General features: G+C 65.2%; 53 protein-coding genes and 3 pseudogenes (2 of these 56 cut by a window edge). 27 read left to right on the top strand and 29 right to left on the bottom strand.

Annotated elements, in window-relative coordinates:
• From flgG to flgL, 6 genes are all read left to right on the top strand, one after another.
• Nucleotides 1–32, top strand: the 3' end of a protein-coding gene (flgG, locus tag C265_RS29735; protein WP_010812663.1) for a flagellar basal-body rod protein FlgG. The gene continues 754 nt to the left of window position 1, outside the view; the window shows 32 of its 786 coding nt (coding positions 755–786); its start codon lies off the left edge, out of view; its stop codon occupies nucleotides 30–32.
• Between the two features lie 11 nt (nucleotides 33–43).
• Complete coding sequence (flgH, locus tag C265_RS29730; RefSeq protein WP_010812662.1) at nucleotides 44–742, top strand: flagellar basal body L-ring protein FlgH; 699 nt, start codon at nucleotides 44–46, stop codon at nucleotides 740–742.
• Nucleotides 726–1,895: a flagellar basal body P-ring protein FlgI gene (locus C265_RS29725; RefSeq protein ID WP_011616448.1), complete on the top strand. Its 1,170-nt coding sequence runs from the start codon at nucleotides 726–728 to the stop codon at nucleotides 1,893–1,895. Before flgH ends, C265_RS29725 begins: the two co-directional genes overlap by 17 nt.
• A 2-nt stretch (nucleotides 1,896–1,897) precedes the next feature.
• On the top strand, nucleotides 1,898–2,941 hold the full coding sequence (gene flgJ / locus C265_RS29720) for a flagellar assembly peptidoglycan hydrolase FlgJ (RefSeq protein ID WP_010812660.1): 1,044 nt from the start codon (nucleotides 1,898–1,900) through the stop codon (nucleotides 2,939–2,941).
• A gap of 136 nt (nucleotides 2,942–3,077) precedes the next feature.
• Entirely contained in the window at nucleotides 3,078–4,997 is a 1,920-nt protein-coding gene (flgK, locus tag C265_RS29715) for a flagellar hook-associated protein FlgK (RefSeq protein ID WP_010812659.1), read from the top strand.
• Nucleotides 4,998–5,043: 46 nt separating this feature from the next.
• Nucleotides 5,044–6,273, top strand: a complete 1,230-nt coding sequence (gene flgL, locus C265_RS29710) for a flagellar hook-associated protein FlgL (protein ID WP_010812658.1) — start codon at nucleotides 5,044–5,046, stop codon at nucleotides 6,271–6,273.
• Between the two features lie 271 nt (nucleotides 6,274–6,544).
• Here flgL and C265_RS29705 read toward each other — a convergent pair whose 3' ends face one another.
• Nucleotides 6,545–7,039: a hypothetical protein gene (locus C265_RS29705; protein ID WP_010812657.1), complete on the bottom strand. Its 495-nt coding sequence runs from the start codon at nucleotides 7,037–7,039 to the stop codon at nucleotides 6,545–6,547.
• A gap of 364 nt (nucleotides 7,040–7,403) precedes the next feature.
• On the opposite strand from C265_RS29705, the gene C265_RS29700 reads away from it, so the two are divergent.
• Entirely contained in the window at nucleotides 7,404–7,811 is a 408-nt protein-coding gene (locus C265_RS29700; protein WP_010812656.1) for a PPC domain-containing DNA-binding protein, read from the top strand.
• A 98-nt stretch (nucleotides 7,812–7,909) separates the two neighbouring features.
• Here the strand turns inward: C265_RS29700 and C265_RS29695 are convergent, their stop codons facing one another.
• Complete coding sequence (locus C265_RS29695) at nucleotides 7,910–8,428, bottom strand: DUF1697 domain-containing protein (protein ID WP_081645172.1); 519 nt, start codon at nucleotides 8,426–8,428, stop codon at nucleotides 7,910–7,912.
• Nucleotides 8,429–8,901: 473 nt separating this feature from the next.
• On the bottom strand, nucleotides 8,902–10,314 hold the full coding sequence (locus C265_RS29690; RefSeq protein ID WP_037025648.1) for a PLP-dependent aminotransferase family protein: 1,413 nt from the start codon (nucleotides 10,312–10,314) through the stop codon (nucleotides 8,902–8,904).
• Nucleotides 10,315–10,401: 87 nt separating this feature from the next.
• Here C265_RS29690 and C265_RS29685 point away from each other — a divergent pair, with 87 nt between their 5' ends.
• On the top strand, nucleotides 10,402–10,818 hold the full coding sequence (locus C265_RS29685) for a cupin domain-containing protein (RefSeq protein ID WP_010812653.1): 417 nt from the start codon (nucleotides 10,402–10,404) through the stop codon (nucleotides 10,816–10,818).
• Nucleotides 10,819–10,827: 9 nt separating this feature from the next.
• Nucleotides 10,828–11,283 (top strand): carboxymuconolactone decarboxylase family protein, encoded by a 456-nt coding sequence (locus C265_RS29680; RefSeq protein ID WP_010812652.1) that lies wholly within the window; start codon nucleotides 10,828–10,830, stop codon nucleotides 11,281–11,283.
• A 309-nt stretch (nucleotides 11,284–11,592) separates the two neighbouring features.
• Here C265_RS29680 and C265_RS29675 read toward each other — a convergent pair whose 3' ends face one another.
• A complete protein-coding gene (locus tag C265_RS29675) occupies nucleotides 11,593–12,615 on the bottom strand; it encodes a class I fructose-bisphosphate aldolase (RefSeq protein ID WP_010812651.1) in 1,023 nt (340 codons plus the stop codon).
• A gap of 85 nt (nucleotides 12,616–12,700) precedes the next feature.
• Nucleotides 12,701–13,036 (bottom strand): DUF3175 domain-containing protein, encoded by a 336-nt coding sequence (locus tag C265_RS29670; protein WP_010812650.1) that lies wholly within the window; start codon nucleotides 13,034–13,036, stop codon nucleotides 12,701–12,703.
• A gap of 225 nt (nucleotides 13,037–13,261) precedes the next feature.
• Here C265_RS29670 and ilvD point away from each other — a divergent pair, with 225 nt between their 5' ends.
• From ilvD to C265_RS29660, 3 genes are all read left to right on the top strand, one after another.
• Nucleotides 13,262–15,121: a dihydroxy-acid dehydratase gene (gene ilvD, locus C265_RS29665; protein WP_010812649.1), complete on the top strand. Its 1,860-nt coding sequence runs from the start codon at nucleotides 13,262–13,264 to the stop codon at nucleotides 15,119–15,121.
• A 43-nt stretch (nucleotides 15,122–15,164) separates the two neighbouring features.
• Nucleotides 15,165–15,347, top strand: coding sequence for a hypothetical protein (locus tag C265_RS33060; protein WP_231881477.1), 183 nt, complete (start codon nucleotides 15,165–15,167; stop codon nucleotides 15,345–15,347).
• A gap of 165 nt (nucleotides 15,348–15,512) precedes the next feature.
• A complete protein-coding gene (locus C265_RS29660; protein WP_037025644.1) occupies nucleotides 15,513–15,944 on the top strand; it encodes a hypothetical protein in 432 nt (143 codons plus the stop codon).
• 111 nt (nucleotides 15,945–16,055) lie between these two features.
• On the opposite strand, the gene C265_RS29655 is transcribed toward C265_RS29660, so the two are convergent.
• A complete protein-coding gene (locus C265_RS29655) occupies nucleotides 16,056–16,982 on the bottom strand; it encodes a LysR family transcriptional regulator (RefSeq protein ID WP_010812646.1) in 927 nt (308 codons plus the stop codon).
• Between the two features lie 147 nt (nucleotides 16,983–17,129).
• Between C265_RS29655 and C265_RS29650 the strand changes: the two genes are divergently transcribed.
• A complete protein-coding gene (locus tag C265_RS29650) occupies nucleotides 17,130–17,534 on the top strand; it encodes a RidA family protein (RefSeq protein WP_010812645.1) in 405 nt (134 codons plus the stop codon).
• A gap of 319 nt (nucleotides 17,535–17,853) precedes the next feature.
• On the opposite strand, the gene C265_RS29645 is transcribed toward C265_RS29650, so the two are convergent.
• The 3 genes and pseudogenes from C265_RS29645 to C265_RS29635 form a co-directional block, all read right to left on the bottom strand.
• Nucleotides 17,854–18,318, bottom strand: coding sequence for a YaiI/YqxD family protein (locus tag C265_RS29645; RefSeq protein WP_010812644.1), 465 nt, complete (start codon nucleotides 18,316–18,318; stop codon nucleotides 17,854–17,856).
• Between the two features lie 115 nt (nucleotides 18,319–18,433).
• Nucleotides 18,434–19,368 (bottom strand): annotated as a pseudogene (locus C265_RS29640) (LysR family transcriptional regulator).
• An 11-nt stretch (nucleotides 19,369–19,379) separates the two neighbouring features.
• Complete coding sequence (locus C265_RS29635; RefSeq protein ID WP_010812643.1) at nucleotides 19,380–20,681, bottom strand: MFS transporter; 1,302 nt, start codon at nucleotides 20,679–20,681, stop codon at nucleotides 19,380–19,382.
• 367 nt (nucleotides 20,682–21,048) lie between these two features.
• On the opposite strand from C265_RS29635, the gene C265_RS29630 reads away from it, so the two are divergent.
• Entirely contained in the window at nucleotides 21,049–21,957 is a 909-nt protein-coding gene (locus tag C265_RS29630) for an NAD(P)-dependent oxidoreductase (protein ID WP_010812642.1), read from the top strand.
• A 49-nt stretch (nucleotides 21,958–22,006) separates the two neighbouring features.
• Entirely contained in the window at nucleotides 22,007–23,437 is a 1,431-nt protein-coding gene (locus C265_RS29625; RefSeq protein ID WP_010812641.1) for an aldehyde dehydrogenase, read from the top strand.
• Between the two features lie 109 nt (nucleotides 23,438–23,546).
• Here C265_RS29625 and C265_RS29620 read toward each other — a convergent pair whose 3' ends face one another.
• The 7 genes from C265_RS29620 to senB form a co-directional block, all read right to left on the bottom strand.
• Nucleotides 23,547–23,747, bottom strand: a complete 201-nt coding sequence (locus C265_RS29620) for an acetyl-CoA acyltransferase (protein WP_010812640.1) — start codon at nucleotides 23,745–23,747, stop codon at nucleotides 23,547–23,549.
• Nucleotides 23,748–23,813: 66 nt separating this feature from the next.
• Nucleotides 23,814–24,602: a phosphonate ABC transporter, permease protein PhnE gene (gene phnE, locus C265_RS29615; RefSeq protein WP_010812639.1), complete on the bottom strand. Its 789-nt coding sequence runs from the start codon at nucleotides 24,600–24,602 to the stop codon at nucleotides 23,814–23,816.
• A gap of 3 nt (nucleotides 24,603–24,605) precedes the next feature.
• Nucleotides 24,606–25,427: an ABC transporter permease gene (locus tag C265_RS29610; protein ID WP_010812638.1), complete on the bottom strand. Its 822-nt coding sequence runs from the start codon at nucleotides 25,425–25,427 to the stop codon at nucleotides 24,606–24,608.
• A complete protein-coding gene (locus C265_RS29605) occupies nucleotides 25,424–26,266 on the bottom strand; it encodes a phosphonate ABC transporter ATP-binding protein (RefSeq protein WP_010812637.1) in 843 nt (280 codons plus the stop codon). The genes C265_RS29610 and C265_RS29605 overlap by 4 nt, the downstream gene beginning before the upstream one ends.
• Before the next feature lie 10 nt (nucleotides 26,267–26,276).
• Entirely contained in the window at nucleotides 26,277–27,128 is an 852-nt protein-coding gene (locus C265_RS29600) for a putative selenate ABC transporter substrate-binding protein (protein WP_037025643.1), read from the bottom strand.
• Nucleotides 27,112–28,185: a selenide, water dikinase SelD gene (gene selD, locus C265_RS29595; protein WP_210401237.1), complete on the bottom strand. Its 1,074-nt coding sequence runs from the start codon at nucleotides 28,183–28,185 to the stop codon at nucleotides 27,112–27,114. The genes C265_RS29600 and selD overlap by 17 nt, the downstream gene beginning before the upstream one ends.
• Complete coding sequence (gene senB / locus C265_RS29590; protein ID WP_010812634.1) at nucleotides 28,182–29,177, bottom strand: selenoneine biosynthesis selenosugar synthase SenB; 996 nt, start codon at nucleotides 29,175–29,177, stop codon at nucleotides 28,182–28,184. The genes selD and senB overlap by 4 nt, the downstream gene beginning before the upstream one ends.
• On the opposite strand from senB, the gene senA reads away from it, so the two are divergent.
• Complete coding sequence (gene senA / locus C265_RS29585) at nucleotides 29,176–30,378, top strand: selenoneine synthase SenA (protein WP_010812633.1); 1,203 nt, start codon at nucleotides 29,176–29,178, stop codon at nucleotides 30,376–30,378. The two genes, senB and senA, sit on opposite strands and share 2 nt — an antisense overlap.
• Nucleotides 30,379–30,436: 58 nt before the next feature.
• Here the strand turns inward: senA and C265_RS29580 are convergent.
• Nucleotides 30,437–30,739, bottom strand: a pseudogene (locus C265_RS29580) (LysR substrate-binding domain-containing protein); the annotation flags it as partial.
• A 148-nt stretch (nucleotides 30,740–30,887) separates the two neighbouring features.
• On the opposite strand from C265_RS29580, the gene C265_RS29575 reads away from it, so the two are divergent.
• The gene (locus tag C265_RS29575; RefSeq protein ID WP_037025641.1) at nucleotides 30,888–32,336 is read left to right on the top strand and encodes a sorbosone dehydrogenase family protein; all 1,449 of its coding nucleotides are present in this window, start codon (nucleotides 30,888–30,890) and stop codon (nucleotides 32,334–32,336) included.
• Between the two features lie 110 nt (nucleotides 32,337–32,446).
• On the opposite strand, the gene C265_RS29570 is transcribed toward C265_RS29575, so the two are convergent.
• Nucleotides 32,447–33,358 (bottom strand): LysR family transcriptional regulator, encoded by a 912-nt coding sequence (locus C265_RS29570; protein WP_010812630.1) that lies wholly within the window; start codon nucleotides 33,356–33,358, stop codon nucleotides 32,447–32,449.
• A gap of 377 nt (nucleotides 33,359–33,735) precedes the next feature.
• On the opposite strand from C265_RS29570, the gene C265_RS29565 reads away from it, so the two are divergent.
• The 3 genes from C265_RS29565 to yddG all read left to right on the top strand — a co-directional run bounded on the left by C265_RS29565 (nucleotide 33,736) and on the right by yddG (nucleotide 36,854).
• A complete protein-coding gene (locus tag C265_RS29565) occupies nucleotides 33,736–34,632 on the top strand; it encodes a pyridoxal-phosphate dependent enzyme (protein ID WP_010812629.1) in 897 nt (298 codons plus the stop codon).
• A 26-nt stretch (nucleotides 34,633–34,658) separates the two neighbouring features.
• Entirely contained in the window at nucleotides 34,659–35,627 is a 969-nt protein-coding gene (locus tag C265_RS29560; protein ID WP_010812628.1) for a tripartite tricarboxylate transporter substrate binding protein, read from the top strand.
• Nucleotides 35,628–35,909: 282 nt separating this feature from the next.
• Nucleotides 35,910–36,854, top strand: a complete 945-nt coding sequence (yddG, locus tag C265_RS29555; protein WP_010812627.1) for an aromatic amino acid DMT transporter YddG — start codon at nucleotides 35,910–35,912, stop codon at nucleotides 36,852–36,854.
• A gap of 43 nt (nucleotides 36,855–36,897) precedes the next feature.
• Here yddG and C265_RS29550 read toward each other — a convergent pair whose 3' ends face one another.
• From C265_RS29550 to C265_RS29535, 4 genes are read right to left on the bottom strand one after another with little or no spacing between them, the layout of a single operon-like run.
• The gene (locus C265_RS29550; RefSeq protein ID WP_010812626.1) at nucleotides 36,898–37,929 is read right to left on the bottom strand and encodes an NADP-dependent oxidoreductase; all 1,032 of its coding nucleotides are present in this window, start codon (nucleotides 37,927–37,929) and stop codon (nucleotides 36,898–36,900) included.
• Between the two features lie 16 nt (nucleotides 37,930–37,945).
• Nucleotides 37,946–38,821, bottom strand: a complete 876-nt coding sequence (locus C265_RS29545) for an SDR family NAD(P)-dependent oxidoreductase (RefSeq protein ID WP_010812625.1) — start codon at nucleotides 38,819–38,821, stop codon at nucleotides 37,946–37,948.
• Complete coding sequence (locus tag C265_RS29540; RefSeq protein ID WP_010812624.1) at nucleotides 38,818–39,477, bottom strand: Dabb family protein; 660 nt, start codon at nucleotides 39,475–39,477, stop codon at nucleotides 38,818–38,820. Before C265_RS29540 ends, C265_RS29545 begins: the two co-directional genes overlap by 4 nt.
• Complete coding sequence (locus C265_RS29535; protein WP_010812623.1) at nucleotides 39,467–39,811, bottom strand: hypothetical protein; 345 nt, start codon at nucleotides 39,809–39,811, stop codon at nucleotides 39,467–39,469. The genes C265_RS29540 and C265_RS29535 overlap by 11 nt, the downstream gene beginning before the upstream one ends.
• Before the next feature lie 252 nt (nucleotides 39,812–40,063).
• Here C265_RS29535 and C265_RS29530 point away from each other — a divergent pair, with 252 nt between their 5' ends.
• Nucleotides 40,064–41,092 carry an AraC family transcriptional regulator gene (locus C265_RS29530; protein ID WP_234788243.1) on the top strand — a complete coding sequence of 343 codons (1,029 nt, stop codon included), beginning with the start codon at nucleotides 40,064–40,066 and terminating at the stop codon, nucleotides 41,090–41,092.
• Between the two features lie 48 nt (nucleotides 41,093–41,140).
• Here C265_RS29530 and C265_RS29525 read toward each other — a convergent pair whose 3' ends face one another.
• From C265_RS29525 to C265_RS29510, 4 genes are all read right to left on the bottom strand, one after another.
• Nucleotides 41,141–42,256 carry a sensor histidine kinase KdpD gene (locus C265_RS29525; protein WP_010812621.1) on the bottom strand — a complete coding sequence of 372 codons (1,116 nt, stop codon included), beginning with the start codon at nucleotides 42,254–42,256 and terminating at the stop codon, nucleotides 41,141–41,143.
• A 177-nt stretch (nucleotides 42,257–42,433) separates the two neighbouring features.
• On the bottom strand, nucleotides 42,434–43,126 hold the full coding sequence (locus C265_RS29520; RefSeq protein WP_011616484.1) for a TVP38/TMEM64 family protein: 693 nt from the start codon (nucleotides 43,124–43,126) through the stop codon (nucleotides 42,434–42,436).
• 94 nt (nucleotides 43,127–43,220) lie between these two features.
• Entirely contained in the window at nucleotides 43,221–44,222 is a 1,002-nt protein-coding gene (locus C265_RS29515) for a tripartite tricarboxylate transporter substrate binding protein (protein WP_011616485.1), read from the bottom strand.
• A 65-nt stretch (nucleotides 44,223–44,287) separates the two neighbouring features.
• The gene (locus C265_RS29510; RefSeq protein ID WP_010812618.1) at nucleotides 44,288–45,982 is read right to left on the bottom strand and encodes a thiamine pyrophosphate-binding protein; all 1,695 of its coding nucleotides are present in this window, start codon (nucleotides 45,980–45,982) and stop codon (nucleotides 44,288–44,290) included.
• Between the two features lie 145 nt (nucleotides 45,983–46,127).
• Between C265_RS29510 and C265_RS29505 the strand changes: the two genes are divergently transcribed.
• Nucleotides 46,128–46,832, top strand: coding sequence for a GntR family transcriptional regulator (locus C265_RS29505; RefSeq protein WP_010812617.1), 705 nt, complete (start codon nucleotides 46,128–46,130; stop codon nucleotides 46,830–46,832).
• A gap of 53 nt (nucleotides 46,833–46,885) precedes the next feature.
• On the opposite strand, the gene C265_RS29500 is transcribed toward C265_RS29505, so the two are convergent.
• The gene (locus tag C265_RS29500; RefSeq protein WP_037025638.1) at nucleotides 46,886–48,688 is read right to left on the bottom strand and encodes a sulfatase-like hydrolase/transferase; all 1,803 of its coding nucleotides are present in this window, start codon (nucleotides 48,686–48,688) and stop codon (nucleotides 46,886–46,888) included.
• Nucleotides 48,689–48,930: 242 nt separating this feature from the next.
• The gene (locus tag C265_RS29495; RefSeq protein ID WP_037025637.1) at nucleotides 48,931–50,325 is read right to left on the bottom strand and encodes a hypothetical protein; all 1,395 of its coding nucleotides are present in this window, start codon (nucleotides 50,323–50,325) and stop codon (nucleotides 48,931–48,933) included.
• A gap of 367 nt (nucleotides 50,326–50,692) precedes the next feature.
• Here C265_RS29495 and C265_RS33055 point away from each other — a divergent pair.
• The 5 genes and pseudogenes from C265_RS33055 to C265_RS29470 all read left to right on the top strand — a co-directional run.
• Nucleotides 50,693–50,846: pseudogene (locus C265_RS33055) on the top strand (2,4-dienoyl-CoA reductase); the annotation flags it as partial.
• A gap of 267 nt (nucleotides 50,847–51,113) precedes the next feature.
• Nucleotides 51,114–52,097 carry a 2-keto-3-deoxygluconate permease gene (locus tag C265_RS29485; protein ID WP_010812613.1) on the top strand — a complete coding sequence of 328 codons (984 nt, stop codon included), beginning with the start codon at nucleotides 51,114–51,116 and terminating at the stop codon, nucleotides 52,095–52,097.
• A complete protein-coding gene (dtnK, locus tag C265_RS29480) occupies nucleotides 52,094–53,341 on the top strand; it encodes a D-threonate kinase (protein ID WP_010812612.1) in 1,248 nt (415 codons plus the stop codon). The genes C265_RS29485 and dtnK overlap by 4 nt, the downstream gene beginning before the upstream one ends.
• 36 nt (nucleotides 53,342–53,377) lie before the next feature.
• Nucleotides 53,378–54,379, top strand: a complete 1,002-nt coding sequence (pdxA, locus tag C265_RS29475; protein ID WP_010812611.1) for a 4-hydroxythreonine-4-phosphate dehydrogenase PdxA — start codon at nucleotides 53,378–53,380, stop codon at nucleotides 54,377–54,379.
• Nucleotides 54,380–54,458: 79 nt separating this feature from the next.
• Entirely contained in the window at nucleotides 54,459–55,238 is a 780-nt protein-coding gene (locus tag C265_RS29470; protein ID WP_010812610.1) for a DeoR/GlpR family DNA-binding transcription regulator, read from the top strand.
• A gap of 53 nt (nucleotides 55,239–55,291) precedes the next feature.
• Here the strand turns inward: C265_RS29470 and C265_RS29465 are convergent, their stop codons facing one another.
• A protein-coding gene (locus tag C265_RS29465; RefSeq protein ID WP_010812609.1) for a UxaA family hydrolase crosses the window boundary here: on the bottom strand, nucleotides 55,292–55,881 show its 3' end. The gene runs 967 nt beyond the window's last position; only the last 590 of its 1,557 coding nucleotides appear in the window; the start codon falls outside the window, past its right edge; it ends in the stop codon at nucleotides 55,292–55,294.

The raw sequence follows: 55,881 nt of genomic DNA, 5'->3' as shown, positions 1-55,881 counted from the left end.
AGATGCTGCAGCGCCTGTCGCAACTGGGTTGACTGGTGTGAGCATGGCCACCTTGCTTTCCCGCCTGGGCGCGCATGCGCTGGTTTGCCTGGCCGGCGTGGCAATGCTGGCCAGCGGCGGCTGCGCGCTGATGCCGCGCGAGCCGCTGGTGCAACTGCCCACCACCGCGCGCGCAGAGCCGCGGCCGATGGGGCCGGCTTCGGGCTCGATCTACCAGTCGTCCTACGCCGGCAACCCGCTGTTCGAGGACCGGCGTCCGCGCAATGTGGGCGACATCCTGACGATCCTGATCACCGAGAACGTCAACGCCAGCAAGAATTCCGGCACCAATACCAGCCGCACCGGCAACACCGCGCTGGCGTTCGATGCCGTGCCGCGCGCGCTCAGCGGCCTGTTCAACAGCAGCAGCAACGCCAGCATCAACGGCGCCAACACCATGAAGGCCAGCGGCGGCGCCAGCGCGGCCAATACCTTCAACGGCACCATCACCGTGACCGTGCTCGAGGTGCTGACCAACGGCAACCTGGTGGTCTCCGGCGAAAAGCAGATGGCCATCAACCAGGGCGCCGAGTTCATCCGCTTCTCCGGCGTGGTCAATCCGCGCACGATCACCGGCGACAACGCCGTGCTGTCGACGCAGGTCGCCGATGCGCGCATCGAATACACCGCCAAGGGTGTGATCGACGAAGCGCAGAACATGGGCTGGCTGCAGCGCTTCTTCCTCAATGTTTCACCGTTCTGACCGCGCCATGTCTGCTCCGATGCTCGCCCGTTTCCTGTCCCGCCTGCTGCGCCTGAGCGTGATCAGCCTGGCGCTGGGCGTGGCCTTTGGCGCCTTTGCCAGCGTCGCCAAGGCCGAGCGTCTGAAGAACCTGGCCACGTTCCAGGGCGTGCGCGAGAACCCGCTGGTGGGCTACGGCCTGGTGGTCGGCCTGGACAACACCGGCGACCAGACCATGCAGACGCCGTTCACCACGCAGAGCCTGACCAACATGCTCTCGCAGCTGGGAATCACGCTGCCGGCCGGCAAGAACATGCAGCTCAAGAACGTGGCGGCGGTGATGGTGACCGCCTCGCTGCCTGCGTTCGCGCAGCCCGGCAGCCAGCTGGACATCGTGGTGTCGTCGATGGGCAATGCCAAGAGCCTGCGCGGCGGCACGCTGCTGATGACCCCGCTCAAGGGCGCCGACGGCCAGGTCTATGCCATCGCCCAGGGCAATATGCTGGTGGGCGGTGCGGGCGCATCGGCCAACGGCAGCAAGGTGCAGGTCAACCAGCTGGCGGTGGGGCGCATCGCCAATGGCGCGATCGTTGAGCGCGCGGTGGCGCCGTTCCAGCCGGATGGCGGCGTGCTCAACCTGGAACTGAAGGACACCGATTTCGGCACCGCCGAGCGCGTGGTGGAAGCCATCAACCGCTCCATGGGCGGCGGCGTTGCCGCGGCGCTGGACGGGCGCGTGGTGCAGGTGCGAGCGCCGGCCTCGGCGGCCGCGCGCGTGGGCTTCCTGGCCCGCATCGAGAACATCGACGTGACCCCGGCCAAGGCCGCGGCCAAGGTGATCCTGAACGCCCGCACCGGTTCCATCGTGATGAACCAGGCGGTCACGGTGGAAGACTGCGCGGTGGCGCACGGCAACCTGTCGGTGGTGATCAACACGCAACCGGTGATCAGCCAGCCCGCGCCATTTAGCGAAGGGCGGACGGTGGTGGCGCCGGTGTCGCAGATCGACATGAGGCAGCAGGGCGGCTCGCTGCAGATCGTCAAGGCGGGCGCATCGCTGGCCGCCGTGGTCAAGGGGCTGAACGCGCTGGGCGCAACCCCGGCCGACCTGCAGACCATCCTGGAAGCCATGCGCGCGGCCGGGGCGCTGCGTGCCGAGCTGGAAGTGATCTGACCATGAACACGGCACGACCCCCGCAGGCGGCGGAGCTGACGCAGCGCTTTGCGCTGGACACGCAGGGCTTCGAGGCGCTCAAGCACAGCGCGCGCGGCGGCGCCGACGCCAATACGCTGCAAGCCGTCGCCAGGCAGTTCGAGGCGGTGTTCACGCAAATGGTGCTCAAGAGCATGCGCGATGCCACCCCGCAGGACGGCCTCTTCGACAACGAGCAGAGCAAGCTCTATATGTCGATGATGGACCAGCAGCTTGCGCAGCAGATGTCGTCGCGCGGGATCGGCCTGGCCGATGTGATGGTGCGCCAGCTGGCGCGCGCCACCGGCACGCCGATGCCGGCCGGCATGAGCGCCATGAGCCTGGCCGAGTCAGGCAAGGCGGCCGATGCCGAGATGGCAAGGCTGCTCGACAGCCGCGGCGCCGGGGCGGTCCCGGCCGACGCCGGCGAGCAGGCCGACCTGCCGGCGATCGGCACCATCGTGCCGGGACAGAACTGGAATCCCACTGCCGGCCTGCGCCAGTACCAGCCGCAGTGGTACGCGGACCGCGGCCAGGGCGAGGACAAGCTGGGACGGCTGCCGGACGACGCGCCGGCCCACGTCAGCGCCTTTGTCGCCCGCATGGCCGGGCCCGCGGAAGCCGCCGCGCGCGCCAGCGGCGTGCCGGCGCGGCTGATCGTAGGCCAGGCCGCGCTGGAATCCGGCTGGGGCCAGCGCGAGATCACGCACGCCGACGGCTCCACCACCTTCAACGTCTTCGGCATCAAGGCCGGGGCCAGCTGGAAGGGGCGCGTGGCCGAGATCACCACCACGGAATATGTCGACGGGCAGCCGCAGAAGGTGCGGGCGAAGTTTCGCGCCTATGGCTCGTATGACGAGGCCTGTGCCGACTATGCCCGCCTGCTGACGAACAACCCGCGCTACGCGGGCGTGGTCAGCGCGGCGTCGGCTGAAGAGGCGGCGCATGGCTTGCAGCGCGCGGGCTATGCCACCGATCCGGCGTACGGGCACAAGCTGGTGAAGATCATGAAGAAGGTCGCAGCCTGAGGGCAGGGGGAAGCCAGCGGATCTGGCGAAGATCACTTCCACACCTAAAGTCCCGCCCCCACCCAGCCGATAACTTCCACATCCACCACCGCCGGCCCTCGCCGCGGTAGTCCCATCAATCCGGGGTCAGAGCACAATGTCTCTCTTCAGTATTGGTCTTTCCGGCCTGAACACCGCGCAGAACGCGCTGACGACGACCGGCCACAATTTTGCCAATTCGGCGACCGAAGGCTATTCGCGCCAGAACACCATCGTGGCCTCGGCCGGCGGCCAGTACACCAGCCAGGGTTTCTATGGCTTCGGCTCCAACACCACCACGGTGATCCGCGTCTATGACGAGTTCCTGACCGGCCAGCTGCGCGGCGCCACCTCGGCCAGCGCATCGCTGGCGGCGTACTCGGACCAGATCGCCCAGATCGACAACCTGCTCGCCGACCAGAAGGGCGGCCTGGCGCCGCTGATGCAGAAGTTCTTCGCGGCGGTGCAGGCCGTGGCCGACACCCCGGCCGATCCGGCAGCGCGCCAGGGCATGCTGTCGGCCGGACAAGCGCTGGTAGGGCAGGTGCGCTCGGCCAGTAACTACTTCAAGCAGTTGCAATCGGGCGTCAATGAGCAGGTCGGCACCGCCGTTACGCAGGTCAACGCGTACACCAGGCAGATTGCCAACCTGAACCAGGAAATCACCCGTCTGAAGGCTGCCTCCGGCGGCCAGCCGCCCAACGATCTGCTGGACCAGCGTGACCAGGCCGTGGCCGAGCTGACCAGGCTGGTCGGCGCCAAGGTGGTGGTGCAGGACAGCGGCACCTACAACGTCTTCGTCGGCAACGGTCAGCCGCTGGTGATGGGCAATGACGCGTACGAGCTGAAGGCGGTAGCCTCGGCGGCCGATCCCAACCGCACCGTGGTGGCCTACACCCTGCCCAACGGCAACGTGTTCGAGAGCGAGCCGGGCGCCATCACCGGCGGTTCGCTGGGCGGACTGCTGCAGTTCCGCACCGAATCCCTGGACGCGGCGCAGAGCGCCATCGGCCGGCTGTCGCTGGCGATCGGCCAGAGTTTCAACGCGCAGCACAAGCTGGGCATCGACCTGAACGGCGCGATTGGCACCGACATGTTTGAACTGGGTAGCGCCACCTCGATCCCCAACGCCAACAACACCGTGAAGACCACGGTGGCAACGACCAGGATCGACAATGCCTCGGCCCTGACCACCAGCGACTACAGGCTGCAGTTCGACGGTACCAACTACACGCTGACGCGTCTCTCCGACAACCAGCAGGTGGTCACGCCGGTGCCCGCCGGCGGCGCCAGCTACCCGCTGCAGTTCAGCGCCGACGGTTTCACCGTCGAGATCAATGCGGCGATGGGCACCAACGATTCGTTCACGATCCAGCCCACGCGCAATGCCGCCACCGGCTTCGACATGGCGATCAGCGACCCGGCCAGGATCGCCGCGGCATCGCCGGCTCGCGCCGACGCGGCGGCGTCGAACAAGGGCAACGGCACGGTCAGCCTGGGCAAGGTCGCGCCCGGCTATTCGCTGCTGGCTGGCACGATCACCGCCAGGTTCGACGGAACCACCTATGTCTTCAGCGATGCCAACGGACCGCTCGCGACCCAGCCGGCGCCCGTGTCCAACGGCAGCAATACCGACTACACCCTCAACGGCCTGACCTTCAGCTTCGGCGGCACGCCCGCGACGGGCGACACCTTCACGCTGAGCAGCAACGCCGGCGCGGTCAAGGACAACGGCAACATGCTGGCGCTGGCCAAGCTGCAGAACGCCAAGACCATCGGCGGTGTGTCCAGCTTCAGCGAGGGCTATGCCCAGCTGGTCAACGACGTCGGCACGCGCGCCAAGTCGGTCAAGATCGCCTCGGCCTCGCAGGACAGCATCACCACCCAGATCAAGACCGCGCAGCAATCGGTGTCCGGCGTCAACATGGACGAGGAGACCGTGTCGATGCTGCGCTTCCAGCAGCTGTACCAGGCCAACGCCCGGGTGATCCAGACGGCCGGCACGCTGTTCGACACCATCATCGGCATCGGCAGGTAAGCGGCGGCACCCACAAGCGTCAGCAGAGTCAGAAGAGGTAACCAATATGCGCGTTGCAAGCTCCACCCTGTACCAGCAAGGCCTGGCTTCGATGAACTACCAGCAGGGCTCGCTGCTGCATATCCAGCAGCAGCTAGGCACCGGCCGCAGCATCCTGACGCCGTCCGACGACCCCGTCGGCGCCACCCGCGCGCTGGGCGTGAGCCAGGCACAGGCCGTCAACGGCCAGTACGCAACCTCGCGCAAGCAGGCCAATATCGCGCTGGCCGCGGAAGAAAACGCGCTGCAGTCCGTGACCACGGTCACGCAGAACATCCAGACGCTGCTGGTGCAGGCCGGCAACGGCACCATGAGCGATGCCGACCGCGGCTCGCTGGCCACGGCGCTGGAAGGCCTGTACAACCAGCTGGTGGGCCTGGCCAACTCCGACGACGGCAACGGCCAGTACCTGTTTGGCGGCACCCGCTCCGGCAGCGCGCCGTTCACGCAGAGCAAAGGTCCGGGCGCCTACGTCGGCGACAACGGCCAGCAACTGCTGCAGGTCGATGTGGCGCGCCAGATGCCCGCCGGCAACACCGGGCGCGAAGTGTTCATGAGCGTGACCGGCGGCGCCGGCTATGTCGTCAAGGGCAATGCCAACAACACCGGCAGCGCCACGTTCGGCACGGTGTCGACCACGAACCCGAGCGATCCCGACTATGGGCTCTCGATGCAGGTCACGTTCGCGGCCAATGCCAGCGGCCAGATGGAATACACCATCACCAACCTGTCGGCAGGCACGACCCCCGCACCGGTCGTGATGGGCCCCGCCGCCTACACGTCGCCAGCCCATATCGACGTCGCCGGCATCAGCTTCAACGTGACCGGCGATCCCAAGGACGGCGACACCATGACCATGGCTCCCGCCAGCGAGGCCGGCACCGACATGTTCGCCAATCTGCAGACCGTGATCGACACGCTGCGCCAGCCCACCCCCGACAGCAGTGATCGGGCGCATCTTGGCAACGTCATCTCCACCGCCACGCGCCAGTTCTCCAACTCGCTCGACAACGTGCTGACCGTGCGGGCATCGGTGGGTTCGCGCATGAACGAGCTCGATGCGTTGGATGATGTGGGGTCCAACCGTGACCTGACGTACTCGCAGACGCTGTCGGGACTGCAGGATCTGGATTACGCGAAGGCGATCACCGAGTATTACCAGCGGCAGACGGCGCTGCAGGGGGCGCAGCAGTCGTTTATGCAGATTCAGGGGATGAATTTGTTTAAGTATTTGTAAGGTGGGTGGGGCGGCGGCCTCAGGTGTGTTCTTGTCTAGCCGGAACAAAGTCCCGCAAAACCCCGAAAGAAGTTTTGCATCCGCGGGTAGCAGCTCCATTTAGCGACTTGCACGAAGGCGGACACGCAGGAGCCATCAGGAGATGGCACCGTCCTCGGCCTGCACTTCCGCCTGGCCCCACGTAACCCGGGGGACCTTTCTATTTTTCCGAAGCGCAAGATCGCCGGCTCTTGCCAAGCGCCTTGCCCGCTCCGGTGCCAGCGTGAACGGCTTACGCGAGCACGTGAAACGGGCGCTGGAAGGCTATGGACCCGGCGTCTTGCCCGAGCGGGGCTTCCGCAGAAGGCGGAAGGTCCAGCAGCGCGCGCACGTCCCGTTCTACCGTCGCGAGCGAAGCGGACCTGGACAGGGAGCGGGCAAAGCGGCTGTCGAGGCCTGGTGGCAGACGCAGCCACATATTGTCCGAGACCAGCAGCAGGCGCCTTGGCTTCAGCGCCAGGCTGGCCAGGCGCAGCAGGTGCCAGCCGTCGGCAAGATCCGGCGGCATGCCGAACACAAGCAATGCCGGAGCCGGCAGGCGCGCATTGCGTGCCGCCAGGGCGTCCGTTTCCACGAGTTCGACCCGGCCAATGCCCGGCATTTCTCCGAGCAGGCGCATGACTCCGTGCCGGTACACCGGCATGTCGTCGATCACCACGGCATGTGCCTCGCGGTTGCGCCCCAGGACTTGTTCCCAGGCGGCCGCTCCACGGTTCGTCCAGCTCATCCTTGTTTCCTCCGGTTTGCCGGCGTTGGCTTCGTGGCCAGCGCCCTGCACCAGTACCAGCAAGGGCAATGCCAACTCTGGCAAGGCCGCCTCGTGCCATCGCGCACAGGCGCGGGAGCCAGGCCCGCTGCGGGTTTCCGGGAGGTTGACGCGGACCTGCCGGCCTTTGCGGACGACTGGCAGCCGCGGCGGGGTGTTACGTGTAACGTAACGTGTTACGCGACCAGCCTCGGCCGGACGCCGGAGGCTGTCGAAACCAGCGTCCCGCGCAGAGCAGGACGCCAACGACCGAAAGCTGGTGCTCAATTGCGATCGGTCTCAATTCGCCTTAACCTGTCACATAGCCCCACCCTGGAACCGCGCGATGCAAGCACATCCCTTACGCCTCGCTCCCGGCGACGATCTGCGTGCCGCACTCGAAGACGTGCTGAGTCGGCTCAAGTTGCATGCGGCTTTCGTCATCCAGGGAATCGGGAGCCTCAGCGTTGCCCAATTGCGATTTGCCGGGGCGGAAGACGCTACCGAACTGCGTGGCAATCTGGAGATCCTGACGCTCGCCGGATCCCTGTCACCGGATGGAGCGCACCTGCACATGTCGGTTGCGGACTCGCGAGGTCGGGTGCTCGGTGGTCATGTGGCGCGCGGTTGCACGGTCCGTACGACTGCCGAGATATTGCTGGCGCTGCTTCCCGAACATCGTTTCGCCCGTGAGTACGACCAGAGTTCAGGGTTCATGGAACTGGTGGTACGGAACGAACCGCCGCTGGATTAGATTCGAAACAACCCCCGGGCAGCGTGGATGAATGAGGTCGTTCGGCCCGTTTCAGCCACTCGGTGCGAGTGTTCGGGCGACCGCCTTACGCATGAAGCCTATGCCTTGGCACACTTGATGACGGTATCGAGCGTGCGAGTGGTGATGCCCTTCCCGAACGAGCGTTCGAGCAGGCGCATGAACACCGGGCCTTTCTTCGGATCGGGCACGTAGGCGCTGAAGACCTCCGTGGCATTGGCCTTGACGATGCTTGCGCCGTCGTGCTCGATGGGCAGCTCCACGTCTGGTGGCACCGGGTTGCGGAGAAAGGTGACAACCCGCTTGGCCGAAGGTGCAAGGCTGAGCTCGGCGAAAGGGTCCGAGTCGATGAGGTCCTGGAGATAGCGGGACGGCCGGACGAAGGTGTCGAAGCTGTGGCCCAGTTCAGACTGCATCGCCTTCTCGGCGCGTTGCTCCAGGCTGGCCAGTGACGACGATCGCGCGTTGAACACGATGTTGCCGCTGGAGAGCAGGGTTTTCACTTCGGAGAAGCCCGCCGCCTCGAAGCAGCGCTTGAGTTCGGGCATCCGGGCGTTCATCGGGCTGACGCCGCGAAGAAAGGCAACGTATCGGGACATGGCTATCTCGTGATTGCTGGCAAACCGCCACACAGCTCGCTCGCGGTCAACGGTAAACAGGCTGGTCAATGATAGACGAGTGCCGGCCAGCGGTTCAGCCCACCCACGTGTGAGCGCATGGCCGCCCTATGAAAAGGGGAGAATTAACAATCTCACAGGAGATGGCGAAACGACCTGCTAGCGCGCAGTTACGGACTCTCGAGCCGGGTACTTCATGGTTCAGTGCGCGAAGTACCCGCACGAGCGGCAGTCCGATGGCGCGAGTTGCGCCTGCAACGAAAATCTTCATGGCTTTTCTCCATTGAGCTGCGCAGGCTGGCAGCGCAGCGCAAAGTCGACGACACAGCGGAGCGGAGTGACGCCCCGTTCTGATTCGGTGAACGCCATTTTTTCTGGTCCTGGGACTTAAAAAAGCACCAAAAAGCTGAAGAATTCGTGTACCACCCCTCCCATGTGCTGTCAGTGCCTTTGCGCTAGGAGAACTTGCTGATCAGGTGTTGCAAGCGATCACAGGCAGCCGGCAGCTGCTGTTCAATCGCTGTCGCAACACCAAGGAGCAGTCCCGATCGCTGCGTAGACGCCGAGCAATACCACCCCGACAACGGGGCGGGCGCAAGGCCGTAGGCATAGGCTTCCCGAGCGATCGTCTTGTCGTCGGCGCCATCGGGAAGCCTCATCACCACGGCAAGTCCGGCCGGATAGGCCTGGAATCCCCTGGACCTCAGCGCAGCCAGCAGTGCATGGCTTCGGCCTGCATAGATGCGCTTCATCCGACGCAAGTGTCGGATATAGTGCCCATCCCGCATGAATTCAGCAGTTGCCATTTGCACTGCCGGTCCGGGCGCTGAAGCAAGGCAGGCCACGGCTTCATCGAATCGGGCTACCAGGGAGGCCGGCACCACGACAAATCCAAGCCGCAGCGTCGGACTGATGGTCTTGCTGAAGGACCCGATATGAATCACCCGCCCCGCACGATCGAGTGACGCCAATGCGGGAGCCGCGCGGCGTGCCAGCTGGAGTTCGCCCAGGTAATCGTCTTCGATGATCCAGGCATCCGCGCGTGTCGCCCAGTCGAGGATCTGCACCCGACGAGCGAGCGACAAGGTAGGACCCAGAGGCGCTTGTTGGCCCGCGGTGACCAAAGCCACCGCGGCATCTGGTGCGTGCGTTTCACCGTAGCTGACATCAATGCCTTCTTCGTTTACCGGGATGGGAACCGTTGCGAGCCGGGAAATTTCCAATGCCCTGCGGCTGGGAAAAAATCCCGGGTTCTCGACCCATGCCTTCCGGCCTTCGGCCTGAATCACTCGCAGCGCCACACCGAGCGCCCCTGAGCATCCCGCCGTAATGAAAATCTGTGAGGGCTGGCATTCAATGCCGCGTGCCAGGGCCAGATGCGCTGCAATCTCTCGTCGGAGTTCATGTTCGCCTCTTGGGTCCGGATACGCTGCAGGCGCTTCGACTTCGTCGCGTGCCGCACGGGCTCGCAGCCGCGAAAACAATGTAGCCGGGAAGCAGTCCGATGCCGGCACGCCCATTTGAAAGACCGCAGGTCCGGGCAGGAAATGCTGGTACAGCTCGGATCGCAGATCAGACTCGATGGAACGCGCACGCTCCGTGATCGGGCTCGCGACGGCAGCATGCTCAGAGACTCTGGTCCCCCAAGCGCGCGATGAAGCGACCAGTTGTGCGTCGGCCAGCCGCTCATATGCAGTCTTGACGGTGCCTCGGGCAACCCCGAGTTGTGCGGCAAGATCTACCCAGGACGGCAGTCTGGCACCGGGAACGAGTACCCCGTTCTCAATGGCGCCGGTAATGCCGAGCCGAATCTGCTCCGCCAGTGAAGTTTTCGACGCGCGGTCAAGCTTCAGATCCAGGAGTCCCATAGCCTCTGGTACATCAGGAAATTGAATTTTTGGTTCTTTTTTATGAACCTCCGGGAGAGCATGATTCTAGCCTCACAGGAGATAAACATGAAACTTCAGCGCATTCTTCGCTCTCTCGTCGCGGCTACGAGCATCGCCTTCACCGGGGCTGCCGCTGCACACACCGTTGGCGATACGGTCAAGCCGAATTTCTCCCGGGCGATTCCCAACATCCCGGGCAAGTCGCTCATCGCCGTGGAGGTCCTTTATCCGCCCGGAGGCGCTTCGCATCCTCATACCCATGCCAAGTCGTCATTCATCTATGCATACGTCGTCTCGGGCAGCGTCGCCAGCAAGGTGAACGACGAGCCGGAACGCGTATACAAGGCTGGTGAGAGCTTCTTCGAGGAGCCAGGCGCACGCCATCCGGTGAGCCGCAATGCGAGCAAGACCAAGCCGGCAAAACTGCTCGCCGTGTTTGTCGTCGATTCAGACGACAAGGAACTGACGATCAACGACAAGTAGGAGTTTGAAATGAGACTGGATTACACCAAGGCATCGCCAGGCGGTGTGAAGGCATTTGGCGGCGTGTACGGCTATGTCATGCAGTCGGGCCTCGAAGACGTCCTCGTCGAGCTGGTCTATCTGCGCGTGAGCCAGATCAACGCGTGCGCTTATTGCCTGGACATGCATACCCGTGACCTGATCAAGAAGGGCGCTACGCCCGAGAAGCTTGCGCTCGTGCAAGCCTGGCGCGAAGCGGGGCCGTTGTTCACTCACCGCGAAAAGGCCGCACTCGCATGGGCCGAGTCGGTCACCCTGGTGGCGGACACACACGTGCCCGAGGAGGAATTCCAAGTCGCGGCCGCGGCGTTCAACGAGAAAGAGCTCGCTGACCTCACGATGGCTATCAGCCTGATGAACGCCTATAACCGGCTCGCCATCAGCTTCCGGCGCGCCCCCGAGTCCGCACTGGCCGCTAAAGACTGATGCTTGTTGTCCCTCGGGTGCCGGGTGAAGTCTGTTGAGAAGCGCGCCTTTAGGGGCGTTTCCCTTTTGGGGGCACGTAGCCCCCGAGTTGCGCTTCGCAGCTTTCCATTCAGAGGTCCGCTTCCTTTCCGAACGGGGCGCCCGTAGTTCACGCACCGACTGACCGGAACTGGGCCGGTACCGGTCGGCCGGCCTGTCCACATCAGTATCCAGTTGCTGAGGCGAGCCAGGATCGCGGGCACTGGCGTATGCGGAATTTGCTGCGGGGCTGCGCGCCTGCGCCGAAGGAGCGCAGGCGCATCGGCAAGCTCAGCCTGCGGCATTCTCCTGCGCCTCGTCGTATTGACCCAGGCAGGCCATGGCATTCAGCCGTGAGCGCTGCAGCAGCACGCGTTGCGCTTGCGCGGCGTTGGCGGCGTCGCCGCGCCAGGCGAGCAGGGGTGGCTCCTGCAAGGCGCGCCCGTAGGAGAAGGACAATCGCCAGGGCAGCGGGGCAAGCCGGTTCATGGCGTCCAGATTGACGGTGGCCTCGGTGGGCGTCTGGCCGCCGGACAGGAAGAAGATGCCCGGCACCGCCGCCGGCACCGTGCGCCTGAGCACCTGCACGGTCTGCATGGCGACCTCGGCCGGGGCCGCGTGCCCGGCCTCCTTGCCGGGCAGCACCATGCTCGGCTTCAGCAGCATGTGCTCGAGCACCACCGCATGCCGGTGCAAGGCATGAAAGACTGCATGCAGCACGGCCTCGGTGACCTCGGCGCAACGCGCCATTGAGTGCGCGCCGTCCATCAGCACCTCGGGCTCGACGATGGGTACCATGCCTGCTTCCTGGCAGATCGCGGCATAGCGTGCCAGCGCTTCCGCATTGGCCTGGACGGCAGCCCAGCCCGGCAACTTGTCCGACACGTTGTAGACCGCACGCCACTTGGCAAAGCGCGCGCCCTGCTGGCGATAGCCGGCAAGCCGCTTGGCCAGCCCGTCGAGACCCTCGGTGACCTCGTCCCCGGGTGCCAGGGCGAGCGCGATCTTGCCCTTGTCCACCTTGATACCGGGCACGATGCCCTGGCGCGCCGCCAGTTCCGGCAGCGGCGTGCCATCGTCGGCGCGCTGGCCCAGGGTTTCCTCGTACAGGATCACGCCGCTGATGAACTCGCCAAGGCCTGGGCTCGACAAGAGCAGGTTGCGCCACGCGCGGCGGTTTTCCTCGCTCGACTCCACGCCGATGCGTTCGAACCGCTTGGCGATGGTCGGCCCGCTCTCGTCGGCTGCCAGCAACCCTTTGCCCGCTTGTACCAGGGCGTCCACGGTGGCTTGCAGTTCGCTTTTTCTGTCCATGATCAGGCTCCGTGCAGGTGACATAGGAACAAGCATTGGCGCGAAAACGCCGTCGCGCAAGCAAGGTGGGGCACGTAGCGCCTGCCTAAGGTGGCCGCCCGAACGCTTCGCGCAGCTTGCCCTTGGCCTTTTCCAGCGTGGCGCGACGCGCCCTGGGCAGATGGCGGCCGGCACGATTGATGTAGAAATTGAGCATCGACATCGCCGACTGGAACGCCGTGCCCTTGCGGCGCCGGCTGCTCACGGCGGAACGCTTGAGCGAAGCGGCAATTTCCTCGGGGTTGTCCGAGGCGAAGATGTGCGGTTCGAGGTCCAGCGCGTCGCTGTGCTCTGTTACCTGCTGTGACCAGCGCCGCCCCTTGCTGGCGCCAGCTTTGGCGCGGCCCTTTGCCGGCCGGCGGGTGGATTTCGCGGCAGCCATTTCCGGTCCTCCCATAGCTTTATCGGGATCCGTCTAGCCTAGGCAACTTCTCGCCGTCCCGGGGGGCTCAGGCGGGACCGGCGCGTGGTGGCAAGACGGCCCGGGCGGTGTGGGATAATTGCCCCTTTGCCCAGGGCGCAGCTCAAGAGGTTGTTCGCACGGGCGCGCAAGGGTCCTTATTCCTGTGGCCCGCTTCCTTTCTGCGATATTTCTTCAGCAATAAAAATGCCCACATACCGTTCCAAAACCTCCACCGCCGGCCGCAACATGGCGGGGGCGCGCTCGCTGTGGCGCGCCACCGGCATGAAAGACGAAGATTTTTCCAAGCCCATCGTCGCGGTGGTCAATTCCTTCACCCAGTTCGTGCCCGGGCACGTGCACCTGAAGGACCTGGGCCAGCTGGTCGCGCGCGAGATCGAGGCCGCGGGCGGCGTGGCCAAGGAGTTCAACACCATCGCGGTCGATGACGGCATTGCCATGGGCCACGACGGCATGCTGTATTCGCTGCCCAGCCGCGACATCATCGCGGACTCGGTGGAATACATGGTCAACGCGCACTGCGCCGACGCCATGGTGTGCATCTCCAACTGCGACAAGATCACCCCCGGCATGCTGATGGCCGCGATGCGGCTCAACATCCCGGTGATCTTCGTCTCCGGCGGCCCGATGGAAGCCGGCAAGACGCGCCTGGCCAACCCCGTCACCAAGGCCATGGAGTTCAAGAAGCTCGACCTGGTGGACGCCATGGTGATCGCGGCCGACAGCGCCTATTCCGACGCCGACGTGGCCGAGGTGGAGCGCTCCGCCTGCCCCACCTGCGGTTCTTGCTCGGGCATGTTCACCGCCAACTCAATGAACTGCCTGACCGAAGCGCTGGGCCTGTCGCTGCCCGGCAACGGCACGGTGGTGGCCACCCACGCGGACCGCGAGCAGCTGTTCAAGCGCGCTGGCAGCCGCATCGTGGAACTGGCACGCCAGTACTACGAGCAGGAAGACGAGCGCATCCTGCCGCGCTCGGTAGGCTTCAAGGCGTTCGAGAACGCCATGACGCTGGACATCGCCATGGGCGGCTCCACCAACACCATCCTGCACCTGCTGGCGATCGCGAGCGAGGCGGGCATCGACTTCAGCATGACCGACATCGACCGCCTGTCGCGGGTCGTGCCGCAGCTGTGCAAGGTGGCGCCCAACACCAACAAGTACCACATCGAAGACGTGCACCGCGCGGGCGGCATCATGGCCATCCTGGGCGAGCTGGAGCGCGCCGGCAAGCTGCACACCGACGTGCCCACGGTGCATGCCCCCACGCTCAAGGATGCGCTGGAGCAGTGGGACATCAGCCGCACCCGGGACGAAGCCGTCAGGAATTTCTACCTGGCCGGGCCGGCGGGCATTCCCACCCAGGTGGCGTTCAGCCAGAACACGCGCTGGCCCAGCCTGGACCTGGACCGCGCCGAGGGCTGCATCCGCTCCTACGAGCACGCCTTCTCCAAGGAAGGCGGCCTGGCGGTGCTGACGGGCAATATCGCGCTCGACGGCTGCGTGGTGAAGACCGCCGGCGTGGACGAGAGCATCCTCGTGTTCGAAGGCACGGCCCACGTCACCGAGTCGCAGGACGAGGCGGTGGAGAACATCCTCAACGACAAGGTCAAGGCCGGTGACGTGGTGATCGTGCGCTACGAAGGCCCCAAGGGCGGCCCCGGCATGCAGGAGATGCTCTACCCGACCAGCTACATCAAGTCCAAGGGCCTGGGCAAGGCCTGCGCGCTGCTGACCGACGGCCGCTTCTCCGGCGGCACCTCGGGTTTGTCCATCGGCCACTGCTCGCCCGAAGCTGCGGCCGGCGGCGCCATCGGCCTGGTGCGCGACGGCGACAAGATCCGCATCGACATTCCCAACCGCACCATCAACGTGCTGCTGTCCGACGAGGAACTGGCGAGCCGCCGCGAAGAGCAGAACGCCAGGGGGTGGAAGCCGGCCAAGGCGCGTGCGCGCAAGGTGTCTGCTGCGCTGAAGGCTTATGCCAAGCTGGTGATGTCGGCGGATAAGGGGGCTGTGCGGGACTTGTCGTTGCTGGATGACTGATCCCGGGGCGAAGCTTTGCTTCGTTTGCCGATAAGGCCGCTCTTTGGAGCGGCTTTTTTTTGGTTCTTATAAGAACGCGCCCCGTGGCTGGCCTTCGATCGATCCAGGAAATTCGTTTGCTGGCTATTGGGGCGAAGTGCTGACGGTCGCGGCCGAGGCGGCGGGTATTGCCGCACTGGTGATCGACGGCGGCGTACGCGATATCGCGGCACTTACCGCGCGGTGACGGCGAAAGCCCACATGTTTAAGCGATTCATGCCGCCAAGTAAAAGGAGGCTGGACGCTCCAGGCCCGAGATGCAGTCCTATGGTAAGGTTGCTGGCATGAGTTTACGGACTTCAACCAGTGACGCATGGGCCGCAGCTATGTGGTGCTGGGAGAGTGATGCAGCGTGAGTGATGCGAAGCAGGATGCGCGGCGCGCGCCGCCGACTGAGAGAGTTTCAACCAGCAGGGCTTTGCGCCTGAGCGTGCCGCCAGAGGCCAGGCCTGCGCCGGTCAACGGGAAAGACTGGCTGCGGCAGAGGAAAGAGCAATTGCAGGCTGCCCGTGCCGCTGCCAGGCAAAGGCGCGATCTGCTAAGAGCCGAAATCATGTCGGCCGTGCAAGATGTTGCCCGAGAGGAACGCACTGCTGCGCGGCTGGAGGCTGAACGCCTGAAGGCGGAAGCCAGGACCGCGCGGGCCTACGCGCGGGAGGACGCACGCGCCGCCGCCAAGTTCGAGCGCGGCCAACCAACCCGCTCGGCGTCCAAACGAAAGACGCTTGCTAACGAGAAACGCAAGCTGGTTTCTTACGCTGATCTGTTGCGGATGCGTGGGTGATCCGGTCATTCCATGGGTCTTGAAACGGACGGTTAATCCGATCCGCCTGCGGGCCACTCTCCGCCGCGGCCAGACTGCCTGATAAAAAGCGCTGCCGCAACATCGCGCGATTCATGGATGGTGCAGGGGCAAACGCGATACGTGGCGTTCCATCAATTCGCCCACCCAATCAATAAACACCCTAAGCTTCATGCTGACGTGCCTGTTTGGCGGATATACCACGTACATGGGCATGGGGTCGAGGCGCCAGCTCTCCAAGACCGGCACTAGCTCGCCGCGCGCCACATATTCCCGGGCCATGTAGTGCGGCAGCCAAAGGACACCTACGCCGGCGAGACCCGCCGCGAGATAGGCATTGCCATCATCGAGCGCGGCCAGATAGCGGCCTCGGACACTGATGCTCTCGCCTTCGCGTTGCATCGTAACCGCTGCGACCTTGCCGCTGCTGGCTCCCAGGAATCCGACGATGCGGTGGTGGGTGTCTTGCAGCTCGCCCGGATGCATTGGCGTGCCCGCTTGCTCGAGATAGCCGGGGGCTGCGTAGACACCGAGCCGTAGCTCGCCCACGCGGCGCGCTTGCAAGGAGGAATCGGTCAACTCCCCACCCCGCAATACGCAATCCACGTTGTCGCCAATCACGTCCACCATCCGGTCGCTGACGCCGATGTGAAGCTGAATATCGGGGTAGCGCGCATAAAACGTCGGCAGCGCGGGCACAAGGATCCTGAGTGCGAACGGGCTGGGCACATCCACCCGCAAGCGTCCCCGCGGGGAAGTGGACGCAGTCGACAGGCTCGTGTCGGCGTCTTCCAGGTCGGCAAGTAGCCGCACCGCACGCTCGTAATAGGCAGCGCCATCGGGCGTCACGCTGACCTGCCGGGTGGTGCGATTGAGGAGTTTGACGCGCAGTCGGGCCTCCAGTTGTTGAATCAACTGAGTCACGGTGGTCTTGCTGATCTGCAGCGTCTGCGCTGCCTTGGTGAAGCTGCCGGCCTCGACCACGCGGACGAAGGCCTGCAGGGCGTCAAAACGGTCCACGTCTGCCCCCCAGATGTCTCGACCATTGTTTGGTAATTGCAAACAGTGATTGTATGTCTCGCTCGTTTATTCGCGAGGAGCGGACCTCTACAGTGTCTGCGCTGCGCGGTAAATTCACTGACTCAATTCCATCCAAGGGAGAGACCCATGTCTGCACGTGACGTTGTGTTTCCGGCGGGGCGGCAAGCGCTATACGAGCGCAACCGGTACTCGCCTGCCATTCGTTCCAACGGCTTTCTGTTTGCTTCAGGCCAGGTGGGCAGCCGGCCAGACGGTTCGCCCGAGCCCGATCTGGAGGCACAGGTCGGGCTCGCGTTCGACAACCTTGACGCGATCCTGTCAGCGGCGGGCTGCACCTTCAAGGATGTGGTCGACGTGACGGTCTTCATTGTCGACCCCGAGAAGCACTTCGAGCGAATCTGGACGGTCGTCAGAGAACATTGGGGCGATGCGCCATACCCGACGCTGACGGGGGTCGGCGTGACATGGCTCTACGGCTTCCAGTTTGAGATCAAGGTGATCGCCAAACTGCCTGGCCCGGTGTCCGACTAGCTGAGCGGAAGCACTGCCACAGAGGAGGGGAGCGCCGTAGTGTGGGGAACCGGATTCGTCAGACTGCGTTTTCCGAAAAAACAATGACAAATTAGCTGATGACGTCGCCGTGCGCCCGCCCAGGAACCGGAATTAACGAGACTGCGCTGACGAGAATGGCTGGACTGCGCGGCAGACGCCATTTGACGCACATTTATTCGCTCTGCGAAGCGAAAAAAAGGGACACAGGATGGCCACTGCCGCCATCCGAGATTCCTTTAAGCCACCGGCCCGTGCCGAACATCTTAGGCTCACTATTGCGTTGCTGTGGCCACATGCCTCAGGCGGCGCCGCCCGGCGGCGCATGGCGTGCCAGGAAGCGGTCCAATTGGCCAGCGAACGCCTTGCTGTCCTGCTGGGCGTACGGTGCCGGTCCGCCGGTATCCACGCCCGAGTTGCGGAGTTGTTCCATCACCTCGCGCATCGTCAGGCGCTCCTGGATGTTCTCACGGCTGAACCAACTTCCTCGCGGGTCGAGCACATAGGCGCCCTTGTCGAGGGCGGCGGCGGCAAGAACGATGTCCGCGGTAATCACGAGGTCCCCGCTGCTGACCAGCTCGACGATACGGTCATCGGCGACGTCGAAGCCCGCAGGCACTTGCAGTGACTTGATGAAGCGCGAAGGCGGCGTGCGCATGTACTGGTTGGCAACCAGCGTGACGCACACTTCGACACGTTGTGCGGCCCGATACAACATTTCCTTGACGACAACCGGGCAGGCGTCTGCGTCAACCAGTACTTGCATCGCGGCACTTCCAATGGGGGGAGGGAACGCTCATATTACTGCCTGCGCTTCCCGTTCGTTTGTTATTCGGCCAACGCCTGGTCCGGCGGTAGCCGGTCCGAACGCATCTTCGCTTTCACTTCCCCCGCCGCTGCGCATCCCGCCAGCCCCGCGAAGCAGTCCCGAGTTCCTTTCCAGTCAATACGAAATCCGGGGAGTCAAGCAGGCGGGAAATCGCCAGATCCAGAAATTCCCGCACGCGCTTCGGTTGTGCGGTGCGGCTCCCGTAGTAGATGTGCAGTCCGATGTGAGCGCTCATATGCTGGAGTAGCACGGGTACCAGTCTGCCGGCACGGATGTGTGCCGCCGCAGAGAAGTTTGCGAGCTGGCCGATCGCCTGCCCGGCGAGCACGGCCTGCAGTTCGAGTTCGGTGTCGTTGGTCGAGAATGCCGGGGACATCAGCCTGTGCTCGAGCTTGCCATCTACCGTCAAATACCAGGGCGATACCGTGCCGGTTGCGGGGTGTCGAAAAACAGCGCATCGGTGGGCGACCAGGTCGTCCAGTGTGGCGGGAACGCCGTGGCTAGCCAGGTAGGCCGGTGCAGCGCACACGATCATCTGGATCAGGAACAACTGGCGACCGATCACGCCCTCGTTCGGCGAAATGCCGATCCTGAAGCCGACATCCATGCGATCCAATACCCAGTTGCCAATGCCGTCGTCAAGCTGGATGTCTGGCTGGATGTCGGGATACGTCCGGCAGAACTTATCGAGCACCGGCATGAGGATGGGCGCGAAAGACGACTTTGGACCCACGATGCGCAGGGGCCGGCAATGTCGTCCTTGGCTTCGCGGGCAATGGCCAGTGCCCGGTCCAGCGCCGCGATCGCCGGCTGGGTGTTCTCGGGCAGGCGCTGTCCTTCTTCGGTAAGCGCCAGGTTGCGCGTGGTGCGGTGGAGCAGGCGAACGCCCAGATGCTGCTCCAGTTGTGCGATCGCCTGGGCGACGCGGCTGGCAGCTGCGCCCAATGCGGTCGATGTCATGCCCGCCGGGGCGCACTCTGCTCGCACCGTGGCATCGTCTAGTCCAGGATTTTTCCCTTCGTCTCCGGCATGAAGGCGTACACGAGAAAGCTCGCCGCGCAGACTGCGGCGATATAGACCCAGCTGTAGTCGGCCCAGCCCGCATTCGACATCGACGTCATGATGTACGGCAGGGTGCCGCCGAACAACGTCACCGAGACGGCATAGGGCAGCCCCACGCCGGTTGCGCGTACCTCAGCGGGAAACTGTTCGGCCATGACCGCCGCGGCGGTAGAGGCATAGCCGCACGAGAGCAGCATGCCCACGCTGACGATGGCGGTCGACAACCAGAAATCATTGGCCAGGAAATGCAGGCCGGGCCAGGCGAACAATGCCGAGCCTCCGGCGAACACGAGCAGGACAGGCTTGCGTCCGACGCTGTCCGCCAGCTTGCCTATGAGCGGAATCGCCACCAGCGACAGGACGATGGAGATCACGCTGGCACTGAAGGCATCCTGGAGGCTTTGACCGGTCCGCACATGCGCCAAGGTCGGGAACAGCACTAGCCAGAGGTAGAGCGACAGGTTGCCTGCCATGGCGATGCCGACCACGCGCAGCGACGCCCGCCAGTGCCTGGTGACGACCAGCAGCGAGGGGTGTGCGGCGGCGCGGTGGGCGACATTGCGCTGGAAGGCCTCCGTTTCCGCCACCGACTGCCGGATCCATAGCGCCACCAGCCCCATCAGGCCTGCGATCGCGAATCCGAGCCGCCAGCCCCACGCCGCCATCGCCTGCGCATCGAGCGCGCGTGTCAGCACGTAGCCGATCAGGGCGGCTACCAGGACACCGGCATTGATGCCGAAGTACTGCCAGGAACCGGCGAAGGCGCGGCGCGAAGGCGCGGCCGACTCGACAAGGTATGTCGAGGCCGATCCGAATTCCCCGCCGGCCGCGAAACCCTGCACCAGCCGGGCCAGCACCAGGATGACGGGCGCCGCCATGCCGATGGCCACGTAGCCGGGGCAGACCGCGATCACCACGGTGCTGCCGGCCATCAGCGCCACGGAGAGCGTCAGACCCCTCTTGCGCCCATGCCGGTCGGCATACGCGCCCAGCACGGCGCCGCCGACGGGCCGCATGATGAAGCCGACTGCGAACACGGCGAATGCCGACAGCAGCGACACCATTTCATTGTCGGCGGGGAAGAAGTGGCGCGAGAACAGAGAGGCGAAGGTAGCGTAGATCACCCAGTCGGCGAACTCCACGATGGTACCGAGCGTCGCTGCCGCGATCGCCTTCTTCTGCGTGCGGGTGAGGGGATTCGTGCGATCGACTGCATCTGCTGGCAGGGTCGTTTCCATGCCGTCTCCTTGAATCATGTTGTGTGGTATCGCGCCGCCCAGGGGCATGGCGCACTGGCGTCCCTGGGCGCATGGCCCACGGCACGTTCGCGCATCGTAGGAGGGGAAGAGTGGCGCGCTCAAACGACTTTTTCTCCGATTACGTTTGAGCTTTCAGCAAGTGACGGAGCGGCGGAAATCGCCGGGGAACGACCCGGGCGTGAAGCGGGACGCGTGCTTGAGAAGAACTCAATCGAACCGGCCCGAAATGTCGATTGAAGCGGCGCCGCGGCGCCCCTAGTATCCGATGGCACACGCAGATGGCGCGTGTCGCACCATCGATACCACGACAAGACTGCGCTGTACCGGCAGCGCCAGGAGACACTGCATGACGATGTTCGGCTTTATCGGCTTGGGTGCCATGGGAAGGCACATGGCCCGGCATCTGGTTCACCGGGGATTGCCGGTGACGGTATTCGACAGCAACGCGCAGGCGGTCGATGACCTCGTTCGCATCGGGGCGACGCGCGGCGCCAGCGTGCGCGACGTTGCAGGGCGCGCGGAAGTGGTCATGGCTTGCCTGCCTACGCCCGATATTGTCGAGCAGGTCGCCGTAGGCGCGGGCGGCGTCGCGGGCGCCAGCGCGGTGAAGGTCTTCGTCGACCATTCGACAACCGGTCCGACCGTGGCGCGCCGGGTCGCGGCTGAGTTGTCGGTGCACGGCATCGAGGCGTTGGACGCGCCGCTGGCCGGCGGCGTGGCGGGTGCCGAGGCGGGTTCGCTGAGCGTGATGGTCTCGGGCGATGCCGGGGCATTTGCCATTGCGCGACCGGCATTCGAGGCATTCGCGGGCGACGTCGCGTATCTCGGCGCGCAGCCAGGGCTGGGGCAAACGCTCAAGCTCGTCAACAACATGATCGCAGGCTCGGCGCTGGTCACCGCCGCGGAAGCCGTGCTGTTCGGTGTGAAGGCAGGCATCCCGGCGGAAGCGATCCTCCGGGTCCTGTCGAGAAGCGCCACGGCTCGCGGCTTTGCTGTCCAGACGTTGCTTGCCGATATAGTCCTGTCGCGCAAATTCGACTTCGGCTTTCGCATGGACCTCATGCGCAAGGACATGCGCCTGGCTCTCGGCGAGGCCGAGGCTGTAGGCGCACCGATGTTCGCGTCCGCCGTCGTCAAGCAGTTCTTCGATGTGGCCGTGGCCGACGGCGCGGGAAGCGACGACATGACCCGAGTCGTCCAACAGCTCGAGAAGCTGGCGGGGGCCACGATCGGGCCAGCCTGCGGGCAATCATGAGGCACTGCGCGACCGCGACGCCTCCAGTCAATTCTTTTTCGAGGAAGCCATGAACAGGGTGCTGAACTACATCAACGGGAAGGATCTGCCGCCATCGACAGGCCGGTATATCGAGAAGACGGATCCGCGCACCGGTAACGCGCTATGCGAGGTGGCCGACAGCGGCAAGCCCGATATGGACGCCGCCGTTGGCGCGGCGATGGCGGCGCTGCCCGCCTGGCGCGCCATGCGCCCCGCCGAGCGCGGCCGCATTCTGGTGGAGATAGGCCGCGCGGTGCGCGACAGCGTCGGTACGCTGGGCCGCATCGAGAGCGCCGAGACCGGCAAGCCGGGCCGCGAGATGCCGCAACTGATGGTGCTCATCGCCCAGTACTTCGAGTTCTACGGCGGAATCGTCAATACGATGGATGGCGAGGTCATCAACGCCGGTCCGGACTATCACGTCTACACGCGACGCGACCCGTTTGGCGTGATCGGCGTGATCCTCCCGTGGAACGCACCGCTGCACCAGGCCGCCCGCGCAATTGCGCCCGCGCTTGCCACGGGCAATGTGATCGTGGCCAAGCCGTCGGAATTCACATCCGGCTCGCTGATTGCCTTCGCGAAGCTGGCAGAGGCGGCGGGACTGCCGCCCGGCGTCCTCAATGTCGTGGTCGGCACCGGGCCGTCGCTCGGGCCGGCAATGGCCGGGCACCGCGACGTGCGCAAGATCTCGTTCACGGGCAGCACGCGTGCGGGCAGGGAACTCGGACGGATCGCCGCTGACCGGGTGCTGCCGCTGACGCTGGAATTGGGCGGGAAGTCGGCCAATATCGTCTTCGATGACGCCGATCTTGATGCCGCGGCGAAGGGATGCACTACCGCTTTCACCTGGAACGGCGGACAGTGGTGCGCCGCCGGCACGCGCCTGCTCGTACAGTCGTCAATCCACGATGCCTTTGTCGACAAGCTGCTCGCAGCGGTCGCGGACGTGCGCGTCGGGCCAGACGCTGAGGCCTCCTATGGACCGATGACGACCCGCGCCCAGTTCGATAAGGTCCGGGAAAGCTTTGACGCGGCCCGCCGCCTCGGCCTCGTTCCGGCCGTGGGGGGCCGTGCAGCGCAAGCGCTGGAAGCGGGGGAGGGTTGGTTCATCGAACCGACTGTTTACCTGGGAGTCACAAACGATATGGAGATTGCGCGTGAGGAGATCTTCGGGCCCGTGCTCAGCGTTATCCGCTTCGAGGACGAAGCAGACGCCATCCGCATCGCGAACGACTCCGACTATGGGCTGGCTGCCGGCATCTGGAGCCGCGACATCGGCCGTGTCCATCGCGTAGCCGGCGCGCTCGAGGCCGGCCGGATCGTCGTGAACGAGTACAGCGGCGGCTTTGTGCAAACGCCTTGCGGTGGCTTCAAGCAGAGCGGGCACGGACGCGAACAGGGCGTCGAGGCGCTCGCGCACTACACGCAACTGAAGAGCGTGATCATTCGCTTGTGACCCCCTTGGCACCCGGAGGAGCAGGTCGAGCGGAGCAGGCATTGCATAATCGGCCTCGCACAGGACAGTCCGGCCTGTGCGAGGCCGTCCCTGGTGCTCCGCTTGCCGCTTACGCGATCTCGAACAGGGCGGCGGCACTCGCGCCATCCGAGAGCTGACTGGCGTTGCTGGCCGTAATCACGCCGTCGTCGATCACGGGCTTCAGCGCGGCAAGGCTATCCAGCATCGTCCCCGGACGATTGCCCTCATCCTTCTCCAGCGTGGCCGGCTTGCGAAACGTCTGGCCTGTCGTTGCGTCAGTCACCAGCATCTGGGCGGAGGGCGCAACAATGATTCGTGGACGTAGGAAGTAACCGCAAGCGTCGCCGGCGCCTCTTCACGAACGCCGGCCACCCCTCATGATCGCGCTGGCCGTGTCGACCACGGCCGCCAGGGCAAGCATGGCGATGATCACCGTGCAAGCCTGGGGCAGATGGAACAGGGACAGCTCGAAATACAACATCTGCCCAAGCCCGCCGGCGCCGACAAAGCCAAGGATTGCCGCCACGCGGATATTCGTTTCCCAGCGGTACAGGATGTAGGCCAGAAACTGGGGCCATACGCAGGGCAGCGTCCCGTACATGAAGACCAGCGCGGCAGGAGTGCCCCCTTCCATCAGCGCGCGGGCGGGTGCGCGCGGCGCATTCTCCAGCGCCTCGGCGAATAGGCGACCGAGCACGCCCGCGGTATGTAGTGCCAGGGCGAGGGTGCCGGCAAACGGTCCAAGGCCGACTGCGAGTACGGTCAGGGCAGCCCATACCAGCTCGGGGATCGAGCGCAACAGGTTCAGTAGCAAGCGCGACAAGGCGCGCAGCGCATCGCCGTAGAGCCCGGAAGCCGGTAGTGCCAGGCCAAAACCCAGCACCGCCGCACACAGCGTGCCCACTGCGGAAACCGCGAGCGTTTCGAGCATGCTGCCAGCGGTTCTGGCCAAAAAAGCGGGTGACAGCTGCGGCGGGAAGAACGTCAGCAGGAAGCGCGCCATCTCGGCTGCAGCGTCCGCGGAAAAAAGCTGGCCCAGATCGAGCGACAGATACGCGAAGCTGCCCGAAACCGCGGCGGCCACCGCGATCAGGGTGAGCAGGCAGCGCATGCAGAATTGAGCGGCCTTGACCTTGTGCGCCATGATTCAGTCGAGCAGCTTGCGCAGGTGCGCGCTGAGCGCGTCCGCCAGCAGGACCAGCAGCAGGAACACTAGCAGGATGGTCGCGGCTTCCCCGCCGTTGAGCAGTTTCATGGCCTGGTCCATCAACTGCCCAAGTCCGCCGGCGCCAACGAAGCCCATGACCACGGAAGCCCGGATGGCACATTCCCAGCGGTAGACGGTGTACGAGACCAGCTCCTGCGAGGCATGGGGAAGCAGCCCATAGAACAGTGCCGCCAGGCGCCCGCTGCCGCTGCCAAGCAGGGCATCCACGGCGCGTTTGTCGCTGGATTCGAGGATTTCCGCATAGACCTTTGCCAGCATGCCGCCATAGGTGATGGCCAGGGCGAGCACGCCCGCCGCCGCCCCCAGGCCGAGGGCGCGCACGAAGACCAGTGCCCACACCAACTCCGGCACCCCGCGCAGCAGCAGCACCAGGGCGCGCACGCCAGCGCGCACCGCCATGCGCGGCTTGCGTCCCCGGCCGGGGCCGATGCGCGACACCGACAGGCTGCCCGTCAAGGCCACGGCCAGAGGTGTTGCGATCACAAAGGCGAGCGCAATGCCCGCGGTGGCGATCGCCAGCGTTTCCAGCGTGGCGTTGACCACAAGCCCGAGGAATCCGGGCGAAACCTCGGGGGGAAGGAAGTTGCGCACGAAGGCGCCCATCACCTTGAGGTTTCCGGTGTCGAACAAGGCTGAAGGGCTGAACCGGGACAGCTGCAACAATGGCCACAGCAGAAGCAGCGCGAGCACCAGGCCGCTGGCGCGCCGCAGCGCTTGGGGATCGCGCGGGTGGGCGGTCATCGGCACGCCGGCCTGGGTTGGGTGTCGCCACCGATGGCGGCGCTCGCACCTGCCGCGATGCTCGTCAGGGCCTGGCTGCCCTGTACCGGTGGCGATGCGCTTTCGGAGGCATAGAGTTCGCGCAGCAGCGCGTCGGTGACGCGCTCGGCCGGCAGGTCGAAGGCGATCTCGCCCGCCTTCAGGCCGACGATGCGGGGAAACCAGCGCAGCGCCAGATCCACTGCGTGCAGGCTGGCGACCAGGGGCACCGCGCGTGTATCCGCTTCCCTGCGCAGCTCGCCCAGGGTGAGGTTGGCCAGCACCGGGTCCATTGCCGAGACCGGTTCGTCCGCCAGGATCAATTCCGGGCGCTGGTAAAGCACGCGGGCGACGCCCACGCGCTGCAGCTGACCGCCCGAGAGCTGGTCGCACCGGTCGAACAGGCGGTCGGCCAGCTCAAGGCGGGCGAGCTGTTCGCCGGCACCATCGATGTCTGCCGGATAGACCAGCGACAGCAAGGATTTCCAGGCGGGCCAGATGCCCAGGCGGCCGGCAAGGATGGCCGTGACCACGCGCTGGCGCGGCGGCATCGGCGGCGCCTGGTGCACCATGCCGATGCGGCAGCGCAACTGCTGCAGGCGTGCGGCGGATACCGCCCAGGGGCTTTGCTCCAGCACCTCCACACGGCCCTCGCTTGGCCGCAGCGACGTTGCCAGCAAGCGCAGCAAGGAGGTCTTGCCGGCTCCGGACGGACCGATGACGGCGATGGGCTCGCCGCGGCTGGCCGCCAACGTGATCTGGCTGAGCGCACGCTGTCCGTTGGCGTAACTGACGCTGGCGGCGTCCAGGCGGAAGCTCATCAGACCGGCATCACTGGATCAGGCCCGCGGCCCGGGCTGCGGCCTCGATGCCGTCGTAGTTTTCGGGCCGGGTGGGAATGTACCTGGCGGTCCGCTGCAATGCCATGATCTCGCGCTGCTCGGGATTGGCCGGGTCCAGCCGCAGGAATGCTTCGGTCAGCTTCTTGCGCAAGGCCGGATCGAGCCCGCCGCGCACGGTCCAGTTGTAGTCGTAATAGGGCGGTGTGACAGCAAATACCCTGACCTTGGCGGGATCCACCTTGCGCTGCTCCACCAGCTTGTCCCACACCGAGGCATTGAGCACGCCGGCGTCGGCCCTGCCGGCCTGCACGAAAGCCACCGTCGCATCGTGGGCGCCCGAATAGGCGAGCGTCTTGAAGTCCTTGTCCGGGTCGATGCCCGCCTGCAGCAGGAAGTGCCGTGGCATCAGGTGGCCGGAGGTAGAGGACGGCGCGCCGAAGACGAAGGTGTGGCCTTTGAGGTCGGCCAGTGACTTGATCGCGCTGTCGGCGGTGATGAACTTGCTGGTGAAGGCGGCATCTTCCTGGCGCTGGACGATGGGGATGGTGGCTCCCTTCGTCCGGATCTTGCTCTGCACATAGGTAAAGCCGCCCAGCCACGCCATGTCGATCTTGCCGGTGGCCAGCGCTTCGACCACCGCAGCGTAGTCCGTGACGGGCACGAACTTCACCTTCATGCCGGTTTCCTTCTCCAGGTAGTTGCCGAGCGGCGCGAACTTGCGCTGCAGTTCGGTGGGGGACTCGTCGGGAATGGCCGAGACCTTCAGGACAGCCTGGGCACTGGCGAGGCCGGCAAAGCCCAGCAGGGTCAGCGCGGCAAGGCGCTTAAGCAACGGCAACACGGGCGGCTCCTTGCGTCATTTCTCCGATCACGGCAGCGTCTGCGAAGCCTTCCCGGTTAAAGATCTCCAGGACCTCGTCCACGGCTTCCGGTGCGCACGACACCAGCAAGCCGCCGCTGGTCTGGGGATCGGTCAGCAGTGCCTGCTGGCTTGGCGCGACCGACGTGGACAGGTCCACCTCGCTGCCGTAGCTGACCCAGTTGCGCCCCGATGCGCCGGTCACCAGCCCTTCGGCGGCCATGCGCTCGACCCGCGGCAGCAGTGGAATCCGCGCCATGTCCAGCCGCGCGCCGACGCCCGCGCCACGACACAGCTCCAGCAGGTGGCCGAGCAGGCCGAAGCCGGTCACGTCGGTCAGCGCGTGGACAGCCGGCACTTCGGCCAGCAGTCGGCCGGGCGTGTTGAGTTTGGTGGTGCAGGCAATCAGTTCCTGATAGCCGGCTGCGTCGAGCTTGTCCTTCTTCACCGCGGCGGACAACACGCCCACGCCCAACGGCTTGCCGAGGATCAGCTTGTCGCCCGCCTTAGCGCCGCTGTTCTTCTTGACCCGGTTCGGGTGCACCAGACCAAGGACCACCAGCCCGTAGATCGGCTCAAGGGAATCGATGGTGTGGCCGCCCGCGACCGGGATGCCCGCCTGGGCGCAGATCGATTCGCCGCCTTCGAGGATCTTGCCGATGACCTCAGGCGGCAGCTTCTCGATGGGCATGCCGACCAGCGCCAGCGCCATGATCGGGGTTCCGCCCATGGCATAGACGTCGGAGATGGCGTTGGTGGCGGCGATACGCCCGAAATCGTACGGATCGTCCACCACCGGCATGAAGAAGTCCGTGGTGGCGATCAGGGCCTGGCTGTCATTGAGCTGGTAGACCGCCGCGTCGTCGCTGGTTTCCTTGCCGACCAGCAGGGCTGCCGGAGCAGGGAAGCCGACCGAATTCCTGAGGATTTCAGAAAGCACACCGGGGGCAATCTTGCACCCACACCCGCCGCCGTGGGAGAAGGCGGTGAGCTTGATCTTTGCGTTGTCTGGCTGGTCCACTGCGGGGCTCCGAGTCATTCTGGTTTCAAGGCGTCGGCGACAAGTTTACTCACTTCCGCCCGTTCCCGCGCCGGCGCGAACAGCGGCGCGCGAATTGCGCATTGCTGCCGCAGGCGGTCCAGGAACCCGGCATCCCGGCTGGTGCGTTCCAGCACCAGCGCCAATTGCGCGGCGTCACCCAACGGAAAATAGCCTTCGTAGTCACGGCCCAGCATGCCGACGTTGCCCGGGATGCGGCTGGCCAGCACCGGCACGCCACTGGCGACGGCCTCGATGATCACGTTGGCGCCGCCTTCCATGGCGCTGGAGATCACCATGGCCTGTGCTTTCCGGATGTGCTGCAGGGTTTCGTCATGGGGCAGGTTTCCGAGCCAGACATAGCGCCGCACGCCGGGCCAGGCTCGTGCTTCCAGCGCCAGGGCCTCCTGCCGATAGGCGTCATCCAGCGCGCCGCCGATGTGGATCAGGCGCACGCGCGAATCGTCGGGAAGCAGCGAGAGCGCGCGCATGGGCGTCAGCGGGTCTTTTTCCGCCCGCATGTGGCCGACCAGCACGACGTCGAAGTGATTCTGGCGGGGCGCCGCGGGCGCGCATGCCGGGGCAGACTGGTAGATCACCCGGCACCGGGCGCGATGCGCGGCCGCCAGTTCGGCCAACCCTTCGTCCTGCAGCACCACCAGGTGGGTGGCGAGTTCGAGCGAGCGCTGGGCCGATGCATCGGTGCGGATGTCGCGGTACAGATCGGTGCCGGTCAGCACGACGATCAGCGGACGATCCGGACAAGCCTCGGCAAACCTGGCGATGGACTCGGCCGAGCGCCGGGCGTGCAGGGCGATCAGGCAGTCGGGCAGGGCGCCGCCCTGGCTGGCCGTCGACCATTCAGCGGCCAGCGTGACATCGTAGTCCCCCTGCAGGAACCGGGCCCAGCGATTGGCGGTTTGCCAGTTGCCATTGTTGGCTTTGCGCAGCGCTGGACTGATAATCGCGACGGTGGCCTTGGGAGGACGCATGATGACAGGTTCTGAGGGGGCGGCAGCAAGAAGGATAAACAAGTTCGAGCTGGATGCGGCGTTTGCCGATGCGCACCGGCGCACCTGGGCCGTGCTTGAGGAGCTGTCGCCGTCCCAATGGCAGGTTCCTTATGACGCGGGAATCAATCCGCCCTTGTGGGAGTATGCCCATATCGCCTGGTTCACGGAGCAATGGGTGCTGCGGGAGCCACGTGCCGGCGAGGACGGCTGCTGGGTGGCCAGCCTCCCGTCCATGCTGCCGGACGCCGACCGCCTCTTCGATTCCATGCGCGTCGCCCACCGGGACCGATGGCATCTTGCGCTGCCCCGGCTCTCCGAGATTCGCGACTACGCAGCCGCCGTGCTGGAGCACGTTCGCGCCAGGCTCGCCACGTCGGACGATACCGACGCTGCGCTCTATTTCTTCCGGCTCGCCTTGTTCCACGAAGACATGCATGCGGAGGCGCTGACCTATATGCGCCAGACGCTCGATTATCCGCTGCATGCCCCGCTCGGCATGCCTTCCATTGCGCCGGGCGCCGGCTCGGCAGCCGCAGGCGGCGACACGTTCGCAATGGGGTCGCCCATCGGGGGCGACGGGTTCGTCTTCGACAACGAGAAGTGGTCCCACCCGGTCCACATCGCCCCTTTCCACATCGATCGCACTTGCGTCAGCAATGCCGCATTTGCGGAATTCGTGGCCGCCGGCGGCTACCGCGACCATCAATGGTGGTCAGACGACGGACGCGCATGGCTGCAACAGAGCAGGCTGGCGCATCCGGTGCGCTGGCGCCGGACAGCCGGCGGCACCGCGGGGCAATGGGCGTTGCGCTGGTTCGGGCAGTGGGTGCCGCTGCCGCCCGAACAGCCGGTGTGTCATATCAATGCCCACGAGGCGGAAGCCTATTGCCGCTGGGCCGGCAAGCGCTTGCCCACGGAAGCCGAATGGGAGTATGCGGCAACGCATGACCTGATCCGCTGGGGTAGCGCCGTGTGGGAATGGACGGCTGATCCTTTCGTGCCCTATGCAGGGTTCTCGCCCGATCCCTACCAGGAATATTCCGCCCCCTGGTTTCACACGCATCGCTCGGTTCGCGGCGGATCGTTCGCCACCCATGCCCGCATGCAGCATCCTCGCTACCGGAACTTCTACCTGCCGCACCGCAGCGACCTCTTCGTCGGATTCCGCTGCTGCGGTTGAGGAAGGAGGGCGTCTTCACGGTGATATCAACGATGCGGCTGACACCGCCCTGACCACCCTAGCGGCGGGCCGACCCACCAACGCGAAGTGCATTCACCACCAGCGAAAAGGCTGGCGATGCCTGGCGGCGGCTGGGGTAGTACAGGTGGCAGCCCGCAAACGGAGGGCACCAGTCTTCCAGCACGCGTACCAGCCGACCTTCCTCGATGTGGGGTGCAAATTCCTCTTCCGGGAGGAAGGCGACGCCCAGCCCCTCAAGCGCGGCCATCACGATATGGGGCGTGCTGTTGAAAACGGCCTGGCCGTCGTCGCGCACCTTCAACTGACGGCCACGGCGCTCGAAGTCCCAGACGGACAAGCCCGCATGCATCGCCGATGCCGCGCGCATGAGGTATCTTTTACAAGGGCGAGGCACGCCAGCAGCCGGAAAGGCCCGGCGGGACTTGTGCCAGGGCCGTGGATCGGTTCTTGCATGGCAGGCTGTGCCCGAGCCGTGACAGGAGCGCGCCATGTCCGAAGCACTTCGATCCTCGCTTTGCCGATTCTTCATCGCCTGCTGCCTGGGTATCGCAGCTTGCGGAGGGGGCGGGGGAGACGGGGGCGGTGACAGCGCCACCGGCACGCTGACGCTCTCCATCTCCGGCCTGCCGTCCGGGACGTCGGCGGCCATCACGGTATTGGGGCCCGGCCAGTTCCGCCAGACCGTGACCCAGTCGACCACGCTGTCCAACCTGGCTGCTGGTAGCTATACCGTCAGTGCCGCCAGCGTGCTGACTGGCAGCACGCTCCTCAAGCCGCAGCCGCCTTCGCAGACCGTGGCGGTGACCGCGGGCGGCAGTGCTTTGGCAAGCGTGGAATACGGCTCACCGGAAACAGTGCAGTTGTCGCTGACGCAGGTTGCCGGCGGGTTATCCGAGCCTATCTTCCTGACCGCGCCCCCCGGCGATCCGCGCCTGTTCGTGGTCGAGCGGGCCGGCCGCATCCGGATCGTGCGCAACGGCGCATTGGTCGCTACGCCGTTCCTCAATATCGCCGCGCTGACGACGACCGATGGCGAGCGCGGGCTGCTGTCGATGGCGTTCGATCCCAACTATGGGACCAACGGCCGCTTCTACGTCTATTACACCGACACCAATGGGGCCATCACCATCGCCCGCTACAACGTATCGGCCGCGAATCCGGATATCGCCGCGGCATCCGGCACCGTGCTGCTGTCGATTCCGCACGGCACCTTCTCCAACCATAACGGCGGCCAGCTCGCGTTCGGCCCGGACGGCATGCTCTATATCGGCACGGGCGACGGCGGCGGCGGTGGCGATCCGTCGGGCAACGCCCAGAACCCGGCAACGCTGCTCGGCAAGATGCTGCGCATCGACGTCAGCGGGGCATCCGGCTACGGCTTGCCTGCCGGCAATCCCTTCGTCGGCCAGTCCGGCAGCCGCGGCGAAATCTGGGCTCTCGGCCTGCGCAACCCGTGGCGGTTTACGTTCGACGCCGGCTTGCTGTATATCGCCGATGTCGGCGAGGACCAGCGCGAGGAAGTCGACGTGGCGCCGGCCACCAGCGCGGGCCTGAACTACGGCTGGAACCGGACCGAAGGCACCGCCTGCGTGGGTGCGGCCACGTGCGACAAGACCGGGCTGACCATGCCGGTCTTCGAATACGGCCACGAAGCGGGCGCTTGTGCCATCGTCGGTGGCTATGCGTACCGGGGCAGTGCCAACCCGGTGCTGCATGGGCGGTACTTCTATTCCGACCTTTGCACGGGCAAGCTGCTGAGCTTCATGTATCGCGACGGCGTTGTCGCAGAACAGGTCGACTGGAACGTCACGATCCCGGGCAGTGTGTTCTCGTTTGGCGTGGATGACGCGCAGGCGCTGTACGTGCTGGCCGATCCGGGCACGTCGGCGACGAGCGGGCGGGTGTATCGGATCGATGTGTCGGACGGCACGCCTTAACGGCGGGGCGCAGGAGCACTGCGCTTCGGGCAGGGGCTCCTGGCCGTTGAACCGCCGCGGACGTGCTGCTATGGCACTTTCCTGCACGCGCCCTCATTGCTGCACGTGCATCACAGCAAATCGGCCAACCGCTGCCGGCATAGGCTCACGAACTGCTGTGCCGCAGTCGACTGGCCTTGTGCCGGATGGAATGCCAGGATTGCCCGGAATCGAACGGGAGCGGTGAGCGGTACGCTGCGCAGCCCGAGCGCAACGTAGCCACGGGCCACCAATGGATTGGTGATCGCAAGGCCAGCACCGGCCAGGGTCAGTGAGCACTGCGTGTGGCTGTACGGTGTTGTCGCCACGAAACGCGGCTCGATGCCGGACTCGGAAAAGCACGCTTCCAGCCGGCGTTGCGCAGGATCCGAAGCGTCCAGGCCGATCAACGGAACCTCGATCAGATCCTCGATGCCGACTTTCGCGCGCGCCGCGAAAGGATGCGTCGCGGGAGCGACGCAAACCGCCTGCACTGCGTAGAACTCGGACGCGGTCAGGCCGCTGGTGTCCGCCTCGTCGCCCATGAACGCGATATCGAGTTCGCGCTGAAGCAGGCGCTCGCGCAAGCCCCTGGAGCTGTCGACCTCCAGCTGGCAACGAACGCGGGGGTGGTTGTGGATGAAGTCCGCCACCGATGACGGCATCACGCTGGAGGCCATGGCGTGCAAGGCGCCGACGCGCAGGATCGTATCTTCATAGGAACGCAACTGATCTATCTTGCGCTGCACGGCGTCGAGGCCGACATAGACGCGCTCGACTTCGTCGATCAGGGACGCCGCCTCGGGCGTGGGCGCCATACGCCCTTTGCTTCGGTCGAACAGTCTTAACCGCGCTGCCTGTTCAAGCTGCAGCACGATCTGTGTCACGGCGGGCTGGCTGATGTGCAGGGCTTCGGCGGCCCGGCGCGCCGATCCCAGGCGCATGACCATGCGAAACACCTCGATTTGGCGGGCGCTGATCACGATGTCGGTGGCTGTCCCCATACCCAACCCTATAAGTTTTGCTTAATTCGATAATCGGAATGCCTGCGCTGCCCAGGCGTGACATCACATAGACTCGGGTCATGACCACTTGGGCTTTTATCATGCGCGCCAGTCGCTATCCGCATCCGACCGAAGCGCTCGTCAATCCGGCGATGCATGCCCTGCAATGCATTACCTGCCACGCTCAATATCCAGTCAGCGACATGCCGGAAGGGTGCCCGAACTGCGCAAGCGCCGGCCGGCCCAGTAGTCTCGAAGTTGCCTACCAGCACCACGCACTGGATTTTGCACCAAGAAGCGGAAGTTATACATGGGGGCATTGGCAGCCGTACCTGGAAGGCGTGTCTTTGGGGGAGGGCGCCACGCCATGCGTACCGGTGCCAACCCTGGCGTCGCTGGCGGACGTGGCGTCCGTATGGATCAAGAATGAAGGCGCAAATCCGACCGGCTCGCACAAGGATCGCATGTCGGCGCAGGCCGTAAGCCGGGCGCTGGATATTGGCGCGAGCGAGGTGGTGCTGGCGTCAAGCGGCAACGCCGCAGTCTCGGCCGCGGCCTATTGCGCCGCCGCGGGACTGGACTGCGAAGTCGCGACCTACCAGGCGCTTCCGTCCGTTTTCGATGCGGCGTTGCGTTACTACGGTGCGCGGCGTGTCATCTGCGACAACGGTCACGCGCGATGGGCGCATGTCCGCCGCCGCGTCAGGGAAGAGGGAGCCTTTGCGCTGACCAACTACAGCGTGCCCGCGGTGGGTAGCCCGGTATTTGGTGTGGAAGGCTACCGTGCTGTCGCACTGGAGTGGGTGGCGCAAGGATGCCGCCCCGACCATGTCATGGTGCCGACGGCGCGGGGGGATCTGTTGTGGGGCATCTATAGCGCGCTGCGTGACCTGGTCACGCTGGGACATCTCCCGAAGCTGCCCCGCCTCTGGGCGATCGAGCCGTTCCCGCGGCTATCGCGCGTGCTGGCGGGCGCGCCGCAGCAGTCCGACTTCCCGGGCACGACCCAGCAATTCTCCACGGCCGGCTCGACCGTGACCGCGCAGCAGGTCCACGCCGTCAGGCAATCGGGCGGCGGCGCGGTGGTCATCGACGACGCGGCAGCACGCGACGGTACCCGCCGTCTCGCTGCGGCCGGATTCTGGGTCGAGCTGTGCGCGGGAGCGGGGTTTGCCGCCACGCAAGCGCTGCGCGCCGACGGGCGCATCGCCAGGACGGAAGCAGTCATGCTGATGCTGACTGCACGCGGCGATCGCGATCCGGGACAAGCTTGATTTCCAGACAATATTCGGAGCCACCCATGAACTTGCGTTCTCTGTTGACTGCCATCACCTTCGGCCTCGCGGCTCAGGTACCGTCGGCCCTGGCCGCCTATCCTGAAAAGCCGATCCGATTGATCGTGCCCTGGGCTGCCGGCGGCAGCACCGATGCGCTGGCCCGTGCGGTCGCGCAGCGAATGAGCGAATCGATGGGCCAGCCCGTGGTCGTCGACAATCGCGCCGGCGCCTCCGGCCGCATCGGCGCCGACATCCTCGCAAAGTCGGCTCCCGACGGCTACACGCTGGGCGTCATCGAGCTGGCTCATACCGTGGCGCCGTCGGTGTTCCGCCAGATGCCATATGATGTGTTGCGCGACTTCACGCCGGTTTCACTGCTCGGCGAGGCGCCGCTCATCCTGTTCGCGGACAGCACGCACTATCGCGCTGGCGACGTCCAGCGCTTCCTTGCGGACTCACGCAAGGCAGGAACGCCGCTGCAGCTTGCCACCAGCGGGAACGGCACGATCAGCCATCTGGCCGCCAAGATGCTTGAAGCGCAGGCGGGCATCCCGGTCGATGCCGTACCGTACCGGGGCTCGGCGCCCGCGCTGACCGATGTGTCCGCCCAACTGGTCAAAGGCCATTTCGCTACGCTGGCAAGCGGCAGCAGCCTGCTTGGCGGTGGCAAGATCGCGGCCTTGATGGTGACGGGGCCGGTGCGCGTGACTTCGCTTCCCGATGTTCCGACCGCAGCCGAAGCCAGGCTGCCGGGAATGCAGGTCAGCCAATGGTGGGCCCTGGTGGCTCCCGCGCGGGCACCGTCTGCCGTCGTGAGCAGGCTTGCGGACGAAGTCCGCGCGGCATTGACGAATCCGCAGACCAAGGCACGGCTCGACAGCCAAGGTATCGACCTCAAGGCGTCCTCGCCTGCTCAACTCGGAGACCGGCTGCGCGCAGAGACGGATCGCTGGGCGAATCTGGCTAAGCAGGCTGGCATTCAACCCGAATGACTAGACCTGGACAAGCGCCTGGATCCTGACATGGGGAGACTATATCGGCCCGCGTCGTGACCGCCACAACATGACGGCTGGCCCAGTTGCTGAAGATGCCTGCTCTGGGAGCGGTGAAAACCCCGGCACCTTCTCCACTTCGTTCCCATCTGGATCGACGTATCCGGCCGGTAATACGCCAAGCAGGTGAAATGACGGGCCATACCCGCGTTGGCTGCGGCTGCGCATGGTGCCCTTACAATGCCGATGGTTCAGATCGACTGGTAGGCGCAAACAGGTGTCATGCAAAGCAAGAGCAAAGCAACTCTCATCGGGCTCATCGCGATTCTGTTATGGAGCTCGATTGTCGGCCTGATTCGCGGTGTCAGCGAAAACCTTGGGGCAACCGGTGGGGCGGCAATGATCTATACCGTCGCCTCGGCCCTGCTCTTGCTGACAGTCGGTTTCGTCAGAATGCAGGATTTTCCCCGGCGCTATCTGGTTTGGGGAAGCATTCTGTTCGTTTCGTACGAGCTGTGTCTTTCCTTGTCCATTGGCTACGCCAACAGCAGCAGGCAAGCCATTGAGGTGGGGATGGTCAACTACTTGTGGCCGAGCTTCACCATGCTGTGTGCCATCGCATTCAACAAGCAGAAGGCCAACTTGCTGATCATTCCCGGCTTCCTGATCGCCATTCTCGGGATCTGCTGGGTGCTTGGCGGGGATCAGGGCCTGGACTTCGCCGGGATGGCGGAGAACATCCAGGACAATCCGCTCAGCTATGGGCTGGCCTTCCTTGGTGCCCTGATCTGGGCGGCGTATTGCACTGTGACCAACCGGATTGCCGAAGGCAGGAATGGCATCACGCTGTTCTTCATGCTGACAGCGCTGGCGTTGTGGATCAAGTATTTCGCCACAGAGAGCGGGTCGATGGAATTCAGCTATCAGGCAGTGATTTATCTTGCGTTGGCCGCCTCTGCGATGGGATTCGGCTATGCGGCCTGGAATGTTGGCATCCTGCATGGCAATGTCACCGTCCTTGCCGGCGCTTCCTACTTCATTCCGGTACTTTCCGCCGCCCTGGCGGCCATGCTCTTGCGTACACCCCTGTCGATCGACTTCTGGAAGGGCGCATCCATGGTATGTGCGGGGTCGATCCTCTGTTGGCTGGCAACACGTGGGCAACGTTCCAAGGCACCTCCGTTGCCGGAATTACCGCAGTCGCGCGAACGTGTCCAGGAACCGTGAGTGCGTGCGACCGCGCTGTTTGATCAAGCAAGCAGTATCCAACTTATTTTTCGGTCGGCCTGCCTGACTGGAAGCCAGCGACCAGGTCGTGTGCATTGGCTGGCTCGGCGATACGCAGCACCAGCTTGCTTGCCGCCTTGCCCGACTGGACCAGATCGAGTGCGCGCCCCGCGTGTTCCAGCGGCAGGCATTCGATGCGGGGCGGTCGCAGGCGCCCGCTGTCGAGCAGCGCCGCGATCTCGCGCAGCCGCGCGCCGCTGGGCATCTTGCTGAACGCCACCGCGGTGCGGACGCCGCGCTGCGCGGCTGCGGCAGGATCCGGGCCGTTGTCGCCGCTGACCAGCGTCAGGATGGCGACAAGGATGCCGCCGGGCCTGAGCAGGTCCATGCCGTTCGGCAGGGTGCCGCAGCCAACGGCGTCCAGTACCAGGTCGACGCCAGCCGGCGCCCATGCCTGCATCGCGGCAGCGATGTCGCCGCCACGGTAGTCGATTGCCAGGTCGCAGCCGAGCGCCATCAGTTCGTCGCGGCGTGCCGCGCTGCAGGTGGCTGCGACGGTTGCCCCGGCTGCTTTTGCCAGTTGCACGGCAAACGTGCCGACCGCGCCGGCACCGCCATGAACCAGCACCGTCTGCACTGGCTTGAGTCCGCCTTCGTCGAAGAGTCCCGTCCAGGCGGCCAGCGCCGGGGTCGGGACGGCCGCGGCCTCGGCAAATCCCAGATTGTCGGGAATCGGCACCACGCAATCCTGGCTGACCGCGACGTATTCGGCATAGGAACCCCACTTGCCTGCGCCGACCGCGGTTTGCGCGAACACGCGCTGTCCCGGGACGAAATCCTTGACGCCGCTTCCCACCGCTGCCACGACGCCGCTGGCATCGAAGCCGATCACGAACGGGAAGCTGTACTGCATGAAGTGGCTCAGATAGCCTTCACGGCATTTCCAGTCAGCGGGATTCACGCCGGCACAGGCCACGCGGAGCAGGACTTCGCCGGCAGCGGGTTCCGGCGTCGGGAGGTTTCCAAGCCTGAGTACGTCGGGTCCGCCGGTACGATCAATGACGACAGCGCGCATGCTCTTCTCCATGGGCTTAGCTTGCGGACAGGTCGTGGCTCAGGCCGGGATGTGCCCAGGACGGGATCACGGGCGGCGGCAGCATGCCCTTGCCATCCAGCGTATGGACGTCCAGCCCGTGCGCCAGGGGGAAGTGCAGGCTATGGGCGATGTGGCCGGTGCGCAGCCGGGCCGGCACGCTGCAGAGTGCAAGCGCCGTTTCCACCAGGTACTCCACCGGCTCGGTCGGATAGCCGTCCGGGATATAGCGCTCGCTGCCTGGCGTGAGGATCGCCGTGCTTGGCGCTACCGAATTGACCGCGATATTGTCGGCCTCCAGTTCTGCCGCCAGGCCCTCTGTGAACCGGTTGATGGCAGCCTTGACCGCGGCGTAGGCCGTGACCCCGCCAGCCCGGTCAAAGTCTTGATACGGGCGAGCAGGCGACAGGGCGGTGACGGAGCCCAGGTTCAGGATCCATCCCGCGCCGCGCGTGCGCAGCAGCGGGATCGCTGCGCGGCTGAGCACGAAGGGGATGCGCAGGTAGTGCTCGACCGTCCTGTCGAAGATTTCCAGCGGCATCGATTCGATGCCGCTGTATTCCGCCATGCCGGCATTGTTGACCAGGATGTCGAGACCGCCCGCGGCGCTTGCCGCCCGCGCCACCAGGTTGTCGCGCTGCGCCGGGTCTTCGAGGTCCGCCGCCAGCGCGATGGCACTGCCCCCTTGCCGCCTGATCTGGCCAACCGTCTCGGCCAGCGTGCCAGGTTCGTCCTCGGACTCGCCTGCGCGCCGTGCCGTGGCAACCACCAGCGCGCCCTCCACCGCGAAGCGCTGCGCGATGGCACGGCCGATGCCGCGGCTGGCGCCGGTCACCAGCGCAATCTTTCCTGTCAGTTTTCCGTGTGCGGTCATGGCGCGTATTCCTCTGTGCGGCTGTGGTTGGCAATCAGGCTTGTCGCGAGCGGGCAGAAGGCGTGGGAGATCGCCTGGACTGTCCATTCGGGAACCTCGGGGTCGAACCATCGGTCGACGCGGCCCCAATGAAAGGGGTGCATCAGGTATTCGCCCAGCAGGTCGTCCGCGCTGGCGAACTCCTGCTGCCAGACATGGGTCCAGGTGCCGGGCGACAAGACGCGGGCAAGGCGCCAGTTGCGGATGCCGGGCATGTAATCGGGCATTCGCAGCAGGTCCTGCTCAAGTGCGCGGACCTGCCGGTCCGGCGCTTCAGGCCGGACCCGGAACATCAGCGTGCGCCAGATCCCGTGGCGCAGCTGAGGGGCGCGCAGACCGCCCGAGATCGGGTGATAGGCGACGCTATCCACCTCTGCCATGCCGTCCAGCGCGGCAGCCAGGCCGGTGCCGTGACCGGGCGAGCCGGATGCAGTCGCGCCGAATCGCAGGTCGAGCGTGTAGTCGCCAGCGCCCCAGCTTCCCGCCAGGTTCCGGCCAATCGCCACATGGCGCAGGCCCGGCAGTGTTTTAACGCGGGCAAGCAAGGCTTGCTCCTGTGTGCACGTCCCGGCGCTGAAGCCGGCGTGCAATCGCACCTGTGCTGTCTCAAGCCGCATCGCCATGCTCCTTGCGCCGGGGCAGCGCAGCTGTCGCCTCGGCCATCACATGGCGGCGGCGGGCTTCACACAGCGTGCCGACTGTCGACCAGAAGGCTAGGGCCGGAGCATCGATGCTTGCGCGCATGGCGTAGTAAGCCGGCGCATCCGCCACTTGCCACAGCAGCCACAGCGTATTGGGTGCATCTTCCAGCGCCACGGGCGGCGACACCCAGCGCTGCAGCAGTGCCAGGCCCCTGGCGGCGCTGCCAGGCAAGTACTGACTTTCCAGCAGGCTCAGCACAGTGGGCAGGTGCCCGGGCGCGAGCACGATTTCATCGAGGATGTGGATCATTGTGTGTCTCACGCGGCGCAGGCAGGGCAGCAGGGCTGCGATGCCGGAGCCGCGGGTTTGCGGGAGGGAAGCGCGGTCATTGGGTTGTCCCGTATAGGCATGGTGTTCATCGCATGGCAACCTCCATCGCCCAGGCCGTGCGCAAGCTGTCGCGCGGGTGGAAGTGCCGGGATGATTATGGGAGGCCAGGTCGCACCGGATCCCCACCCGAACGATCAACCATCGCTACCGAAGCAATCACGACCAGCGACCATGAATGCCCACATACCGGGGAATCCCGTACCTGTTCCGCACGGCATGGTGCAGCGCCTGCTGGACGAACTGAAGCGGCAGGGCGTCGAGGTTCCACCTGCCGCCGGCGCATCCGGGCATGCGCCGCCCGCCAGGTTCACCGCGCTCTATCGCGCCGCGATCGAGCGGCTGGAAGCCCTGGTCGCCAAAGGCAACGGCCATCCCCCCATGCGCAAGCAGGAAGTGGACTTGCTGTGCCGTTGCGTCTTGAGCAGCCAGACGCTGAGGGAGGCGATCCGCTGCGCTGCCGACTTCTGCGCGATGCTGTATCCGCGAGCCGGTGCGCTCAGCCTCGGGCAAAGCGCAGGGCAGGCGGTGTTCCGCATGGATTCGCTGCGGCGTGCGAACTCCTCCGCGGCTTGCCTGGTGGACCTGACCGGGCTCTTCTTCTATATGCTGCTGTTCGGCTGGCTGGTCGGCCAGCCGCTGCGCCCGACCCACGTCTACCTGGCGCATCCCCGGCGCGAGGACGCCATGCCTTTCCTGGGCTTGTTCCATGCCGCGGTCACGTCCGGGGCCCAGACCTACGGATTCGAATTCGATGAGGCCCTGCTCGACCGGCCGGTCGTGCGCCAGGCCGCGGAGCTCGATGCGTTCCTGGAAGACTTTCCTTACCGGCTGATCGGTGCGCCGGTCGAGGTCGTATCACTGAGCCAGCAGGTGCATGGCATCCTGCATGCAGCGCTGGTGCATGGCGCGCGGCTGCCGACGCTGGCTGAACTGGCCATGCGCTTTGACGTGAGCGAGCCGACCCTGCGCCGCCGTCTCGCTGCCGACGGCAGCAGCTACCGGGTACTGCGCGAACACAGCCTGCAGGAATACGCGGAACAATGCCTGTGCACGACCAACTGGCCGGTAGGAAGAATCGCGGAGCAGCTTGGCTTTGCCAGCGAGGAAGCGTTTCGCCGGGCGTTCCAGCGCTGGACCGGGCATGCGCCGACGCGCTTCAGGCGGGAAAGCAGGGGTGAGGTGGTGAACGGGAGTTCGTGAAGCGGTAATTCCAGCTGTCGGCGACAGAGAACAGGCTGCGCGCGCCCGTTACCTGCGACGCGGCAGACGCACGTCAAACGCGGTCCCTGTCTGGTCGGAGCGCGCCTCGATCGATCCCTGATGGGCCTTGGTAATCTCGCTCACTATATACAGCCCGAGTCCGAGGCCGTCCGCGTTTTTGTGCTCCTGATCCGGGCCTCTCCTTAGCGGGTCAAAAAGGCGCTGCAGCGACAGCGGGTCAATGGCGGGACCACTGTTCCTGACCTCGAGACGGACTTCCGCGTCATGGCCGGTGACTACAACGCGGACCGGCTCGTCCGGCGCGCCGTACCTTATCGCATTGAGCACCAGATTAGAAAGCAGTTGCTGCAGGCGCGGACCGTCCCAAATACCCTGCACGTTGCCCTTCACCTCAAGATCGATGCGGCGGGCCGGATACGCCGCACGCAACTGGTCCACGGTATCGGCAACCAAGTCAGCCAGATCGACGTCTTCAGGCGTGATGTTGATACCCAAGCCGAGTTTCGTTCGGTTGAAATCGCACAGATCATTCAGAAGAGAATTCATGCGGGAACCACTTCGAATCAGCCGGGCTGCAGCTTCCGATACCTTCTCCCCAGCGTTCAGCGCCGCCAGATATGTGGCGGTCGTCTGGATGGTCTGCAGTGGGCTGCGCATATCGTGCCCAACCATGCCGAGCAACAGGTCGCGAGCCTGCTCTACCTCCGAATGGAAAAAATCCACGGATTCCGCGACTGCCTGATCGATAGCCTCGTTGAACCGCATTACTTCGTCCAGATCCGGGGCGGCCGGCTGACATTCGTCAATCCACAAACGCAGCACGCTGGCGCGCAGCGCCCGGTATTCAGCGACCAGTTGATTGATGTTGAAGCCACCGCGCGCGCGCATGAGGGCGTGTGATTGTGCGGCGGTCTCCGGCGCACCGAGTAGCCTGGGGGCCTGCCCCATTGATTTTTTGCGTTGAGCTTCCCTCGTTTGCGGGGTCAACAAATCCTTCGCCACGGCTTGCAGGATCTGCGGTGCGTGGTCACGCAGCGCGAGGGAGTCCATGCTTCTTGCGGCAGGCAGCAGGGTGGTCGCAAACTCCTCCCATACCGCCACAATGCGCCCTGTATTCCGCAAGATGAAGTCAGCTAGTCGCATGTCTCCCCCTGAAGCAACTGAGCAAGCCCCGGAAATGCACTCTTGAGAATTTATCTTAGGCTAGTTGTCAGCGGTTCCAAGTAGCGTCGGAAACGGCCTGGAATGACCGATTCGGCACAAACGTCGGTTGAGCCGTGGGGGCGAAATTCGTCTCCCGCAGATCCCTGGCGGCCCCGTTCAGCGCCGTTGCAGGCCGCCAGACCTGTGCTTCCTGACCGCACGCAGCACCAGGCCCGCCAGCACCGCGACAACCGCCAGGATGCCGATGGCGACAAAGAAAGGTAAGGGCCGGTCGATTGCCAGGCTTTCCCCGGCGACGACGATACCCAACGCATAGCCCGCTTCGGCGATGGCCATCGCGGCCAGGAATTTCCGGAAGGGGTAATGCATGGAGCCGAACAGATAACCGGGAATTTCCGACGGAACCGCGATACAGAACAGCAGCACCGCCCAGAATTTCATGCGCTGCGACACGTAGTCCTGGTACTTCGCGAGCTTGTCCTCGTAACCGCTACGGGCGAGCAATGGATAAGCCAGGCGGCCGATGCCGAAGGCGGCCACAGCGCCCAGCAGCCAGCCGCCCCAGAGCAGAACAATGGTGAGCGGCTTGCCCCACACCTCGGTGGCCGGCGGCACCAGGACCACGCTCGAGGCGAAGGCGAGCATGGCAGACACGGCCGAGAACAGGAAGAAGACCAGCGCGCCTGCCGCGGGGTGCTGTTCCATCGTCGCCCGCGCCCAATCGATGGCCTGGTCGACGAAGGCCTTGAACGGAGGCGACAGGACGACCAGGCCAATCAGCACCGTCGCGGCGCCGACTGCAAGCCAGAACCAGACGGGGCGCCGATTGGCAGACAATTTGCTCACCATACAAAATTAGAACCGCAGGCCGGGCCAAAGTTTCGAGGTGATTCCCCGAGGCCCGGTCCGCGACACCTCCGAATACGATGCGTTCGGCCCCGCCTCAGTCTTCCAGCTTCAGCCCGGTCTTCTTGACGAAGCTGTGCCAGCGCTCGTATTGCTCGCGCGCATAGCGGTCTACGGTGGGACCATCGGTGGCCATGACCTCGAAGCCGGCCGCGGTCAGCTTTCGTTTGGTTTCCGGGTCCGACAATGCGGTCTGGAAATCTTCCGTCAGTTTCCTGACGACCGCAGGTGGGGTGGCTGCCGGTGCGAAGATGCCGATCCACGAGTAGGCCTCGAAGTCCGGGAACCCGGACTCGATGACGGTTGGAACATCGGGCAGGTCGGGCAGGCGGCGCGCGCCCGTCACGGCCAGCGGCTTGATCTTGTTGGCAGAGATCTGGCCCTTCAGGGCCGCATAGCTCAGCAGCGTGATGCTGGACACATTGCCCAGCACTGCCTGGACCGCGGGACCCCCGCCGGCGTACGGCACGTGCATCAACTCGACCCGAGCCTGCCGCTTCAGGTCCTCGGCCACAAGATGGTTCATCGAGCCAAGCCCGGTGGAGGCGTAGCTGTATTTGGACGGCTCACGCCGCGCAGCGTCGAGGAAGCTGCGCAGGTCCTTGCCAGGAACGGTGGGCGATGCGCCGATCACGAGCGGGAAGCGCACGGCAAACGTGACGCCAGTGAAGTCCTTGAACGTGTCATAGGGGAGCCTGGACTTCGCCACGGGGTTGATCGCATGCGTATCGAAGGCGACCAGCAGGGTATTGCCGTCCGGCGCGGATCGAGCCACGTACTGGGTAGCGACCTGGCTGGCTGCGCCGGGCCGGTTTTCGATGACCACGGGCCGCCCGGCCGCCTCCGCCAGTTTCGGCTGGATGATGCGTGCGGCAATGTCGGTGCTGCCGCCGGGCGGGAAGGTGACCACCAGCTTCAGTGGCGTGGCATTGTCAGGCCCTGCTGCTGCCGTTGTCAGCGGCAGCAGCAGGCAGGCAAGGGCCACCACGCCGGCACCAAGCGCTTTCTGGCGGCCTGGTGCCGCAAGTCGGCTAGACATAGATACCTCTCCCATCGTTGAGCTTTGGTTCGGATCAGATAAGCGTTCTGGACATGGCCTGGATGTCAGCCCATCCACTGGCTCACGGGTGCGGCGGTGTCCTGCAGTTCTTGTGAAATCACGTCGACCAGCGCCGGACCATCATGCTCCAGCGCCGCGCGAATCGCGGCATCGAGCTGTCCCGGGTCTTCCACGCGCCAGGCCTTGATGCCGAACGCCTCGGCAACGCGCGCGTGGTCCGTGCGGCTGAAATCGACCGAGAAGTAGCGTTGTTCGTAGCCGGCCTTCTGGCTTGCCTTGATCCAGCCATAGACGGCATTCGAGAACACGATCATCTTCAGCGGAATCTTGCGTCGCGTCAGCGTTTCCATCTCGCCGCAGGTAAAGCCGAAGCTGCCGTCGCCCATGACCGATACCACGGTCGCACGCGGGCGCCCAACGGCCGCGCCGATCCCGGCCGACATCGAGAAGCCAAGGGCGCCGTGGGCCCGGTTGGTGATGAAATGGCGCCCAGGCTTGCTGGCGTTGTAATACGCGGAGAAATACGGGCAGGGCGTGCCGGGGTCGGCCACCACGATGGCGTCATCCGGCAGCAGCCGGTTGAGCGCATCCACCACGCGTTCCGGCTTGATCGGCACATCGAGCGAGGCTGCCAGCGGTGCGAAGGCGGCGAGCTTGGCGGCACGCGCGGCACCGGCCAGCGCGGCGCCGTCGGCGGCGTCGGACGGGCGGTGGGGCAGGCGGTCGCTCACGGCGGCGTTGAGCGCCTTCAGGGCGAGCAGGGCATCGCCAACCATGGCGACGTCAGTGCGGTAGTTCGCGGCAATCACCATCGGATCCGCATCGAGATGCAGGATTGCGATGTCCCGCGACGGGAAGCGCCAATGCTCGGTGGTGGTCGAGCCGGCGCGGCAACCGATGAACAGCACGGCATCGGCCTTGGCGACGATCTCGCGCGTGGCCATGATGCCGCCATTGGCACCGACCACGCCGGTATTCAGCGGATGGGTGTCGGCCAGGCTGCCTTGCCCGCTGACGGTAGTGCAGACCGGGGCATTCAGCATGCCGGCCAGCGCTTCCAGTTCTGCGCAGGCGCCAGAGATGACCACGCCACCGCCGCAGATGATGACCGGCAGGCGCGCTGCGACCAGCCGCTGCGCTGCCCGTTCGATCTCGGCCGGGTCCGGCGCATAGCGCATGGCAGGGAAGCGGTCGTGGCCAGGCTGCGCCCATACCTCGGCAGCATCCACCTCATGCTTCTGCACGTCGTATGGCAAACACAGGTGCGCGGATCCGGGCTTGCCGGTGGTCATGGCGCGGAAGGCGCCGCGCACCGCGCCCGGGATCTGGTCGGCGCGGTCGATTGTGGTATTCCACTTGGTGAGGGGGCGGTACAGCGCTTCCTGGTCGAGTTCGGTCAGGGGGTACTTGCCGCGCGAGCCGACCGATACGTCCGAGGTAATCCCAAGCACAGCCACTGAAGACTCATTGGCCTCGACCAGACCCGGCAGCAAGTAGGTGGCTCCGCCCCCACTGGGCCCCTCGCATACGCCAACCTTGCCGGTTACGCGGGCATAGGCGTCAGCCATGTAGCCGGCGCTGCGCTCATCGCGCGTCAGGATGTGGTCAATCCCATGGTCGAGCCGGGCCATGGCGTCATAGAAGGGCAGGCTGGTATCGCCGCACAGCCCGAAGACGTGCTTTACACCATTCAGTTGAAGCATTCGGACCATGGCTTCAGCGCCGTTCATCTTCGTCATTCCAGGAGTCTCCAAGTCAGTGTCGAGCAGGCGATATAAGAATACACTGCAGGATACAATTAAGTATACTTAAACCTGAAGGGATGGATGCGTCACCTGAAGGCTCGGCAGCGTCGGGTATGATCGCGGCCAACGAGGAATATCTATGCAAGCAACCAACGGCATGAAGCCGCTGATCTCCGCTGTCAGGCGCAAACGGGGATCCGATGTCATCAGTCGATTGCGCGAGATGGCGATTTCCTACGAGCTCAAGCCGGGCGAACGACTCAATGAGATCGAACTGGCGGAACGCCTCGGCGTGAGCAGGACGCCAGTGCGCGAAGCGCTGACCCGCCTTGCCACCGAGGGCTTCCTGGTGGAGTCCAGCCGCGGCTATGTGCGCCGGCCGCTCGATATCCAGGAAATGCTGGACCTATACGAAGCACGCGTAACGATCGAGCGCGATTGCCTGCGCCTGGCGTTCGAGCGGGCCTCGGCCGAGAGCATCGAGGAGCTTGCGCGATACCTCGAGCACAGCAAGTCGGTGCCCGCAAATACCCCGATCCCGCAACTGGTGGAACTGGACGAAGGTTTTCACCTGCGCATCGCCGCCATGGCGGGCAACGCCGAACTCAAGCGGATGCTGGTCAGCCTGAACGAACGCATCCGGTTTATCCGCTGGATCGACATGGAGAATATCGGGCGCGATTCCACCCAGAGCGAACACGCTGAAATCGTTCACGCCTTGCAGGCCCACGACTGGGAGAAGGGGGAAAAATGCCTGACTTCGCATATTGCCTTGCGGCGCGAGCAGATCGTCGAGGCCATTGCGAAAGGCCTCACCAGGATCTACCTGGCCGAACAGCGCTAGCGGCCAGCCAATGCCGCCCCATCGGGCAGCCTAAGCTGTCTGGGCCGGTGCGGTCAGGCTCCCGCCATCGTTTCCGCACTGACTTCCCATCCTGCGTCAATGCCACCGGGCAGCATCTGGCCACGGTCCTCGCCAACCTCGGCATCAATCAGCTGATTCAGCTTTTCGTTCATGGCGACTAGTAGTTCCCGTTGCTTTTCGCCTGCCGCCAGGTTGTTCATCTCGAATGGATCGGTCTGCAGATCGTACAACTCAACGTCGTTGAACCGGTAGAGCTCCTCCAGGGTCGTCGGCTTGTTATGCTGCCTGGGGGAAAAATACCGTGCAAAGCTGTAGCGTCCATCGTAGATCGAACGCACTGCGCCGCGCTTCATCAGGTCCGGGCGGATACCGGCCTGCTTGAGCTGGTCGGGCTTGCCACCGCCCTGCAGATGGGCAACAGCCTTGAAAAGAAAATCGCCATCCAGGTAGGCCAGCATGTTGTAGCAAAACAGCGCGCCATCGCGAATGGCGTTTGCTTCGGCTGCCCCAGGCTTTGCGAGCAAGCGGGAAAAATCCTTTCCCGGTAATCCCTTGACGATGGCTGCGCGCTTGTCAGTCGCGACGCCAGTCAATGCAACCAGGGTGGGCGCGATGTCCAGATGCGAGGTGACGGCGCGACACTGCTTGCCACCGTGATAGGCGGGATGGGCAATGACCAATGGCACGTTGTTCTGCTCCCGATAGGAGACAGCGCCTTTTGCATGGAGCTGGTGGGCACCGTCCATGTCACCGTGATCCGATGTCAGGACTACGATGGTCTTGTCGGAAAGTCCTGCAGCATCGAGCGCGGCCAATACGGCAGCGATATTCCGGTCGACATCGCGCATGCAGTTCAGGTAATAGTTGTGCCGCCGGTGCCAGCGCGCGTCTTCATTTGGAATGGCTCCGACCAGGGCGTCGTGCGAGCGCAGGAAATCGCGGTGTGCCGCAGGGCGCCCCGGCGCGTCAAGCGCCTGTTTCCGGCTTGCCGGCAGCATGAATTGCCACTGCTTGCCGTATAGCGGGTCGGCCGGGTCGCGCGCGACATGTGCGAGGCCGCGCCTTGCCTGAACCTCGGTGCCGGGCGCGTCGGTGTCGTAGAACATCACGTCGTGCGGGTTGACGAGGTTGACGGCCAGGAACCATGGCTTTCCCTGTGCCGCGAGCTCGCTCCCTTTCCCGCGCAGCCAGCTCACACCCATTGCTGCAATCACCCCGTCGTGCAGGTACCCACCGCTGGTGTGGGCAATAATGTCGCCGATTCCGATGTAGTCGGAAAAGCCATAGGCTTCCATTTCCTGAGTGAAGATCTTGGTTGGCGTGCCAAGCTTGTTGACGGTTTCGAATTCCTTGGTGAGGTGCCACTTGCCCTTGTAGGCGGTGTAATAGCCGGCGTCACGCAGCATGTCACCGAGCGTCCGTATTTCTGTTGACATGCTGCTAATCCACGGGAAGTTCGTGTTGTCGAACATCCGGGTGTGCTGGATGTGCTGGCCCGTGTACAGAACTGAGCGGGACGGGGTGCAAACACATGAATTTATGCGGTGATTGACAAAGGTCGTACCGCGCTTCATCAAGCGTTCATGTGCAGGCAGGCCATAGCCCCTGGGCAACTCGCCAGGTCGGAAGTAGCGCTCCTGGTCAACAAGGATGAACAGGATGTTGTACGGTCCCGAAGGCAGGCTCCCAGCGGCCTGGGCCGCGTCGCTTGCCCCGGCTGGCGCATCCTTGGCATCCGCGCCTGCGCCAAGACCCAGGGCCATGGCCCCAATCCCGGTAGTCAGGAGGAAATCGCGCCGCGTCAATGTGCCGCCAGGCTTGTCGTCGTTGCTCATTGGCTTCTCCCTGCCTGATTGCGCGGCCCATGGCGGGTGGACGCTGTGCTGCCGCAGGCCCGCCCAGGCATGCGTAAGACAGTCTAGCAAGCGCACTTTTTGCCGCCAAGGCAGCGTGCGGCGCCGGCAGGAGGCGATGGTTGGCAACCACACACATTCGCGGCTCAGGCAGTCGAACTACGTTCCGCAGATGATCGGAGTGCGGACAAAATTCCCGACACCCTGGGACTGCGCTTTCCGGTTCACGACATATCCTCGATGGGATCTCGTTGCGAGCGAATCTCCTCAGGACTGAGGACGATATAGCCCAGCGACTTCAGCAACTGCACCGCCTCCAGTTCTGCGTCCAGGTACACCGGCCGTTCCGGGCGGCGCGGGCGCGGCGCGGGGGGCAGCCACGCGGCGCTGGCTTGCACGGCGGGCGCTGCCTGGCCGTCAGACCATCGCGCGGTCAGGATGCGGCAATGCTCCAGGTTGGGCTTCCAGGCAACGTCCACGGCGGCATTGAACCTGGCGGTGCAAAGCCGCAAGCGCTTCAGCGCCTTCAGCCAGTTGATGAAGGCATCACGCTCCGGTGGCTGGTAGCCCTTCAGCAAGGTAGCCAGGCTGTCCTGCGCAGTGGCGCTGTCGGCCGCCTGGTCGTCTTCGAGCAGGGCTAGCTCAAGTGCCACGTGCTGGCGGCCGTCGTGGTCATAGATTGCGCAGTCGGCGTCCAGCACGCCTTCGCGCAGCAGCTCGCACAGCAGTACCCAGGCCCTTGGATTCTTGTCGAACCGGCCTTCGAGGGTCGGGTCGATCTGGCTGAGGATCTCCGGGATCGGGCGCGCCTCGCCTGACTGGATGGCCAGGGCGAATGCCATCGCGTTGTCTGACGGCCTGGCACCGCTTGCCAGCATCTGCAATGACGTTTCCCAGAGTTCGCGGATTTCTGCCGCGGTATCCACGGCATGCATCCATGCATAGTCCTCCAGCGCCGCGCACAGCCTGCGCGCAGGCCTGGCCAGCTGGCCGGCCAGCGTCCTGATAAACCCCGTGCAATGCGCGCAGCGGCATTCCAGCCGGCCCGCATGCAGGAAACCGGCGTACAGCCGTTCCTGGTGTCCGCAGTGTGCGCATTCGAGTGAAAAACCGCCTTGCCGTGCCGGCCGCTGCGAGGCCAGCAGCCCGTCGACCTGATAGTGCGCCAGTCCGTCGCAGCACGGGCAGATCCATTGCAGCTTGTGCGCGCCGTCCCGAGGCCGCGCGGCCCGGTCGAACTGGCGCTCGATGGCGCTGCGCGGAATTCCCTGCGCGCGCCCGACCACGTCTGCGCTGTAGCGCCAATAGCAGTACGAGTGGGCGGCAGCGGCCACCTCCGGAGAGAGGCGCTGCAGATCCGGCAGCAGGCGGGAGCTGTGCCGGATCTCGTCGGCCATCGCATCGATCAGCGCTGGCCCGTCCGGCATCACCGCCTCAAGGGCGGCGCGGCTCTGTTCCAGGAAATCGGGCACGAAGACCCGGCGGATATAGTCCTCGTTCTCGAGCCAGAACAAGTGGCCGGGGAGGGCTTCCAGTACATCAACCCCTTCCCTGACTTCCGACATGCCGGCGCAGGCGAGAAACGTGAACGGCTTACTGAACAGGAAAGCGTCTGTCATGTTGTCGTCAACGGAGAATCCCGCCCACGAGCTGGCAATATGCCTCGTGTGCGATGGGTCACCACCCCGTGACTCGGCCAAGCAAGCGCACGGAAAGCGCAATCCGGATGGCGCTTTCCGTTCCGGGGACTTCCCCCTTCTTGTTTTCAGATCCGTCGGACCTGTGCGGATTTTGCATCTGCCGCATTGGACAGCATAGGCGAACCTGACGCCTCGTTACAGAGGAATTCCTTTTCTTGACGTCCTCGTCCTACGGCCAGGGAGACCAGCCCGGGCGCTGTTGTCATCCTGATTCAATCGCTTTAGGACCCGCCTGGCCTTGTCCTCGCAATCTTCACCTTGCCTGTTGCCGTTGATCTCGTCGATCAGTGCGCCCGCGCTGCGGTCGATCACCTGGAGGAACAAGATGCCGGGCTCCCTGGCCAATGGCCGTCGTCAAATTCCAGCTCAAACGGCTCAGCGAGGGGCGTGTCACGGATCCACGCATCTCGCCCCTCACGGCGCCAGTGTTGCAGCACCTCGTGCCAGACGCGGCGCTATTGCGGATAGACGACGCAGAGGGCCGGTGCTCGGCATGTCGCAGGACACAATGGAGTGACCTGCGGTGGGTGCCTTTTCTGAACCCGCTACCTGCCAGTATTCTGTCTCGATGTGATCCTTTCGATCAAATAAATGATTGAACTAGTCAAATTCAGTCAGCTGCACTACACTCTGATGACATTTGATCGATTCGATCAAATGTTTGCTCGAAACATACAAGGCCGCATCCTCAGCGGCAGGAGACAACCATGCAGATTTCTATCAAACGCGCCATCGAGCGCGTGCCCGGCGGCATGATGATCGTGCCGCTGCTGATCGGTTCGCTCGTTGCCACGTTCGCGCCGGATGGGCCGAAGTTTTTTGGATCGTTTACCGGCGCGCTTTTTACCGGTGCCCTGCCCATCCTCGCGGTGTTCTATGTCTGCATGGGGGCAAGCATCAACATCAAAGCCACGCCTTACATTCTCAAGAAGGGCGGCGTGTTGTTCGGCACCAAGGTCGGCACGGCAATGGTGTTGGGCGTGATCATGGGGCACTTCCTGGGCGAGGCGCCGATCAGTGCCGGGATGTTTGCCGGCTTGTCGACGCTTGCCGTGGTGGCCGCGATGAACGACACCAACGGCGGCCTGTACATGGCGCTGATGGGCCAGTACGGCAAGCCTGAAGACGTGGGCGCCTACAGCATCATGTCGCTCGAGTCCGGACCGTTCCTGACGATGGTGACGCTGGGCGTGGCGGGTTTGTCCGCGTTCCCATGGCCGACGATGGTCGGCAGCATCCTTCCGCTCATGCTCGGCATGTTGCTGGGCAACCTGGATCGGGAGATGCGCGATTTCCTGGGTAAGGCCGTGCCGGTCATGATTCCCTTTTTCGCACTGGCGCTGGGCGCAGGCCTGGACCTGCACAAGGTCTGGCAGGCGGGCATGCTGGGCCTCGGCCTTGGTGTTGCCGTGGTGGCCGTCACCGGCTGCGCGCTGTACTTCGCTGACCGCCTCACCGGCGGCACGGGTGTGGCAGGTGTCGCAGCCGCCAGCACCGCCGGCAATGCCGCCGCCGTGCCGACGCTGGTAGCGGCGGCTAATCCGGTCTACGCAGAATCGGCCAAGAGCGCCACGATCCTGGTGGCCGCCTGCGTGGTGGTCACCGCCGTACTGACGCCATTGGTGACCGCCTGGATTGCCCGCCGCGTGGCGGGCAAGGAGGCCGAGGCGTTGGTGAGGACCGCCGCATGAGCTGGCTTATCATCGCCGACGACCTGTCAGGCGCTGCAGACTGCGCGATCGGCTACGCCATGTCTGGCGCCCGGACCGTCGTAACGCTGGAGGCGGCGCCTGCGGGCGCGGACCTGTCGCAGGCCGACGTAGTGGCTTGCGACGTCGACAGCCGCCGCATGGCGCCCCAGGAGGCGGCGGCGCGCAATCTCGAAGCCTGGCATCGCGGCCAGGGCGCCAGCCGGCGGCTGTACAAGAAGATCGATTCCACGTTGCGAGGCAACTGGGCTGCCGAAACCGCGGCGCTGGCGCCGCTGGCCGGCCTTGCCATCGTCGCGCCGGCCTTTCCGGCCACTGGCCGCACCACGGCCGGCGGCTGCATGTTCGTGAACGGCCAGCCGCTGGAAGACTCCGACATCTGGCGCCTGGAAGCGCTTACCGGACGTGCCGACCTTGTCGCGCTGCTGGCCGCGCGGGGGCTGCGGGCGACCCTGTTGCCGCTGGACACGGTGCGTGCGGGTGACGCGACCCTGCGGCTAACCATCGCCGGACTGGCGCGCGAAGGTGTGCGGGCGGTAGTCTGCGATGCGCAGACGGAGCAAGACCTGGCGGCGCTCGCCGCGGCCACGGCGCAGCTCGACGTCCCCGCATTCTGGGTCGGCTCGGGCGGCCTGGCTCGTGCGCTGGCTGCACCATGCCTGTTCGAGGGCGGTGCGCCGCAGCCGCTGCCTGCCCCTGAGGGCGGCCCGGTCTTGACGCTGGTCGGCAGCCTCTCGGGCATCTCCGGGCGACAGGCCGCTTGCCTGCGCGAACGCACCGGGATGCAGTCGCTGGTGGTTCCGCCGCGGATCTTGCGTGAAGGCGCGGGCCACGCTGACTGGGACGCCGCGCAGCAATCGATCACCGGATGCCTGCGGGCTGGCCGCGACCTGCTGGTCAGCATTGGTCGCGACGACGCGTTCGACCCGGGCGAAGGGCCGCGCCTGAGCGCCGCGCTGGCGCAATTGTCCCTGCCCGGCTTCCAGCATACGCGCGGCCTGATCGCCACCGGCGGCGAGACGGCCCGGGCCATGCTCTCGGCGGCCGGCATCGGCGCCCTGATGCTGCGGCGCGAAGTCGAGCCCGGTGTGCCCTTGTCCGACACCCCTGCGCTGCCCGGCGTGCCCGCGCGCCGCGTTGCTACTAAGGCCGGCGCATTCGGCTCCGAGGCCGCCCTGTGGCATGCCTGGCAGGCTATGACTGAATCCCGCGCGCCGTCAGCCTGACGGCGCGCCGCGCCACACTCGACAAGAGACACATCAATGAGCGACTACCTCCCCGTCATCGGTATCACCATGGGCGATGCCACAGGCATCGGCCCCGAAGTCATCGTCAAGAGCCTCGCGCATGACAGCGTTCGTGCGCAATGCCGCCCGCTCGTCATCGGCGACGCGCGCCGGCTGGAAGTGGCCGGCCGGCTCGTCGGCTCCCCGCTCAAGCTGCGCGCCATCCAGGCCCCGGAGGAAGCGCGCTTCCAGTCCGGCACCATCGACTGCATCGACCTGGGCCTGATCCCGGAAGGCCTGCCCTTCGGCAAGCTGTCCGCCGTCGCCGGTGATGCCGCCTTCCGCTACATCGAGCGCGCGGTGGCGCTGACCCGCGACGAGAAGATCGATGCGATCTGCACAGCGCCGCTGAACAAGGAAGCCCTGCACGCGGGGGGTCACAAGTTTCCCGGCCACACGGAAATGCTGGCGTACCTGACCGGCACCCCGGAGGTGTCGATGATGCTGGTGGCGCCGAAGCTGCGCGTGATCCACGTCACCACGCACATCGGCCTGCTCGACGCCATCCGCAAGATCGAGCCGGGGCTGGTCCAGCGCACCATTGAGCGCGGCCATCAGACGCTGCAGCGCGCTGGCATTGCATCGCCGCGCATCGGCGTGTGCGGCATCAATCCGCACGCCGGCGAGAACGGCCTGTTCGGCCACGGCGAGGAGGCGGAAAAAATCATCCCGGCGGTCGAGGCCTTGCGCGCGCGCGGCCGGGACGTGGAAGGTCCGCTGCCCGCCGACACGCTGTTCTATCGCGCCGGCCGCGGGGACTTCGATCTGGTGGTGGCGATGTACCACGACCAGGGCCATGGGCCGGTCAAGGTGCTCGGCCTGGAGGCCGGCGTCAACATCACGGTGGGCCTGCCGGTCATCCGCACGTCGGTTGATCACGGCACCGCCTTCGACATCGCCGGCAAGGGGATCGCCGACGAACGCAGCCTGCTGGAGGCGCTGCGCCAGGGCGCTGAGCTGGCCACGCGCCGCGCCTGAGCCATCGGCGCACGCCGGGGCTGCCGGCTCCTGTAAGATCGGGGATCGTTGAGGATCCCCCATTTTCATTTCGCCTGCCATGAAAGCCGCCGACCGCCGCCGCGCCATTCTCGAACTCGTGCTCTCGGGCGAGGTCGCCAATGTCGAACAGTTGACCGGCAGCCTCGGGGTATCCGTGGCCACGGTGCGCCGCGATCTGACCGCGTTGGCTCGCGAGGGTCGCATTGTGCGGACCTATGGCGGCGCCGCCGCGCTGATGCAGGTGGGCGGCCACGAGCCCGAGGCTTCGCTTGAGGAGCGCAAGTCGCTGCAGCGTGAGCAGAAGGAAGCCATTGCCCGCCTGGCGGCGAGCTTCGTGCAGGACGGCGACGCCGTGCTGCTCGATAGCGGCACCACGGCCGCCGCGCTGGCTCGGCAGCTGGGGGCGCGCGAGGACCTCCATGTCTATACCACCAACCTGCTGGCCGTCACCGCGCTCACCGGCCTGCCCGGCATCCGCGTGACGCTGATCGGCGGCGACGTGCGCCCCTCCAGCATGGGCACCTTCGGTCCGCTGGCCCAGGTAACGCTGTCGCGCATCAGCGTCGACAAGGCGTTCCTTGGCGCGGACGGCGTGGTTGCAGGCGTGGGGCTGTGCGAAGCCAGCGCGGAGCAGGCCTACCTGAAGGAGTGCATCGTCCGCCAGGCGGCCGATATCTTTGTGCTGGCCGACGCTACCAAGCTGGGCCGGGCACAGCAGCAGCACTGGACGCCGCTCGACCGCGCATGGACGTTGATTACCGATGCGGCGGCCACGGCCGAGCAGTTGGAACCGTTCCAGGCATTGAAGCAGGTACGTGTGGCGGTCGCCCCCGACTGATTCCCCGCGCGCAGCTGCTGCTGAGAAGCGCTAATTCTGCGAGCGACGCCCCGTCAGGTGATCGCGCCAAGCTGCCAGGGAACGAACTCGTTCTGGCCGTAACCGTGCAGTTCGCTCTTTGACCGCTGTCCCGAAGCCGTCGCCAGCATCAGGCGGAAGATCTCTTCCCCAAGCTCGTCGATCGTCTGCGAGCCATCGATCACGGTGCCGCAGTTGATGTCGATATCCTCCTGCTGGCGCTGCCACAAGGCAGTATTGGTGCCGAGCTTCAGGGACGGGGACGGTGCACAGCCATAGGCGGAGCCGCGCCCGGTGGTAAAGCAGATCAGGTTGGCGCCGCCGGCCACCTGCCCGGTCGCCGAGACCGGATCGTAGCCAGGGGTGTCCATGAAGACCAGGCCAGCCGCCTCCACCGGCTCTGCGTAGCGGTATACGTCGACCAGGTTGGTGGTGCCGCCCTTTGCCACGGCACCGAGCGATTTCTCCAGGATGGTGGTGAGCCCGCCCGCCTTGTTGCCGGCGGACGGGTTGTTGTCCAGGCTGGCGTTCATGCGCGTGCAGTAGGCTTCCCACCAGCGGATCCGGTCGAGCAGCTTGTGCCCGACTTCCGGCGAGACGGCACGGCGCGTCAGCAAATGCTCGG

Origin of the sequence: Cupriavidus sp. GA3-3 (assembly GCF_000389805.1) — a bacterium.
In the GTDB taxonomy this organism is placed as follows: Bacteria; Pseudomonadota; Gammaproteobacteria; order Burkholderiales; family Burkholderiaceae; genus Cupriavidus; species Cupriavidus necator_D.
The sequence above is the reverse complement of the archived record's forward strand: the minus strand, read 5'-3'. Positions and strand labels throughout refer to the sequence as shown.

Coding starts and splice junctions, on each gene's coding strand:
- C265_RS29510 (WP_010812618.1), bottom strand. CDS start 45,982: ATGACGAAGATGAACGGCGCTGAAGCCATGGTCCGAATGCTTCAACTG.
- flgJ (WP_010812660.1), top strand. CDS start 1,898: ATGAACACGGCACGACCCCCGCAGGCGGCGGAGCTGACGCAGCGCTTT.
- flgK (WP_010812659.1), top strand. CDS start 3,078: ATGTCTCTCTTCAGTATTGGTCTTTCCGGCCTGAACACCGCGCAGAAC.
- C265_RS29515 (WP_011616485.1), bottom strand. CDS start 44,222: ATGTCTAGCCGACTTGCGGCACCAGGCCGCCAGAAAGCGCTTGGTGCC.
- selD (WP_210401237.1), bottom strand. CDS start 28,185: ATGACTCGGAGCCCCGCAGTGGACCAGCCAGACAACGCAAAGATCAAG.
- C265_RS29550 (WP_010812626.1), bottom strand. CDS start 37,929: ATGCGCGCTGTCGTCATTGATCGTACCGGCGGACCCGACGTACTCAGG.
- flgL (WP_010812658.1), top strand. CDS start 5,044: ATGCGCGTTGCAAGCTCCACCCTGTACCAGCAAGGCCTGGCTTCGATG.
- C265_RS29705 (WP_010812657.1), bottom strand. CDS start 7,039: ATGAGCTGGACGAACCGTGGAGCGGCCGCCTGGGAACAAGTCCTGGGG.
- C265_RS29570 (WP_010812630.1), bottom strand. CDS start 33,358: ATGGGGACAGCCACCGACATCGTGATCAGCGCCCGCCAAATCGAGGTG.
- senB (WP_010812634.1), bottom strand. CDS start 29,177: ATGCGTCCTCCCAAGGCCACCGTCGCGATTATCAGTCCAGCGCTGCGC.
- C265_RS29505 (WP_010812617.1), top strand. CDS start 46,128: ATGCAAGCAACCAACGGCATGAAGCCGCTGATCTCCGCTGTCAGGCGC.
- flgH (WP_010812662.1), top strand. CDS start 44: ATGGCCACCTTGCTTTCCCGCCTGGGCGCGCATGCGCTGGTTTGCCTG.
- C265_RS29500 (WP_037025638.1), bottom strand. CDS start 48,688: ATGAGCAACGACGACAAGCCTGGCGGCACATTGACGCGGCGCGATTTC.
- C265_RS29535 (WP_010812623.1), bottom strand. CDS start 39,811: ATGATCCACATCCTCGATGAAATCGTGCTCGCGCCCGGGCACCTGCCC.
- pdxA (WP_010812611.1), top strand. CDS start 53,378: ATGAGCGACTACCTCCCCGTCATCGGTATCACCATGGGCGATGCCACA.
- C265_RS29670 (WP_010812650.1), bottom strand. CDS start 13,036: ATGGCTGCCGCGAAATCCACCCGCCGGCCGGCAAAGGGCCGCGCCAAA.
- C265_RS29695 (WP_081645172.1), bottom strand. CDS start 8,428: ATGTCCCGATACGTTGCCTTTCTTCGCGGCGTCAGCCCGATGAACGCC.
- C265_RS29650 (WP_010812645.1), top strand. CDS start 17,130: ATGTCTGCACGTGACGTTGTGTTTCCGGCGGGGCGGCAAGCGCTATAC.
- senA (WP_010812633.1), top strand. CDS start 29,176: ATGATGACAGGTTCTGAGGGGGCGGCAGCAAGAAGGATAAACAAGTTC.
- C265_RS29610 (WP_010812638.1), bottom strand. CDS start 25,427: ATGACCGCCCACCCGCGCGATCCCCAAGCGCTGCGGCGCGCCAGCGGC.
- C265_RS29630 (WP_010812642.1), top strand. CDS start 21,049: ATGACGATGTTCGGCTTTATCGGCTTGGGTGCCATGGGAAGGCACATG.
- C265_RS29575 (WP_037025641.1), top strand. CDS start 30,888: ATGTCCGAAGCACTTCGATCCTCGCTTTGCCGATTCTTCATCGCCTGC.
- C265_RS29530 (WP_234788243.1), top strand. CDS start 40,064: ATGAATGCCCACATACCGGGGAATCCCGTACCTGTTCCGCACGGCATG.
- C265_RS29495 (WP_037025637.1), bottom strand. CDS start 50,325: ATGACAGACGCTTTCCTGTTCAGTAAGCCGTTCACGTTTCTCGCCTGC.
- C265_RS29525 (WP_010812621.1), bottom strand. CDS start 42,256: ATGCGACTAGCTGACTTCATCTTGCGGAATACAGGGCGCATTGTGGCG.
- C265_RS29645 (WP_010812644.1), bottom strand. CDS start 18,318: ATGCAAGTACTGGTTGACGCAGACGCCTGCCCGGTTGTCGTCAAGGAA.
- C265_RS29620 (WP_010812640.1), bottom strand. CDS start 23,747: ATGCTGGTGACTGACGCAACGACAGGCCAGACGTTTCGCAAGCCGGCC.
- C265_RS29605 (WP_010812637.1), bottom strand. CDS start 26,266: ATGAGCTTCCGCCTGGACGCCGCCAGCGTCAGTTACGCCAACGGACAG.
- C265_RS29560 (WP_010812628.1), top strand. CDS start 34,659: ATGAACTTGCGTTCTCTGTTGACTGCCATCACCTTCGGCCTCGCGGCT.
- C265_RS29685 (WP_010812653.1), top strand. CDS start 10,402: ATGAAACTTCAGCGCATTCTTCGCTCTCTCGTCGCGGCTACGAGCATC.
- C265_RS29690 (WP_037025648.1), bottom strand. CDS start 10,314: ATGGGACTCCTGGATCTGAAGCTTGACCGCGCGTCGAAAACTTCACTG.
- C265_RS29520 (WP_011616484.1), bottom strand. CDS start 43,126: ATGGTGAGCAAATTGTCTGCCAATCGGCGCCCCGTCTGGTTCTGGCTT.
- C265_RS29700 (WP_010812656.1), top strand. CDS start 7,404: ATGCAAGCACATCCCTTACGCCTCGCTCCCGGCGACGATCTGCGTGCC.
- C265_RS29470 (WP_010812610.1), top strand. CDS start 54,459: ATGAAAGCCGCCGACCGCCGCCGCGCCATTCTCGAACTCGTGCTCTCG.
- C265_RS29725 (WP_011616448.1), top strand. CDS start 726: ATGTTTCACCGTTCTGACCGCGCCATGTCTGCTCCGATGCTCGCCCGT.
- C265_RS29485 (WP_010812613.1), top strand. CDS start 51,114: ATGCAGATTTCTATCAAACGCGCCATCGAGCGCGTGCCCGGCGGCATG.
- phnE (WP_010812639.1), bottom strand. CDS start 24,602: ATGGCGCACAAGGTCAAGGCCGCTCAATTCTGCATGCGCTGCCTGCTC.
- dtnK (WP_010812612.1), top strand. CDS start 52,094: ATGAGCTGGCTTATCATCGCCGACGACCTGTCAGGCGCTGCAGACTGC.
- C265_RS29625 (WP_010812641.1), top strand. CDS start 22,007: ATGAACAGGGTGCTGAACTACATCAACGGGAAGGATCTGCCGCCATCG.
- yddG (WP_010812627.1), top strand. CDS start 35,910: ATGCAAAGCAAGAGCAAAGCAACTCTCATCGGGCTCATCGCGATTCTG.
- C265_RS29540 (WP_010812624.1), bottom strand. CDS start 39,477: ATGCGGCTTGAGACAGCACAGGTGCGATTGCACGCCGGCTTCAGCGCC.
- C265_RS29545 (WP_010812625.1), bottom strand. CDS start 38,821: ATGACCGCACACGGAAAACTGACAGGAAAGATTGCGCTGGTGACCGGC.
- ilvD (WP_010812649.1), top strand. CDS start 13,262: ATGCCCACATACCGTTCCAAAACCTCCACCGCCGGCCGCAACATGGCG.
- C265_RS29675 (WP_010812651.1), bottom strand. CDS start 12,615: ATGGACAGAAAAAGCGAACTGCAAGCCACCGTGGACGCCCTGGTACAA.
- C265_RS29635 (WP_010812643.1), bottom strand. CDS start 20,681: ATGGAAACGACCCTGCCAGCAGATGCAGTCGATCGCACGAATCCCCTC.
- C265_RS29680 (WP_010812652.1), top strand. CDS start 10,828: ATGAGACTGGATTACACCAAGGCATCGCCAGGCGGTGTGAAGGCATTT.